49 protein-coding genes, 1 other RNA gene and 1 pseudogene (1 of these 51 running past the window's edge) are annotated in these 57,671 nt (G+C 37.9%); 19 read left to right on the top strand and 32 right to left on the bottom strand.

Annotated elements, in window-relative coordinates; all coding sequences use genetic code 11:
- Positions 1-155: 155 nt before the first annotated feature.
- The 12 genes and pseudogenes from MKL32_RS09340 to MKL32_RS09395 all read right to left on the bottom strand — a co-directional run.
- A pseudogene (locus tag MKL32_RS09340) lies at positions 156-413 on the bottom strand (PAAR domain-containing protein); the annotation flags it as partial.
- Between the two features lie 32 nt (positions 414-445).
- Complete coding sequence (locus tag MKL32_RS09345; RefSeq protein WP_270900470.1) at positions 446-1,177, bottom strand: OmpA family protein; 732 nt, start codon at positions 1,175-1,177, stop codon at positions 446-448.
- A 38-nt stretch (positions 1,178-1,215) separates the two neighbouring features.
- Positions 1,216-2,175: a type VI secretion system-associated protein TagF gene (gene tagF / locus MKL32_RS09350; protein WP_243484312.1), complete on the bottom strand. Its 960-nt coding sequence runs from the start codon at positions 2,173-2,175 to the stop codon at positions 1,216-1,218.
- A 37-nt stretch (positions 2,176-2,212) separates the two neighbouring features.
- Complete coding sequence (gene tssM / locus MKL32_RS09355; protein WP_270900436.1) at positions 2,213-6,031, bottom strand: type VI secretion system membrane subunit TssM; 3,819 nt, start codon at positions 6,029-6,031, stop codon at positions 2,213-2,215.
- Positions 6,032-6,059: 28 nt separating this feature from the next.
- Positions 6,060-7,478, bottom strand: a complete 1,419-nt coding sequence (locus MKL32_RS09360) for a hypothetical protein (RefSeq protein ID WP_270900437.1) — start codon at positions 7,476-7,478, stop codon at positions 6,060-6,062.
- On the bottom strand, positions 7,478-8,473 hold the full coding sequence (gene tssG / locus MKL32_RS09365; protein WP_270900438.1) for a type VI secretion system baseplate subunit TssG: 996 nt from the start codon (positions 8,471-8,473) through the stop codon (positions 7,478-7,480). Before tssG ends, MKL32_RS09360 begins: the two co-directional genes overlap by 1 nt.
- Positions 8,437-10,245 carry a type VI secretion system baseplate subunit TssF gene (tssF, locus tag MKL32_RS09370; RefSeq protein WP_270900439.1) on the bottom strand — a complete coding sequence of 603 codons (1,809 nt, stop codon included), beginning with the start codon at positions 10,243-10,245 and terminating at the stop codon, positions 8,437-8,439. Before tssF ends, tssG begins: the two co-directional genes overlap by 37 nt.
- 12 nt (positions 10,246-10,257) lie before the next feature.
- Positions 10,258-10,734 (bottom strand): type VI secretion system baseplate subunit TssE, encoded by a 477-nt coding sequence (tssE, locus tag MKL32_RS09375; RefSeq protein WP_004913783.1) that lies wholly within the window; start codon positions 10,732-10,734, stop codon positions 10,258-10,260.
- An 80-nt stretch (positions 10,735-10,814) separates the two neighbouring features.
- Entirely contained in the window at positions 10,815-11,318 is a 504-nt protein-coding gene (locus tag MKL32_RS09380) for an Hcp family type VI secretion system effector (protein WP_004913785.1), read from the bottom strand.
- Positions 11,319-11,373: 55 nt separating this feature from the next.
- Complete coding sequence (tssC, locus tag MKL32_RS09385) at positions 11,374-12,855, bottom strand: type VI secretion system contractile sheath large subunit (protein ID WP_270900440.1); 1,482 nt, start codon at positions 12,853-12,855, stop codon at positions 11,374-11,376.
- Positions 12,852-13,352, bottom strand: a complete 501-nt coding sequence (gene tssB, locus MKL32_RS09390; RefSeq protein WP_004952820.1) for a type VI secretion system contractile sheath small subunit — start codon at positions 13,350-13,352, stop codon at positions 12,852-12,854. Before tssB ends, tssC begins: the two co-directional genes overlap by 4 nt.
- Positions 13,353-13,369: 17 nt before the next feature.
- Entirely contained in the window at positions 13,370-14,074 is a 705-nt protein-coding gene (locus MKL32_RS09395) for a hypothetical protein (RefSeq protein WP_270900441.1), read from the bottom strand.
- A 363-nt stretch (positions 14,075-14,437) separates the two neighbouring features.
- Here MKL32_RS09395 and tssH point away from each other — a divergent pair, with 363 nt between their 5' ends.
- The 8 genes from tssH to MKL32_RS09435 all read left to right on the top strand — a co-directional run bounded on the left by tssH (position 14,438) and on the right by MKL32_RS09435 (position 23,959).
- Positions 14,438-17,101, top strand: a complete 2,664-nt coding sequence (gene tssH, locus MKL32_RS09400) for a type VI secretion system ATPase TssH (RefSeq protein ID WP_270900442.1) — start codon at positions 14,438-14,440, stop codon at positions 17,099-17,101.
- A gap of 24 nt (positions 17,102-17,125) precedes the next feature.
- Positions 17,126-18,214, top strand: a complete 1,089-nt coding sequence (gene tssA, locus MKL32_RS09405) for a type VI secretion system protein TssA (protein WP_270900443.1) — start codon at positions 17,126-17,128, stop codon at positions 18,212-18,214.
- A gap of 15 nt (positions 18,215-18,229) precedes the next feature.
- On the top strand, positions 18,230-19,594 hold the full coding sequence (tssK, locus tag MKL32_RS09410; protein ID WP_243484300.1) for a type VI secretion system baseplate subunit TssK: 1,365 nt from the start codon (positions 18,230-18,232) through the stop codon (positions 19,592-19,594).
- Positions 19,595-19,604: 10 nt separating this feature from the next.
- Positions 19,605-20,414 (top strand): type IVB secretion system protein IcmH/DotU, encoded by an 810-nt coding sequence (gene icmH, locus MKL32_RS09415; RefSeq protein WP_270900444.1) that lies wholly within the window; start codon positions 19,605-19,607, stop codon positions 20,412-20,414.
- Between the two features lie 11 nt (positions 20,415-20,425).
- On the top strand, positions 20,426-21,019 hold the full coding sequence (locus MKL32_RS09420) for a hypothetical protein (protein WP_270900445.1): 594 nt from the start codon (positions 20,426-20,428) through the stop codon (positions 21,017-21,019).
- Positions 21,020-21,022: 3 nt separating this feature from the next.
- Complete coding sequence (locus tag MKL32_RS09425) at positions 21,023-21,985, top strand: M15 family metallopeptidase (RefSeq protein WP_270900446.1); 963 nt, start codon at positions 21,023-21,025, stop codon at positions 21,983-21,985.
- Positions 21,986-22,259: 274 nt separating this feature from the next.
- Positions 22,260-23,789 (top strand): cryptochrome/photolyase family protein, encoded by a 1,530-nt coding sequence (locus MKL32_RS09430; RefSeq protein ID WP_270900447.1) that lies wholly within the window; start codon positions 22,260-22,262, stop codon positions 23,787-23,789.
- A 2-nt stretch (positions 23,790-23,791) separates the two neighbouring features.
- Positions 23,792-23,959, top strand: coding sequence for a DUF2256 domain-containing protein (locus tag MKL32_RS09435; protein WP_005403050.1), 168 nt, complete (start codon positions 23,792-23,794; stop codon positions 23,957-23,959).
- Positions 23,960-23,968: 9 nt separating this feature from the next.
- Here MKL32_RS09435 and MKL32_RS09440 read toward each other — a convergent pair whose 3' ends face one another.
- The 8 genes from MKL32_RS09440 to MKL32_RS09475 all read right to left on the bottom strand — a co-directional run bounded on the left by MKL32_RS09440 (position 23,969) and on the right by MKL32_RS09475 (position 33,872).
- Positions 23,969-24,520: a lipocalin family protein gene (locus MKL32_RS09440; protein WP_270900448.1), complete on the bottom strand. Its 552-nt coding sequence runs from the start codon at positions 24,518-24,520 to the stop codon at positions 23,969-23,971.
- Between the two features lie 144 nt (positions 24,521-24,664).
- The gene (locus tag MKL32_RS09445) at positions 24,665-26,158 is read right to left on the bottom strand and encodes an amino acid permease (RefSeq protein ID WP_270900449.1); all 1,494 of its coding nucleotides are present in this window, start codon (positions 26,156-26,158) and stop codon (positions 24,665-24,667) included.
- 173 nt (positions 26,159-26,331) lie between these two features.
- The gene (gene astE / locus MKL32_RS09450) at positions 26,332-27,306 is read right to left on the bottom strand and encodes a succinylglutamate desuccinylase (RefSeq protein ID WP_270900450.1); all 975 of its coding nucleotides are present in this window, start codon (positions 27,304-27,306) and stop codon (positions 26,332-26,334) included.
- A 95-nt stretch (positions 27,307-27,401) separates the two neighbouring features.
- On the bottom strand, positions 27,402-28,742 hold the full coding sequence (astB, locus tag MKL32_RS09455; protein WP_270900451.1) for an N-succinylarginine dihydrolase: 1,341 nt from the start codon (positions 28,740-28,742) through the stop codon (positions 27,402-27,404).
- Between the two features lie 33 nt (positions 28,743-28,775).
- Complete coding sequence (astD, locus tag MKL32_RS09460) at positions 28,776-30,245, bottom strand: succinylglutamate-semialdehyde dehydrogenase (RefSeq protein WP_270900452.1); 1,470 nt, start codon at positions 30,243-30,245, stop codon at positions 28,776-28,778.
- Positions 30,245-31,288 (bottom strand): arginine N-succinyltransferase, encoded by a 1,044-nt coding sequence (gene astA, locus MKL32_RS09465; protein WP_004913833.1) that lies wholly within the window; start codon positions 31,286-31,288, stop codon positions 30,245-30,247. The genes astD and astA overlap by 1 nt, the downstream gene beginning before the upstream one ends.
- Positions 31,289-31,309: 21 nt before the next feature.
- On the bottom strand, positions 31,310-32,515 hold the full coding sequence (locus MKL32_RS09470) for an aspartate aminotransferase family protein (protein ID WP_270900453.1): 1,206 nt from the start codon (positions 32,513-32,515) through the stop codon (positions 31,310-31,312).
- A gap of 82 nt (positions 32,516-32,597) precedes the next feature.
- A complete protein-coding gene (locus MKL32_RS09475) occupies positions 32,598-33,872 on the bottom strand; it encodes a Glu/Leu/Phe/Val family dehydrogenase (protein WP_270900454.1) in 1,275 nt (424 codons plus the stop codon).
- A 230-nt stretch (positions 33,873-34,102) separates the two neighbouring features.
- Between MKL32_RS09475 and MKL32_RS09480 the strand changes: the two genes are divergently transcribed.
- Complete coding sequence (locus tag MKL32_RS09480; RefSeq protein WP_004913839.1) at positions 34,103-34,525, top strand: Lrp/AsnC family transcriptional regulator; 423 nt, start codon at positions 34,103-34,105, stop codon at positions 34,523-34,525.
- 170 nt (positions 34,526-34,695) lie between these two features.
- Here the strand turns inward: MKL32_RS09480 and MKL32_RS09485 are convergent, their stop codons facing one another.
- The 4 genes from MKL32_RS09485 to MKL32_RS09500 all read right to left on the bottom strand — a co-directional run bounded on the left by MKL32_RS09485 (position 34,696) and on the right by MKL32_RS09500 (position 38,250).
- On the bottom strand, positions 34,696-35,082 hold the full coding sequence (locus MKL32_RS09485; RefSeq protein WP_270900455.1) for a roadblock/LC7 domain-containing protein: 387 nt from the start codon (positions 35,080-35,082) through the stop codon (positions 34,696-34,698).
- A 76-nt stretch (positions 35,083-35,158) separates the two neighbouring features.
- Positions 35,159-36,262 carry a globin domain-containing protein gene (locus MKL32_RS09490; RefSeq protein ID WP_270900456.1) on the bottom strand — a complete coding sequence of 368 codons (1,104 nt, stop codon included), beginning with the start codon at positions 36,260-36,262 and terminating at the stop codon, positions 35,159-35,161.
- Positions 36,263-36,351: 89 nt separating this feature from the next.
- Positions 36,352-36,759, bottom strand: a complete 408-nt coding sequence (locus MKL32_RS09495; protein ID WP_004913846.1) for a hypothetical protein — start codon at positions 36,757-36,759, stop codon at positions 36,352-36,354.
- Between the two features lie 24 nt (positions 36,760-36,783).
- The gene (locus MKL32_RS09500; RefSeq protein WP_270900457.1) at positions 36,784-38,250 is read right to left on the bottom strand and encodes a phosphatase domain-containing putative toxin; all 1,467 of its coding nucleotides are present in this window, start codon (positions 38,248-38,250) and stop codon (positions 36,784-36,786) included.
- 364 nt (positions 38,251-38,614) lie between these two features.
- Between MKL32_RS09500 and ssrA the strand changes: the two genes are divergently transcribed.
- The 3 genes from ssrA (at position 38,615) to cueR (ending at position 42,202) form a co-directional block, all read left to right on the top strand.
- Positions 38,615-38,974, top strand: a transfer-messenger RNA (tmRNA) gene (ssrA, locus tag MKL32_RS09505).
- Between the two features lie 287 nt (positions 38,975-39,261).
- Positions 39,262-41,733 (top strand): heavy metal translocating P-type ATPase, encoded by a 2,472-nt coding sequence (locus MKL32_RS09510; RefSeq protein ID WP_270900458.1) that lies wholly within the window; start codon positions 39,262-39,264, stop codon positions 41,731-41,733.
- Positions 41,734-41,743: 10 nt separating this feature from the next.
- Positions 41,744-42,202 carry a Cu(I)-responsive transcriptional regulator gene (gene cueR, locus MKL32_RS09515; protein ID WP_087539991.1) on the top strand — a complete coding sequence of 153 codons (459 nt, stop codon included), beginning with the start codon at positions 41,744-41,746 and terminating at the stop codon, positions 42,200-42,202.
- A gap of 52 nt (positions 42,203-42,254) precedes the next feature.
- On the opposite strand, the gene MKL32_RS09520 is transcribed toward cueR, so the two are convergent.
- From MKL32_RS09520 to MKL32_RS09535, 4 genes are all read right to left on the bottom strand, one after another.
- Positions 42,255-42,443 (bottom strand): heavy-metal-associated domain-containing protein, encoded by a 189-nt coding sequence (locus MKL32_RS09520; RefSeq protein ID WP_004913856.1) that lies wholly within the window; start codon positions 42,441-42,443, stop codon positions 42,255-42,257.
- Between the two features lie 172 nt (positions 42,444-42,615).
- Entirely contained in the window at positions 42,616-44,142 is a 1,527-nt protein-coding gene (locus MKL32_RS09525; RefSeq protein ID WP_004913858.1) for a DHA2 family efflux MFS transporter permease subunit, read from the bottom strand.
- Between the two features lie 6 nt (positions 44,143-44,148).
- On the bottom strand, positions 44,149-45,285 hold the full coding sequence (locus MKL32_RS09530; protein ID WP_087539993.1) for an HlyD family secretion protein: 1,137 nt from the start codon (positions 45,283-45,285) through the stop codon (positions 44,149-44,151).
- Between the two features lie 264 nt (positions 45,286-45,549).
- The gene (locus MKL32_RS09535; RefSeq protein ID WP_004959985.1) at positions 45,550-46,047 is read right to left on the bottom strand and encodes a thioesterase family protein; all 498 of its coding nucleotides are present in this window, start codon (positions 46,045-46,047) and stop codon (positions 45,550-45,552) included.
- Between the two features lie 257 nt (positions 46,048-46,304).
- Between MKL32_RS09535 and hemB the strand changes: the two genes are divergently transcribed.
- On the top strand, positions 46,305-47,318 hold the full coding sequence (gene hemB / locus MKL32_RS09540; RefSeq protein ID WP_204379047.1) for a porphobilinogen synthase: 1,014 nt from the start codon (positions 46,305-46,307) through the stop codon (positions 47,316-47,318).
- A gap of 72 nt (positions 47,319-47,390) precedes the next feature.
- Complete coding sequence (locus tag MKL32_RS09545; protein WP_270900459.1) at positions 47,391-48,512, top strand: NAD(P)/FAD-dependent oxidoreductase; 1,122 nt, start codon at positions 47,391-47,393, stop codon at positions 48,510-48,512.
- Here the strand turns inward: MKL32_RS09545 and MKL32_RS09550 are convergent.
- Together MKL32_RS09550 and MKL32_RS09555 are read right to left on the bottom strand one after the other, a co-directional pair.
- Positions 48,498-49,406 carry a TIGR01777 family oxidoreductase gene (locus tag MKL32_RS09550; protein ID WP_270900460.1) on the bottom strand — a complete coding sequence of 303 codons (909 nt, stop codon included), beginning with the start codon at positions 49,404-49,406 and terminating at the stop codon, positions 48,498-48,500. The genes MKL32_RS09545 and MKL32_RS09550 overlap by 15 nt on opposite strands.
- A gap of 76 nt (positions 49,407-49,482) precedes the next feature.
- Entirely contained in the window at positions 49,483-49,929 is a 447-nt protein-coding gene (locus tag MKL32_RS09555; protein ID WP_005403068.1) for an ABZJ_00895 family protein, read from the bottom strand.
- 307 nt (positions 49,930-50,236) lie between these two features.
- On the opposite strand from MKL32_RS09555, the gene MKL32_RS09560 reads away from it, so the two are divergent.
- Genes MKL32_RS09560 through MKL32_RS09570 form a run of 3 tightly spaced genes read left to right on the top strand, consistent with a single transcriptional unit; the run spans position 50,237 to position 51,720 of the window.
- The gene (locus MKL32_RS09560) at positions 50,237-50,614 is read left to right on the top strand and encodes a VOC family protein (protein WP_270900461.1); all 378 of its coding nucleotides are present in this window, start codon (positions 50,237-50,239) and stop codon (positions 50,612-50,614) included.
- A 50-nt stretch (positions 50,615-50,664) separates the two neighbouring features.
- Positions 50,665-51,321, top strand: coding sequence for a hypothetical protein (locus MKL32_RS09565; RefSeq protein ID WP_039047317.1), 657 nt, complete (start codon positions 50,665-50,667; stop codon positions 51,319-51,321).
- 3 nt (positions 51,322-51,324) lie between these two features.
- Entirely contained in the window at positions 51,325-51,720 is a 396-nt protein-coding gene (locus MKL32_RS09570; protein WP_270900462.1) for an SMI1/KNR4 family protein, read from the top strand.
- Positions 51,721-51,787: 67 nt separating this feature from the next.
- Here the strand turns inward: MKL32_RS09570 and MKL32_RS09575 are convergent, their stop codons facing one another.
- Complete coding sequence (locus MKL32_RS09575; RefSeq protein WP_151707906.1) at positions 51,788-52,570, bottom strand: crotonase/enoyl-CoA hydratase family protein; 783 nt, start codon at positions 52,568-52,570, stop codon at positions 51,788-51,790.
- A gap of 158 nt (positions 52,571-52,728) precedes the next feature.
- Between MKL32_RS09575 and MKL32_RS09580 the strand changes: the two genes are divergently transcribed.
- Positions 52,729-53,979 carry an exonuclease SbcCD subunit D gene (locus MKL32_RS09580; RefSeq protein WP_270900463.1) on the top strand — a complete coding sequence of 417 codons (1,251 nt, stop codon included), beginning with the start codon at positions 52,729-52,731 and terminating at the stop codon, positions 53,977-53,979.
- Between the two features lie 9 nt (positions 53,980-53,988).
- The gene (locus tag MKL32_RS09585; RefSeq protein WP_270900464.1) at positions 53,989-57,585 is read left to right on the top strand and encodes an AAA family ATPase; all 3,597 of its coding nucleotides are present in this window, start codon (positions 53,989-53,991) and stop codon (positions 57,583-57,585) included.
- Here the strand turns inward: MKL32_RS09585 and MKL32_RS09590 are convergent.
- Positions 57,582-57,671: the end of a YggS family pyridoxal phosphate-dependent enzyme gene (locus tag MKL32_RS09590; RefSeq protein ID WP_126131885.1), read on the bottom strand. Its footprint extends 597 nt past the window's final position; 90 of the gene's 687 nt are visible here — the last part of the coding sequence; the start codon falls outside the window, past its right edge; the stop codon is at positions 57,582-57,584. The genes MKL32_RS09585 and MKL32_RS09590 overlap by 4 nt on opposite strands.

Genomic DNA, 57,671 nt, shown 5'->3' on the forward strand with positions numbered 1-57,671 from the left:
GTCAGTAAATTTAGATGTTTTCATGCAGAATCTCCTGCTCGTATCTTAAGAGAAAATTCTACTTTTAGATCCTATTATTTTTAGGGGGGATTACCGAATTTATTTTCACTTTTGCAACTTTTCTCTTCACTTTGAGTTACTCCAGAGCCCAGATCTCTTACAACCAAATTCTGCTTCGGTAACAGCTTACATCCGCAAGATAAAGGATCATTGACTCGTGCTGCTGCCTTTCCCATCACTTGCATATTCGGGTCACCAGCAATAATTGTTGCAACAGTCTGATGCTTTGGACAAGTTGCCTTATCCCCAATACAAGCTATTGGGATACCTTCAATGAGAAAGCTAGCATCGCCTGTAATCACTTGACCACCGCCTGTTGTAGGACAACCAATGACAATATAAGGTGTTGCCATAAAGTAATTACTCCGCTAAATAAGTAAAATCATCAAAGTACTTCAAACTCAATTCGACGGTTCTTCTTACGACCATCAGCAGTTGCATTATCTGCAACAGGTTGACTTGAGCCTTTACCTTCCGTACTTAAACGTTCTGCAGCAATACTTTTAGCAACTAAATAACTTTGTACAGCTGCCGCACGTTCTTGACTCAATACAGTATTTTTATTGGCATCACCTGAACTATCCGTATGACCAATAATTTTGACTTTTTTGCTACCTACTTTATTAAGAGCAATTGCCATTTCATCTAGAATTTTTTTACCAGCAATAGTCAAAATTGCACTGCCAGACTCAAATTCAATAATTCGATTCTTCAAAGCATCATCAATTATTTTTTGCTCTGCATGATTCACTGAAAGCTGAGCATTAAAGCGATAAGGTTGTTGAACTAATGATTGAAAACTACTAGTTGTAGGTTGAATTTGACTTGAATCAGTCATTTTACCCGTCAAGTCCACCTGAGTACCTTTAACTCTCAACTGCCCTTGTGAAATCTTCTTCAAATCAGGAGTAATCACTCGAGCAACTGAATCACTCCAGTCAGATGGTGCAGAAACTGGACGAACCTGTATTTTATCTACGACTTGATCAGTGCCATATACCGATTGCATTTTCATTAAAATTGCTTGTTTACTAGCCTCATTTGGAACTACGCCCTCAATCACTACAAGAGCTGAATAAGTAAAATTACTAAATACAGTGATAACAACACCGAGCATTAAGCTTGACCACACATGATTCACATTATTTCTCATATTTATTCTTCTAAAAAAGTTTGTCGGAAAAGTTTTAAACCTTGGTTAAGGCTAAGTTGTCTTTGACACAAAGATTGCTCTAAAGTTGCTAGACCTGCATTCTGCTCTAAATACGCATCGATCCATTGTGCTTGGATAAGGGATACCCAATGCTCGCTCTGCATGTTTTGAATAAAGATATCACTGAGTGCCATGATGTCAGCGCCTTGAAAACCCACAAATAAAATCGGTTGTTCTCTATGCAAGGTACCAATCAAAATTTCAGCATTCATCGTTTTAAGAAATTGACCAATCATTCCAACCCATAAAGTCGCGATTTCATAGCAATACATTGGATTATTAATGGGAAGAATAAGCACTTTATTTAAACGGCTAGTACCATTTTTTAATATTGGCTGAAGTAAAAGCCCCAAACCTATCATGCTCTGCGCCAACTCATAGACATTGATTTTCATCAATTGAGCAAAGGAATGCATCGTATGATTTTCATAAAAGGTCTTACATTCTTCATCACTAAAAATCCGAACAGAACTAGGTAAGTTATTTAATTTATCAAGCATAATATTGGTATCACAGATGGTGCGTAATACTTTATTCCTCTGAAATAAATCCACTAAGACAGACTTATAATAGAATGGTGCCCACAATAAATTTTGATAGGGTTTTTCTACTTCGACCAACTGACTAAGTACCATTGGAAAAGCACGACCAGAGCTATCTTGACTTGCAATCATATTTGCAGCCAAAAACATAGACTCTGCAGGGTTAGCGATAAAAAAATCTAATGACGGCAACGACTCATATCGTTGTCTGAAATCATGGCAACGCATAGCTTGCTCAAGCGCTTCAGTAATCCACTGATCAAGTACCTGAATTAAAGCATGTTGTCCTTTAGACTTCAGAAAATCTCCTCGAGCAGGCGTTTTACCATAATATAAAGGTGTTGTTTTTACTTGAAGCATGTTGATACTCCAAGTAGTTTTCTGTGCAAATCTAAGGTCATGGCGTGACTCCATTACTTGATTGCGTATTGCTGCTAATCGAAGGCTGACTTACAGTTGCACTAACTGGTGTTACTTGTGCAGAAACGACTCTCACTGCTTTGTCCGTAACAACTTTATCTACTAGCTGTAAGCCAGCGTAGCCACGACTTGAACCTATGCTGCCTGAGCTATTACCACTGATCAGACGGAAATTTACTTTCAGCGATAACGAAGGTTCTGCTTTGCTGATCCAAGTCATTTCAAAACTACCATTTTGTTCTTTCCGCTGTGCAGCATCGATCAAACGGTTAATGCCATACTCTCCTGGTTCTTCGAATATCGTATGGGTTCTTCCTTCCAAATCCACAGCAGTAATACGCGCACCAGGAATTGCACCTTGATTCGGCCATACGAAGTTCACCCATTGTTGAATGCCATTTTCAAACACCATACGTTGACCATCGATATCAATGGTATATGACAAAAACTGAGGATTCTGTAATGGATAGAATTGAAAGTTTGACTGATTTGAAACAGGCGCAGCTGTAGGTTGATCTAGGCTTCCTGTCGCCATTCCATTGATAGGTGCCACATATTGCTGAAATGCCATCACAAATTGTGGGTTTAGACTAATTCCCAAATCTTTCCACGTCTTAGAAGTCAAGACATAACCACGGCGGATCACAAATGGATCTAAAGCCTCTTTCACAAAACGTGCGATACTCCCCGTTTCTCCAAAGATTTGAGCTATTTCATTACTGGTAGCTTGTAATGTCACACCAGAATTAAATGGATATTTTGGGGCTAAATTCGTTTTAAAAGGTTGATAAGCTTGAATACTCCACAATTTATTCAACTCATCCTGAGTCGGTGAAATCAAACTAGAAAATGATTGCGTCAATGGACTGATCAATAACTTTTGAATTAATTGCTGATCAGTATCCTTAAGACCGACCATCATCTTTTCATCTACATACTTCTGCGTAATATTAAATACCGATGTTTGTTCATTAATAGTCTGTTTTACGAGTGCCATTGCACTAGGACCTATCTCACCTGCTGTTTTTAAATCATTAAATTTACTTCGAACTTGAGCGAGGTTGTTCATGTACTCATCAAATAATGATTTATCTTGCAAATCATCACGTTTACGTACCAGTTGATAGAACATTTGATATTCTTGAGAAATGACACCTTGTGCTTTATCTACTGCTTGAGCAGCTACTTTATCATCTGAATTGTTTAAAACTTTGCGCTTAAACCATGCCACAAAACCTTTTTCCGGTACGGCCAGTTCAGCCTGTACAATAGGATTATCCCAATTCGTTTCGATGGCTATACGTTGTAACAGTGTCCGAATAGGCGAGTTTTGAGGCTCTCCCAAAATATCAATATTCTTGACTTGCTGAGAAAACTGCTCTGCTTTGGCATAATGAATACCATTCAGGAATTTCTTCCATTCCATTACGTATTCTTGCTTATATAGAGCAACTAATTGCTTGCGAATCTGTTCTGGACTACCTGAGAAAGTTAAGTCATCTGATTGACGACTATTTAGCACCCAATCTTTACTATCTGTCGGTTTATTCGCAGCATCATCAATTGCTTTTTCAACATATTCATCCCATGCTTTTTGGGTAAATACACCTGGCAATGCATAACTTCCTAATACTATCCCACGATTTTGCTCACCAACAATTTGTCCAACAGTAATCGCTGGGAAGCGCACTGCTGCACGCATTTTAATCTCGTTATAAACTCGATCACGCGCTGGCATACCACGAATTACAGACAATAAAACTTGACGCGTTTGATCAACCACCTGTGCATCCGTTTCTAGTACAGGGAAGCCTTCTTGATTAGCTAGGGTCATCGCGTAGGAGAGAATCTTCTCCGCATCTTGGATCATCTCACCACGCGGCATTTGTCCACGATTAGCATCTAACCAAGAACGCCAGAAACGCGACACTTGGTCACTTAAATGACTAGTATCCATATATTCATGGTTACTCATCATTAAATATGCTTTTAATGCATTATAGGCATCTTGAGGATTACTATCTGATGGCTCTAAATATTGCTGGTTTTTGGAAACCTGTTTAATTTCGACATTGACATGATTGGCTTTTAAAGTCGCTTCATTATTTTTTACACGTTGTAAATAGTGTGCAATGTTTTGCTGCGTAGGCATCAAGACAATCTGTTTAATACCTTTCAAGTACTCAGCTTTTAGACTTTCACGTAGTTGATTACCTTGATACAAACCAAAACTAAATTTTAAGGGACGATTGTCATCGAACTCGTCTAACTGTTGCAAACGTTCTTGCAAAATCAACAAAGCTTCGAGTTGAGTTGATAATTGCTGCCCAGAACTTTTTTCCAAGTGTACGACTTTATCTAGGTCTGCTTGTACATCAGCAATCAATTGCTGATTATTGCGATATGACCAAACCCAAACACCTAAAATGAATGAAACACCAATAAGTGCGGCAATAAAACCTATATAACGTTGACGCTTTTTTGCTGGATTAATATGCTGTTTGACAAGATCTTTATCACGCAAAATCACGTTTGAGAAAAGACCTTGTAAAAAGTAACCATGATTCGGTGAAATCGAAGGACTTACACTCCCCACATCCTGATTTTGAATTTGCTGTAAATGGAATTCTTGGGCAATATTTTCTGTCATAGGACTTTCAATAATGCCCTCTTGTAATGCACTGGTAAAATAAAAACCGCGAAAAACAGGTTGGAACTGATATGGATTATCCTCGAATAAAGTTCCAATAAAGCTTTTTAAAGCTGGTTTTAAAGTTTTAAATTCCAGTGGAAATGTCATTACACTTGGCGAGATATTTTGAGAATGACGACGACTCAAATGAGTGGTACTAACGCTTTTTAAACCGTCATAAAGAATGTTGTAATGCTTTTCAAATAACTCGACTGCATTATTCGATGAGTTCTGTTCATAAGGTAATGTTGCACCCCAAGCTTGATTGTATTCTTGGGACTCATAACAATCAAAAAACTCAGTAAATCCAGCAATTAAATCCATTTTTGAAAAGACCAAATAAATAGGCACTACAACTTCTAACTTCTCTGTTAAATCTTGAATACGGGCACGTAAATTTTTGGCTAATTTCAATGATTTTTCAGGACTTTGACTGATTAATTCAGCAATACTGACAATTACAATTAAGCCATTCACAGGTGCTTTAGAACGATTTTTCTTTAAAATATTTAAGAAACCTAACCATTCAGAATGATCTTCCGAATAAACTGAATAGCGACCTGCCGTATCTAAAAGAATTCCTTCAGTGGAAAAAAACCAATCACAATTACGTGTTCCACTTAATCCAGCCGAAACCATTTTTTGATGCGTTTCTTCAAATGGAAACTTCAAACCTGAGTTATAGATTGCAGAACTCTTACCTGCCGCAGGGTTACCAATCACCATATACCAAGGTAATTCGTATAAAGCTGCATTGCCTTTTTTATCCCCTAACTTGGATTTACGAATCAATTGAATTGATTCTTTCATTTGCTGATGAATTAACTGTAGTTCAGCTTTATCTTTATGTTGACCATATTCAGCTTGGCTATCCTTTTCAATCGCATTAGCAAGTTCTTCACCTTGTTCTGCATGATGCTTTCTTTGGATCAGCCAATAAATGCCATAAACCATTAGACCTAGTACATAACATGCTGCTAATACCCAAAAAAGCTGGCGTGGAATAGAGGAATATGAAGAAATCAGTGCCACAAATAAAGATAAAGCAATAATAGCTTTAGGATTCGTGATGTACTGCCATAGATAACCTAAAATGATATACATTGAGTTCTCGAATTCTTAATAAAGTTAATCAATCAGCAATTGCTACACTGTCCTGATCAGGGGTGATCTCAGGAACGGTCTGGATAAATGCTTTTAAATTTTGTGAATAAACAAACGCAAGATTTTGATCTGAAAGATGCGCCCCAAGCATTAGACCGAAAATTTTTGCGATACTTTGTGTATGACCTGCAATAGGTTTGCAATACAAATAATGGTGTTGCTCTATCGGACTTTGTGCAAAAAATTGCTCAAGATTTTTAATGACCTTAATTTCTGTAACATCTTCAACCACCAATACAAAAGGCTCTTCTGCTTGATATTGTGGTAAATCATGTATATCTAACTCTTTAAATATTTGATCCAAACTATTTTGATCTGTTACTAGCTTTAATTTTTTTAAAGGATGTTGTTGTTCCAATTGCATAGCTGGGGAAGCTAAACAGCTACTCCCTATAAACTCTGCAGGAATATAGGAATGATTAATCCAATACTTTTCATCAACAAACTCCTGATCAATTTCAGAATCTGCAGCAATCATGAATGTAATTTCATGTGCTTGATTTTGAATACGACTTAGAACTTCTATGAGGTTGGATTCAGCAGATTCACTACTGAGATAGTGATACTCAATATGAAACTTCTGAGGAATCATTCCTAATTCAAACAAGGTTTTTTGAATACTTTCATTACTGGTTTGGTCATTCCAAATATGAACTAAATCTCCAGATAATAAGATGTGTATATTGAATTGATCTAAACGATAAACTGGCTCAATCTCAACTGCTTCACTTTCATCTTCTACAGAAAAACTAGGATCAGTCCATGCCGGATGCATACGATATTCATGCAAATTTTGACTTTCATAAAACAAACTAGATCGCTTCAGATGGTTGGAAATTGAATCTAAAAGCTCCACATGTTGATCAATTTGATGATGAATCATTGCCATGATTCGCTGTTGTCTTACAGACAAAGATACTAACTCTTCTTCTTGTTCTTGGTTCTCAACCTGCTGATCTAACTCATTTATTCGATAGGATAAAATTGGCAACCCATGATGATTAAGTAAATGAGGATCTAATTGTGGACTGGTAAATGCACGAATTCCTTCTAATATCGCCTCATTCTCACCTATTGGGTTGTAAGCAGTATTTGCAAATAAATTTAACTCAATCCATTTACTTTCTTTTACTGTAGATAGAGATTCAGCAATTATCTCTTGCTCAGATGGCAAGATATTTTCATTCTTATTTTTATAATGCGTATATACCTTAAAAATCAGCCACGGTAAAAGTAAAATAACAGTGACAATACAAGGTAAGATTAATAAATAATTAATTAAATCAGCAGATTGTGGTTGATATTCCACATCACGCCAATAATAAATAATAATCAATCCAACAAAGATAAAACTGCTAATCAAAGCCGCTAAAATTTTCTTCAACATTATGCAGACCCTACAAGTGCATAACGCGTTTCACTGTTATGATATAAACATTCAATAGAGCTTAAAAAAGCACCATGACCTAAACCCATTTCATGACTTGAGTTCAAATACATGGGTACAACATCTGTTTTATCCAGGATTAATCGCACATCGATAAATAAAGTCGGACTACACCAGGTCTGAATGAGATGTTTCAGTTTCTTATTTAATGACTGATTGGGTAAAAATTCTAAATATTGCTCTCGGCTTAAAGGTCCGATCTGAATTTCTATTTTTCCATCAATTTGCTGAACAGTATCACCACAAAAAGTATTTAATCCCAACAAACTAGGATTAGTTCCTCCTAAACAAGTCTTCTGTTCATCTTCAAGTTTAAACTTTTCTTTTATGAATTCTTGAATATGCACTTGTGTATCAAAGACACAGCTCAGCACTGTTTTTAAAGCATGGGCAGTATTGTTTTGCCCCTGCATTAAACCTGAGAATTCTGCAAAATATTCATCTAAATCGTGTTGTTCATGTTGAGAGCTTATGTAACCGTTTAATGCATGAAGTATATTTAAGTAATGATTAGTAGGTTCAATTTCGTAACGAACCGCCAAATTGTAAACTAAACTCGCATCGACATATTTCGCGGTTAGCTTATGATTAAATAAACCTAGAAATGCTTTGATCTCTTGTCGTTGTTGCCTATTACTTTGTTTTAATTTATTCGTATATGTATAAGGTAAAGCACCTTGCGTCCCCGTTAAACCAACCACTAAATTTGTCAGCTCAATTCGAGAGTCTGTATATTGAAGCGTTTCAATCTCTGTAGTTGGAAAACTTAAACTGAATGATGTTTCAAATTTAAAATCATCAGCCCAATTCTGCTGAGATAAAGGACGATTAGAATGACGCAATAACCGTGTTGATTGAACAAACTCAAAAGCACTTGGTTTTGTAAATATATGATCAACTACAGAAGAGTCTTGCCACCAACGTTCTGAACGCATTGGTATATCTCCTGTTGATTAAGACTATCTTTCACTAGCACATCGACAAAGCTATTCATTTGAACCTTAAGATTAAAAATATGGCTCAATAATTGGCTAAAGATAAAAAGGCTGTGTCCACGAAAAACGCTTTTATTGACTGTTAGCTCAGCCCTCACACCTCGAACAAACATAGGAAAGGGTTTTGAATTGACTAATTTATTTGTGGTTGAAAATGTGAGCTGTGAAACAGCATCAATCAAAAGAATATTTTCTTTGGAATGTGGCAAATTGTACAAAGCCAAAAGCTCTTTTACATGACTTAAAGCATCCCCCTTCATCAAAGCTAATGTATTCAAAGAAAGATGTGAAATAATGCGCCATTGTTCATTGCTATTTTTATCAAAAGAATAAGGTGAAGTTGGTCGTTTTAAAATTAAAGCTCTTCTTGCCAAACTACTATCATTCAAATTTAGAATATTATTGGTTTGGCTGAGTGCTTCGTGGGGTAAATCACCATTTGAGCACAGTAACTTTGTACTAATGAAATCTGATTTAATCTCGTATGGTTTTAAATGCTTGGAAACAACCGAATAGCCGATCTGTGTATTTTTAGTTGATGAAGGTAAATAGCTAAGCGTGTAAAAGAACTGAGCCTTATCATTATGATAATGACTCATCGCAAAAAAAGGTAATACAGGAAAATGTGTCTGTTCCTGATTATTTTTTTCACGAATCATATTCATTTCAAGAATCGAATAGACTTGGTACAACTCTGGGTGATGTGCATCAGTCATCAAGCAATAATTTAGCTGTGTATGTGAAATTTTTTGTGGCTCAGCTTGTTTTTCAAATAAATTAATTGCAGGTACAGTAAATAATTTGAAATTAGCGATATTTAACTCTGAATAGTTACGAACAACAGCCTGATCATTCAAATTAAGCTTCAAATGAATCAAAAGCTCAAAAGTATTTTGCTGAACCAATACATCTTTCAAAACACTTAGATTTAAATTCAAATAATTAAATTTCTCAGGAAAACAAAAATATTCCATCAATAATCGATAAGCATGATGCGTATGCTGATCAACAGGTAATAGACTTTCTTCCTCACTAAAGCCCATCACTTTAAAAGGATTTTCTATATGACTGAGTTGATGACCTATTCTTATTGAAAAAGATGTATCTTTACGAAAGATGCTATCTAATACTTGGAGTGGGAAATTAGATATTGCATCTAAATAAATAGGTAATGTTTCATTTACCAGCCATTGCTGAGCATCATTAAAGATTTCAAATTTAAGACTCAACGTCGCATTCTGATTTAGATGCATATGAGTGCTAGGTGAAGTTTGAAACTCTAAATCAATTAAAGATAGCGGTAACAATCGAACCTGATTGGTTGTATTAAACTCACATTGAACACCTTTGAAACTACGTGACTTTAATGATGTTTTTTTGGGGATGATATGAGCTGATGTTAATTGCTTTAATTTATTAACATCTTCAAAGCTTACTACTGTGCATGCAGGAAAATGTCTTAGATATTGAGGAAACATCACCTCAAATAATGCATGTGTAAAAACTTCATAACTATCTGCAAGCTTCTTATCAATACGAGCAGCAATCAATGAAAAAGCTTGAATTAAACGCTCAATGTGCGGGTCATCAATTTGCTCTTGGTTCAAAGATAACCGTTGAGCAATCTTAGGATACTTTTGTGCAAACTCTCTAGCCTGTTGACCAAACTCTTGTAGTTCTTTTTCATAATAAGGTAAAAGTTGTTCGATCACGATTTGCTCACACTACGTTCTAGCTGAAATTACATATTGTTGTGTTGTCGGTTTAAGCAAAGCATCAAAAAAAACAGGCTCGTATAATGGGTGGATATTTAAATAAGCTTGAATACTCAAACACAATGACCCCATGTTATGGCCATCTAACAACATCTCTACTTTGATTTGTCTAAGTCTAGGTTCATGTGCAGTGATAGATTGCTCAATAGATTGACAGATCTTATCTCGGTCTAAAGGATTAGCTGTTGATAGTCCAACAAAGTCAATAATTCCAAACTGTAAAATAGATTTCTTAGCCAATGGATACTGATCTATATCTTGAGCAAATTGCGCCGTTCTGCTATTTAATAAATCCTCTAGATCATGTGCCACCGATTCTCTTAATTGCTGAATCGACATCCCTCGTAAATAATCTTCTTGCTCTGGTACTAAACGATCAAATAATGTTGATCGGAATCCATAAGGATATAAATGATCTAAATTCATTTTTATAAGAACATAATTTTTAGTGGAAATAGAGGTTAATTACAGATCTATTAACCTCTATTAGAAACTCACAAACTATTTTAAGCAGCGTAAGATGCTGTATTGTTAGAAAGTGACCATTTCTTAGTAACAGCACCTTTTGAAGTACCATTAATATCTTGTTGGTTATACGTCCATTCTACAGCAGCATATTTCAAACCAAATGCTTCAGTTGGAACACCTTCTTCATTAACAGTTGGAGTTACGCTTGAAACAAGTACATGTTTTAATTTGATTTGTAAGTATTTAATGCGTTTATCGCCATTTGCTCGGTAGAAATCAATCTGTACCTCATCAAATGTATAACCTGCAGAACATGCTTCCCATAATTTAGGACTAGTCGCATCCAAGTCTTTCACAAAAATCATATCTGAATGCTCAACACGTTCAGCAGTGTGACCACCAACACTACTTGAAGTAGCTGATTTTGGTTGACGGATATTATGAGACCAAGAATTAACCTCTAACCAGCCTTTATGTTCTGAGTCACGAGATTCGCCATCTACTTTATATTTGCCGCGAAACTCGATATAAATATCTTTCATTTAAAACTTACCTCTATTTAATTTATTTAAAGTTATTATCTAGCTGATCTCATTGTTAATTTGAGGATTGCGGCAGTTCAGTGACCAATCGCAAAGAAACAGACAATTCATCCAGCTGGAAATGTGGTCTCAAGAAAACCACGGATTTGTAGTGCCCTGGTTGAGCAGGATCTTCTACAACTTTTACAGATGCTTCACGAAGCGGATATTGTGCTTTTGCTTCTTGAGAGGCACCGTCATCAAGTAATACATATTGAGAGAGCCAGTCATTCAAAAAGGCTTCAACATTACCTGCAGATGCAAAACTTCCGACTTTATCTCGCATCATTGCTTTTAAATAATGTGCGATACGTGATACAGCCATGATGTATTGAATTTGACTCGAAAGTGCTGAGTTGGCATTTGCTGTGTCGTTATCATATTTCTTTGGTTTTTGTGTTGATTGCGCACCAAAGAACGCTGCATAGTCCGTATTTTTGCAATGGACTAATGGTATAAAGCCTAGATCACTTAATTCTTTTTCACGGCGATCTGTAATTGCAATTTCCGTAGGACACTTAAACACAACTTCGCCATCAGAGGTTTTAAAGGTATGTACTGGCAAACCTTCAACTAATCCCCCACCCTCAACACCACGAATCGCTGCACACCAGCCATGAGAATCAAATGCGTTCGTCAAACGTGTACCAAATGCATATGCCGCATTCATCCATAAATAATCATCATGGTTTTCCCCAGACACATCTTCAATAAAATTAAAGCCTTCTGTCACGGTGCCTTCTTTGGGATGGTATGGTAATCGACCTAATACATGCGGCATCGTTAATGCGACATAACGCGAATCTTCGCTATCACGGAACGAACGCCATTGTACATATTCAGCTGTTTCAAAAATCTTAGACACATCACGAGGACGATCAATATCAGTAAATGATTCAAGACCTAAAATATTAGGACTGGCAGCTGAAATAAATGGAGCGTGTGCAGCCGCAGCCACATGTGAAATTTGCTCCAATAAATACATATCAGATGGTGTACGATCAAATTCGAAATCGCCAATCAATGCTGCATAAGGTGCACCACCAAAAGATCCATATTCTTCTTCATAGATTTTTTTAAATAATGTACTTTGGTCAAAATCCGTAGCACCCTGAAAGTCTTTAACCAATTCTTTTTTGGTAGTATTCAGCATACGTATTTTGATCATCGGATTGGATGGAGTTTCTTGGCAAAAATAATATAAGCCTCGCCAAGTTGACTCAATTTTTTGAAATTGATCATGATGCATAATTTGACTAAGTTGTTGTGAAATCAACGCATCAATTTCAGCAATTCGCTTATCAATCGACAAAGTCATGTTCTCAGAAACAGTTATCGTTCCTGCCATGACTTCCTTGGCTAACTCTCCAATCAAACTTTTTGCACGGACATGTTCATCATCATTACGAGCGATACGACTTTGTTCAACAATCGAGTCGAGCAAATTTTCTGATTCTACAGCTACATTATTTACTGCTAAGGCATTTAAATTATTCACTTTTCAGCCTCCACACTTAACTGTCGAACTTGGTCCGTATTCTTTAGTACTTCATCAAGTAAATCTTCTAATCGCTCGCTATTTGATATTTTATTGCGTAAATCCGTTAGACGCTCACGTGCCTCAACCAACTTACGTAATGGATCAACTTGCTGTACCACTTGTTCAGGCCTAAAATCTTCCATTGAATTGAAGGTAAGGTCGATCGACATACGCCCACCTTCATCTGTTAAAGTATTTTCCACATCAAAAGCTGCTCGTGGAGCCAAAGACTCCATAACTTCATCAATATTGTCTAAATCAACATTAATAAACTTCTTATCTTTAAGCTTCGTTTTGTCTAATTCAGATGCTGCAGAAAAGTCACCCATCACTCCCACAACGAAAGGTAATTCTTTTGATTCTTTACCATCTCCGACTTCAACATCATATGTAAGCTGCACACGTGGTGGTCGAATACGTTGTAATTTTTTCTGAACACTTTCTCTTTTTGCCATAGCTTTAATACCTTTGATTATTGTTTCAACGCATCGAATGGACTAGCACTCGTTTTCTGCACAACTGAATTTGATTGTTTATTTACACCTGTTGGTGCCGTTGTTTGACGCTTTGAATTAACAGTTTGATTGACAACTTTTCGAACTGGCTGGCTTACTTGCACTCTCTGCTTATTAGAAATACGGCGTGTATTGCTTATTTGCTGCATTTCTTTTTTTAAAGACTCATCCGTTATGGCTTTGATATTGGATGTGTCAGGTGCAGGTTGTGCTATTCGGATATTTTCACTGAGCTGCTTTGCAGGTGGATAAGTTAAATCATTACTCAAATATCGCATTTCCTCACCTTTCATATGCTGCAAAGCACCATTGGCGATTTCAATGCTTGAGAGAAAAACAATATCTGTAAGTGTTGCACCGCGCACATTTTGTTGCTGCAACTGATTAGCCAAAGTCAAAGCATTCATCGGTTGCTTCAACTCATACATTCGCATCGCAGCCTGAGCCAGCAGATCATTTGTTTGCTGTACGCTCGGTTTATCACATATTTGTTGATATAAACCCAACAAAACCTGATCCGTTTGGTTCGCTACCAATGGATTCTGTTTAATACATTTACTTTTTAATTTAATCGGCTTTATTTGTTGATCCGATGCATAAACAGAGCTGTCTACCAGACAGATCATTATATAAAGGACTGATATTAAAATACCTTTTTTCAAAATACGCCTCATAATTATTTAAGTTATAATTGAAGAGCTGACAATTATTGTTAAAAAACCCTCTTACTCGTCAATTTTTTAGCTTTTGGAACATTTTTGCGAATTTAACAAAAAAAGCACATACAAAGTCAACAGTAGTTACGTTTATTAACATTAAAAATTTATTTAAATATTTTCATATAAAAAAATATGGAAAAATTTTTGTTTAAAAGTGACAATTTTTGCTGTATAATAATCTGTATACCAATAAAGGGTTAATATAAGTAATTGATTTTAATTATGATATTAAACAAAAAAATATCATCAAACCCAAACTAAAAAATCCATCAAAAGTTTGGTTTTATAAAAATTTATGGGCTACAAATGAACAATCTCAAGGTTTTAATTTCAAAATTATCATATCCAACTCGATCAGCATTAGAAAAATCCGCAAACTACTGTATTAACCAATTAAATTATGAAATTGAAATTGAGCATTTGTTCACAGAATTATTAAACCAAGAAAAACCAAATGATTTAATTATTTTATTTAATAAAAATAATATATCTAGCGAATTATTAACTAATGATTTAAAAGAAACTATTCAATCTCTACCCAAAGGAAATACAAGAACTCCTATTTTTTCTAAATCAATTATTCGATTGCTTGAACAAGCTTGGTTGTTAGCATCAGCAGATGAAAATCCTCTTATTCGAAGTAGCCATTTATTAATTGCACTATTAACAGCTTCAGATTTACAGCAAATTGCATCACGAGCATCTAGTCTTTTCGAACTATTCCCTATAGATACGATGAAACATAAGTTTCTAGAATCATGTGAAAAAAGTAGTGAAAACCAGATAGATGATAGGATCAGTGATTCAGAAAGAATTACTTCAAAAAAAATAGATTTTTCAAAGACTCAGATCAAAACACCTGCTTTAGATCAATATACAATTAACCTCACTCAGAAAGCTAAACAAGGTGATATTGATCCCGTCATCGGTCGTGAGCATGAGATAAGACTTATGCTAGATATTCTGATGCGTCGTCGCCAAAATAATCCAATTTTGACGGGAGAACCTGGTGTCGGTAAAACAGCTGTTGTTGAAGGACTCGCTTTAAAAATAGCTCAGGGTTTTGTACCTGATACTCTTAAAAAAGTTGAATTACATGTTCTTGATATGGGTTTATTACAGGCAGGTGCGAGTGTCAAAGGTGAGTTTGAAAATCGTTTAAAGCAAGTTATTCAAGAAGTTCAAACATCAACTCATCCTATTATTCTGTTTATTGATGAAGCTCACACATTGATTGGTGCGGGTGGTCAAGCTGGTCAAAATGATGCTGCAAATTTACTTAAACCTGTATTAGCCCGAGGTGAACTAAGAACAATTGCAGCAACTACTTGGGCTGAGTACAAACAATATTTTGAGAAAGATGCTGCACTAAGTCGCCGTTTTCAAGTCGTTAAAGTTGAAGAACCTACTGAAGAAGTCGCAATCGATATGTTGCGAGCTATGATTCCAGTCATGCAAGATCATTTCAAACTTGAAATTGATGACCAAGCAATTACTACTGCTGTTCATTCATCACATCGTTATATCACTGGTCGTCAACTTCCAGATAAAGCAATTAGTGTTTTAGATACAGCAGCAGCTCGTGTTGCACTGACACAAAATGCGCAACCCGTTATGTTAGATCAATTAAAAGCACAACTGCATAATCTTCAGTTAGAACAAAACATTTTATTGAGCGAACATCAACAATTTCCTATTCATCATGAGCGCCTAGATGAACTCGATCAACAACTTATAAGCTTAGTAGCTGAAATCAAAGAACTAGAGATTCGCTGGGAAAAAGAACTTAATTTAGTAAAACAAATTCAAACTCTCAGTCTGCAAGATCAGACACAAACTCAAATCACTTCATTAAGAGATGAATTAAAAAAATTACAAGGACAAACTCCTTTAGTGTATGAACGTGTTAATGCTCAGATCATTAATCAAATAATTTCTGATTGGACTGGAATCCCTATTGGCAATATGGTGAATGATGAAATTAAACAAATATTAAGTCTTGAAGATAAGCTCAGTGAACGTGTCATGGGACAAGACTATGCACTATCTCAATTGGTTCAAGGTATTAAAACATCGAGAGCAAAATTAGAAGATCCGAATAAACCCCAAGGTGTATTTCTACTCATTGGGCCTAGTGGGGTAGGAAAAACCGAAACTGCATTAGCTTTAGCAAATGAGTTATATGGTGGCGAACAGCATTTGATTACGATCAATATGTCTGAGTATCAAGAAGCACATACTGTTTCATCATTAAAGGGGGCTCCTCCAGGTTATGTGGGTTATGGTCAAGGTGGTGTCTTAACCGAAGCAGTTCGACGTAACCCATACAGCGTTGTACTGTTAGATGAAATCGAAAAAGCACACAGTGATGTTCAAGAACTTTTCTACCAAGTTTTTGATAAAGGTACATTAGAAGATAGTGAAGGTCGTGTCGTAGATTTTAAAAATACGATCATCTTACTTACCTCGAATACTGGTTCAAGTGCGATTATGCAAGCATGTTTAAATCAACCTGTTGCCGAATGGCCAAGTGCAGAAGATTTGATTGAACACTTAAAACCTAGTTTATATAAACAATTCAAACCTGCATTCATTGGTCGTATGCGCATTGTGCCTTACTTTCCTCTGCATGATGACTTACTTATTCGTATTATCAGCCACAAGTTAAATAAAATTGTAAATCGCATAGAAACGCAATATTCAACGACTGTGCAATATTCTGAAAGCCTCGTTGAGTTACTTTTAAATCGTTGCACAGAAGTTGATAGTGGTGCCAGAAATGTAGACAACATTCTTAATTCAACAGTTTTACCATCACTTGCAACTGAAATATTAATCGCTTTAGTTGAGCACAAACTACCCAAGTTAATTGTGATCGATACAAAAGATGATGAAATTATTTATCAGTTAGATCCTCGTGAAAAAAACACAAAAATACGTTCAAGCAAAAAATTGAAAGCTGAAATATAAGACTGAGCCAGCATTGTGACACATATGGATATTAACGAATTACTAGCACCGATTTACGATGATTCACCGTGTGGTGAAGACTGTTCCTTTTCAAATGAGTTTCATGCCATCAAAAAAGCACGCACTCAAGATGATCTTTTGCTTGATCAAGGTGATTGGGTTACTGAACCCAAACAGGCTGATTGGGATTTTGTTGCGAGAACGTGTACTGATTTAATCCAAACTAAAACCAAAGATATTCGTTTACTTATATGGTTATCAGAAGCTTGGGCAAATTTATATAGCTTTGAAGGTATCGCGAAAAGTTTAGAATTAAGTCACCGCATGTTGGATAATTATTGGCTTAATCTCCATCCTGAAATTGAGGAAGATGATCTAGATCAACGTATTGGTTTATTGCAAGGTTTGATTAATCAACTCCCTATTTTGGTCAAAAAGATACCTTTAATCAACCAGTCACCCTTTTATCATTTACTCGATTACGAGAATTTCTTATATCATGAAAATGTTCGTCGAAAGCAAAGCGATGAATATGATAATTCTCTTAGCTCCACTGAATTGGAGCAATTTGAAATCGCATTAAATAATACAAACAAAAATTTTCAACGCCAAAATTATCAATTCTTTACTGAAATTTTATTGCAGTGGTCAACACTGAAAAAAGTTTTAGATGACTTACTAGGGTTGGACTCTCCAAGTTTTGCCGCGATTGATTCTAGTTTAGAAAATATTCATACAAGCCTTAAAAAAATTTATAAGACTGATTTATTTGAACAATCCGAAGAAGCTAAAATACCAATAATGCAATTAGATTCCTCAGCTTCAGCACAAATAATATCGAATCCATCACTCACTCACAGCCAGTTATCTTTTCAGCCACAAGTACAATCACATGTTGAAAATCGCGAACAAGCTATGCGTGTTTTACAGGAAATCGCGTCTTATTTTCAAAAAAATGAACCACATAGCCCTGTAAGTTATATGCTTCAAAAAACGATTAAATGGAGTCAAATGCCATTACACGAATGGTTAACTCAAGTGATTAAAGATGAGCATCCTTTGCAAATGTTACAGGATACGCTAGGCGTTCAACCCAAGAATGAATATGAATAATTATTGGTAAAGACTATGTTTAAAGCAGAAAAAATTCTTTGGGGTGAAGGCTTATTCTTGCGTCCTCAACACTTTCAAATCCAAGACACTTATCATGAACAACGTTTGAATCATACTGTTCGTGCATTGGTACCTTATGCATATGGTGTGCAGAAACTTAAATTTGATCAGATTCAATTATCAACTCATATTTTGGCCCTAGAAGAAGTGGAGATCATTTGGCAGGATGGCGAAATTTATCATGCACCTGCTCAAGATTTGCTACCTGAACCTTTATTATTAGACGAATTAAATTTACGCGGAGAAATGATTGTTTATCTGGCACTGCCAATATTGCAAGCACATAAAAAAAATATAGCCGATGAAACCCGCTCACTTTCAAGTCGATATCATAACTACTTGAGCGAAACACATGATTTATTTACGGATGCGAGTCCTGCTGAACTGAATTTCTTACGTCGTCGAGCAGAATTCAAATTATTGGAACCCCATCTGCAACCGACCCAAAACCTAGATGGTTATTTATATCTAGCTATTGCTAAAGTAAAACGACAAAGTTCAGGTAACTTTGAACTTGATAACCGTTTTATTCCACCGATTTTGCACATCTCAGCATCAGAGCCTTTAATCAATAACTTAAAACGTACTCTGAATGTTATTAAAGCAAAAATTAAGACAATTCAAACAAATAATCGTGAAAATGAACAGAAGCTCATTGAATTTCGATCAGGTGATATTGTTTCATTTTGGCTAATCAATGCGTTAAACACCGCATATGCTGGATTAAATCATTTACTACAATATCCACAAATTCATCCAGAGCGATTATTTTCAGAATTATTACGATTAACTGGTTCATTGCTGACATTTTCAACAGCTTATGATGTAGATCATTTACCCCATTACCATCATCATCAGTTAGAAGATAGTTTCCAACAGTTGGATCTCATACTCCGCGATCTACTGGATACGATTATATCAAGTCGCTACTTCAGTATTGCATTAAAAGAAACGCGACCTTCTTATTGGGTTGGTAGTCTAGAATCAGACAAAATCACACGAGATACTCGTTTATACATTGCGGTCTCAAGTAGCATGATGCAAACACATGAATTAATTCAGATCGTGCCGCTTCGCTTTAAAGTAGGTAGTACGATTGATGTCGAACAACGTGTTATCGCTGCTCTTCCTGCTGTTCCATTACACCATTTAATGCAAGTTCCTACAGCAATTCCAGTTCGTTCAGGCGTGAGTTATTTTGAGATAGAACCACATCATGAACTCTATCAGCGCATGATTGAATCGGAAACAATTTGTGTCTATGTTCCAGCTGGATTCCAAGACATTACGATCGAATTAATTGCAGTGATGAATAGCTAAGAGAAAAATCATGACTCAACATCCTACAGGTATTCCCTCTTTATTTGATGATGGAAAAATTGGTTCAGGAACGAAAACTAATGATCAGTCACAATCTAAACTTCAAACAACTAATTTAATTGATCTCTTACATGATGGGTTTTATTTGATTTTTCTTTTACGAAATCATTATATCCCTTCAAACCCTAATGATTTCCGTGAAAAAATTTTAGAGTTATTAAATCGATTTGAGCAACAAGCCAAACGCTTACAGTTTTCAGCTGATGACATACATGATGCAAAATATGCATTTTGCGCATTAATTGATGAAACAATCGCAACTCAACAAGATGCTGCATATTTTAACTTACAAAATACTTGGTTAATCAGTCCCTTACAATTAAGTTTGTTTGGTTCACAACTAGCGGGATACCGTTTTTTTGAAATTTTGGAGCAACTCAGAAGCAGAGGTAAAGAACGTTTAGCCTCACTGGAAGTTTTCCATTATTGTTTACTACTCGGCTTTCAAGGAAAGTATAGATTAGAGTCTATTGAAAGTCTTAATCATTTGGTGGCTCGTGTTGGTGATGAAATTGATTATTTGAAAGGTAAAAAAGCGGCTTTTTCTCCTTTTGCAGCAATTCCAGATCAAATCAAACATATTATTCATAATGAACTTCCATTTTTGTGGATTCTAATCTTCTTATTACTATTTTCCATACTCAGTTTTACAGGCTTAAGATTTATGTTGAACAAACAAAATCAAAATGCCATAGCACCTTATCAAAATGTTATTTCAGCACCTGCTGAAGAAGCCCATATCACTATTCATCTACCTTAGTTGATCGTTAAATGATTCAGGAAAAAGCGACCTCTTTGCGTATTTTGCAAAGTAACAAGAAGAAAAATTTATCTCCTCTCCTCTATGTGATGATTGGCTTCATTGCTGGAGTTGTTACTTCCTGTTTATTTGTATTCCTGTCTTTCAAATCTTGGTCATTAAAAGAGAATACACAAATCGCCTCCCCAGAGAGTGCAACACCATCTGAAATGATCACCTCAAATGCTCAATACACTGAGCAAGTGACAAACAATGATCAAGAGGCTAATTCAGTAGAAGATGGCAGCTTTGCACAACCCCAAGGCAATGATTTAAATAAATTTTTCCAAAGAGAGCCTGTACCAGCACCCTCAGCGAACACAGCTAAGCCTTTATCTCCATTTGTGAAAGAACAACCAGCAAAACCTTCTCAAACCTTAGAAGCAAATAAGCGAACTGAGATTAAATCACAAACAACACCCTCAACATCTCATGCACAAAAAACTATAAAAACAGATGTCAAACCTTCTAATAGTGCAGAACCTGATATAGAGAATCAAACACCAGAAGCTATCGTACAAATTAAAGTGACTCAAAAACCATTTGCTGTGAATGAACTCAAATAGCATATGGTCACCTTAATTTTTCTAAGCTTTGCTTGTTTGGTGATCGGACTAACACTGTTAATGTCTTATGAGTTACGAAATAAATGCGGTCAACTTATCCATTCATTTATTCCATCTAGCAAAAAGAAAATTAGGACTGCATTACAATTTGCAGATCATATCCACGAAGCGGCATCTCCACATAAACTTCAGTCACATTGGCATCTACAGCAATGGTGGATATTAATTGCTGGTTTCTTTTTATTTGCGAGTATTCTTGTATTTGCATTCACACGTCCCATAAATCCAACACGTATTGAAGCAGAGTATTTAAAAGAAACTGATCCTCAAGTTTATGCATTATTAAATGGTGAAATCCTAAGCCCTCCACCTGAGGTAGATGAAACATTAATTCATGATGCGATTGTTGAAGCGACTCGCTTAGAACAAAGTTACCAAGCTCAACAAGATACGGTTTCAAGTATCAATGCTGCTCAGATTGAACCACCATTAACACATTCACATGGAAGCTTAGATTCATCCTTAGTTGACCGTAAGTGGGATAAAATTAATCCTCGCTACAAACAACGTTTACTCATGGTCTTTAAAATTATGAAGGAACAGCATGGTTATGAATTGGTATTACTTGAAGGATATCGTAGTCCTAGCCGCCAAAACATGTTAGCAGGCAATCCCAATACCACTCGTGCTAGAGGTTATCAAAGTTATCATCAATTCGGTTTAGCCGCAGATGTTGCTTTTAAACGTAATGGAAAGGTTGTGATTACTGAGCGTGATCCATGGGCTATGCGCGGTTATGAATTATATGGTCAAGTCGCTGAATCTGTGGGTTTAACTTGGGGTGGACGTTGGAAATCGATTAAAGATTATGGTCATACTGAGTATCGTATGCCCGGATTAAGAAAAACCAAAGAAATGGCTGAGCAATTGATTGCGGAAGGTCAAATTACCCATAGGATTTCTTAGTTGAGTACGTCTTAAAAAGGCAAAAAAAACCACATCGTGAGATGTGGCCAAAGGTGTAGCCATGCTTGAACTGTCATGCTGCATTTTTAGAATAAGCGAGAAAACTTAATTTAATATTAAGTCAAAAAATAATTTATTTAGCTTTATTCCGAATGTTTAAAATTCGATTGTTTGAATGAATCATTTTTAAACAACAAGTTATTCAAGGATCTTATATTCACAAGGATTTTACAGTACTGCACCTATATTAAAATTTTCTACTGGTGACGAGCTTATGCGGTACGGCTTAATCTTAGGAGATCAGCTTTCAGAGCAAATTACCACACTAAAAGTGCTTGATAAAGATCAAGATCTCATTTTGATGGCAGAGTTGGTTGAAGAAGCTACCTATGTGCAGCACCACCCTCAAAAAATCGCATTTATTTTCAGTGCAATGCGCCATTTTGCAAAATCATTAAAAGCACAAGGTTGGAAGATTCGTTATCAAACATTTGACCGTACACAAGCTGCTCAAGGATTTATTGATTTTATCCAAGCACAATTAGAAAAAAATCCAGCTGATGCATTGATCATCACAGAAAGTGGTGAATTTCGATTACAACAAGCGATTGAAACCACATGGTCTAAGCAACTTAAAATTCCAGTACAAATCCTTAATGACGATCGTTTTTTTTCCTCTCCCCAATCCTTTCGCAACTGGGCTTCAAATACCAAAACCTTACGCATGGAATTTTTCTATCGAAAGCTAAGACAACAAACCGGTTACTTAATGAATGGTAATGAGCCAATCGGTGGGAGATGGAATTATGATACCGAAAATAGACAAGCTTGGAATAAGAATGATCCAATCCCCTCAGCTCTACAATTTGATCGAGACCAAATTGACTTAGATGTCATTGAATTAGTTAAAAGAGAATTTAAAGAACATATCGGTCAGATCAATCATTTCAACTGGGCAACGACTCGACAACAAGCCCTAGAAGCACTCCAATATTTTATTGATTATCAATTAATTCATTTTGGTCAATATCAAGATGCAATGGTCAGTGGAAAGGATTATCTCTTTCATAGTCTGCTTTCTCCTTATCTAAATTGTGGTCTACTTTCTCCAAAAGAAGTCTGTGATGCTGCGCAACAAGCATACTTTGATCATCATGTTCCGCTAAACGCTGCTGAAGGTTTCATCCGTCAAATCTTAGGTTGGCGTGAATTTATTCGAGGAATATATTGGTTAAAAATGCCAACTTATCCTGATTTAAATGAGTTACAGGCAGATCGTAACCTTCCTGATTATTTCTGGACAGCTGAAACAAAAATGCTATGTTTGCGTGAAGCTTTAAGAAATTCTTTGGAAAATGCTTATGCCCATCACATACAACGATTAATGGTGATTGGGAACTTTACTTTATTAAATGGTATTTCACCTAAACAAGTGAATGATTGGTATCTCAGTGTTTATGCAGATGCTTTTGAATGGGTGCAGTTACCTAATACTCACGGTATGGTTTTGTTTGCAGATGGTGGTCTCGTGGCAAGTAAACCTTATGCAGCTTCAGGCAACTATATTCATCGTATGTCTAACTACTGTCAGAACTGCCACTACAATGTCAAAACCAAAACTGAACAAGATAGCTGTCCTTTCAATAGCTTATACTGGAATTTCTTAGCCAAACACCGTGTTTTCTTTAGCTCCAATCACAGAATGTCAATGATGTATAAACAATGGGATAAGCTTAGCCAAGATGATCAAAATACAATTTTGACTCATGCGAATGATCTACAAAAACGTATCGAAGAACTCTAATCATGCATAAGAAACTTCATTTACCTGAAAAAATTTGTGCTTATTGTTTACGCCCTTTCACATGGCGAAAAAAATGGGAAAGAAGCTGGGGTGATGTGAACTTCTGTTCCCAAAAATGTAAACAGCTTGCTAAGCGAAAAGCGAAGTCAGATGTGAACAATCACACCTGACTGAATCGATTATGATGAAGTATGAGTTGTTTTAATTAAATTACTTAAATCATAACCTTGCTGTTTGGCGGTTTGTAAATAGGATTGATAAGTCGCTTCATCGATTGTTGGAGTTTTTGAAAGTATCCATAAATACTTTGTTGATGGTCCGCCAACTAAAGCAACTTTATAATCTGGATCAACTCTCAATACCCAATAATCGCCTTTGGTAAATGGTAACCAACGTAATCCTTTTGGCAAAAAGCTCACTTTCAACTGACTTTTTCCCTGATTTTGTGGATAGGCTACGCCCTCTGAACTTTTCATTTCTCCAGAGGCAGTACGACAACTATTAAGTACCGATATTGTATTGTCAGCTTTGATTGCATATTTAGCGCTAGTATCACTTACACATTGACGTTGAAAATACATCGGTAAATGTGCAATTTCATACCATTTACCTACATATTGATTTATATCAATTTTATCAACTGCTTTTGGTGTGTTTGCAAAGGTGGGAAAGCTTAACGTGCTTAATGAAATAGACAATACAGATAGACTTAATAGCGTTTTTACTTTCATTTTATCCTCTTCATCGAAAACTATACTTTTCAACTATAAGTAGCTCAGCGTGAATAAAATGTGAGTCATCTCTAAGAGTAAGTTTTATTCTTTTTTATATAAAAAGAAAGTTGGAGATGTCACTCCAACTTTCCGATTAAGAAATTAATTTACCTGTTTATCTTTATAGAAAATGGCATAACTTGCATAACAAGCGATGATAAACAAGACACAACATACAAATCCAACTTGCATTGATGGATCAGTCACCATACTAATACATGTAATGACGCAGAATACCCCACCTAAAATAGGAGTTAATGGGAATAAGGGCGCAGCAAATTTGAGATCTTTAACAGTGTTACCAGATTTAATCCATTGTCTACGGAAATTAAATTGAGAGACACAGATCGAAATCCACACTACAACCATAGTGAATGCAGCAACACCTAATAAATTTTTGAAAATTGTTTCAGGTGCAAAGTGCTCAGACAATAAACCAGGTATTGCACCAAACATCGTCACGATAATTGCAATAATCGGTGTACCTGAACGTGTCAATTTTGCGAAAACTTTAGGTAACTGATTTTTAGTCGATAATGACCACATCATACGTGAAGCAGCAAATAATCCAGAATTCGCAGCAGATAACAATGCAGTGATAATCACAAAACGAATAATATCTTCAGCATATGGAATACCGATGTAATTGAATACAGTTACAAAAGGACTATTACTTACCGAATTTGCATTTAAACCCGCCATGTCATAAGGCAATAAGGCACAGATCACGATAATCGTACCAACAAAGAAAATCAGGAGTCGCCATATCGCAGCATTGATTGCTTTAGGAACCGTTTTAGCAGGTTCTTCTGCTTCACCCGCAGCAACACCAATCAACTCAGTACCTGAGAATGCAAAATTCACAATTAGCATAGTCGCAAAAATAGGAAATATTCCATTTGGAAACCAACCATGCTCTGTTAATTTACTAAATAAAGGTGCTGATTCATGCCCATGGTATGAAATAGCTCCGAAAATAGCGGCTAGCCCCAAACCAATAAAGCAAATGATGGTTAAAACTTTAACCAAGGATAACCAAAATTCAGATTCTGCAAATAAACGGGTTGAACTGACATTCAGTGAAAAAATTAATCCTGCAAATAACAGCGTCCATGTCCACATAGAAATGGATGGAAACCACTCCTGCATCAATAATGCTGCCGCAGTAAACTCCGTCCCCAATGTTGCGGTCCAAGTTAACCAATACAACCACGTAATCATGTAACCTGTACTAGGTCCAATATAAGTTCTGGCATATTCACCGAACGAACCTGATACGGGCATATGCACGGCTAACTCGCCTAAGCACAGCATGACCATGTAAGCAATTACGCCCCCAAGGAGATAAGATAAAATTGCTCCAATTGGGCCAGCTTGAGAAATAACATCTCCTGAACCAAGAAACAGTCCTGTTCCAATCGCACCACCTAAAGAAATCATGACCAAATGACGTTTTGTCATTGCACGTTTCAAAGGTTTAGTGACATCTACTTCTGACAACGAAGTATTTAAATGGCTTGATGTGTCTTGTTGCGGCACATATTGCTCACTCAGGAGTTCACCTGAAGGAAATGTTTTTTCATTATTGTTACTCATACACGATCACTCCAACGATATTCTTATGACAACCTGTCCTTGCTGTTTCACTTTCATAACAATCAATATCCAACGGATATCTTTTTTCTGCGTATTTTTCTACTGAACATCCATATTCAAACTCCATATACATCATTTCCTTGAACCGCTTAAAATCTTTCGAATGGCGTTATCTACATTATTTCTTTGAGAATTAGCCCTGCTCTCAATCCTACTTTGACGTTCGGATTTGGAAATAAAATCCAAACTTGCTGATCGCTTGCAATATAATTTCCCGCCTCTTGAGTAGCGATTACATCGCCTTTTTCAAAGGTTGAAAAATTAGGTGCATTCGCATCTAATCGCAGTTGAAAATCCTCACTTTGTTTAACAATTGAATCTACAACCTTGAATTGACGAAGCGATGCTTTTTGTCGTTGAGGTAAAGCTTCACCTGTAATTACGGCACGAAGTACTTGATCAATTGCAGAAAATTCAGCTAAATCATTTTGACCAAATGGCTTTGCTTTACCTAACTCCAAAGTACTGCTGGCAGCCTGAAAATACTCAGTTGTAAAATAAGTAAACGTTTTACCAACAGCGTTGTGATACACCAAAGCATCAAGATCAGCAGCGTTGAGGCTATCTATGAGAAAATCATCGTAGGGTTGCGTCTGATAAGGGAATAAGGCAAATACAGCTAATAGTGATGTGCGTATAGCCGTATGCAAATCATAATGATAGCGTTGAGCATCACTACGACTTTGCTGGAAAAACTCTGCGGTAATTTGCTCTAAAAGCTGAGCACGCTTTGTTTCATCATCAGAATTCAATTGTTGATAAGCTCCACAAAACATGCGGTTCATATCATTTTCTAGATAACGTACACCTTTGCGAATAGCTTGAGGATTACCGAAAACAAAAAGGACTCGCTCCGTCAAACGTAAACGAGAAGCGAACAGGTCTTGAACCATCTTTGCGAGCAATTCAATCGGTGCCGTTTCATTTCCATGAATACCCGCAGAAAATATGATGGCCTTGTTATAGCTTGTCTTAGGCGTGCATACTAATAACCCTTCACCTAGCCATTGCCAAGTAAATTCAGTTGTTTCACCTTGAGTTTGATTAGGTGCTTGCTGTGCAAGAGTTAATTCGAGTAGATCAACCATATGCCATCATTCCCTTGTTTAACCACTTCAAATCCGATGCCATAGTGAGCATTCGGATTTGAGGAAAATCCATATCAATCTTTTAACTACGATGATTAGCGTTGAAAGTGATAAACAGAACCTAAACCTAAAATTTTGGTTAATTCATCTAACGCTGTACGACTCTCAATCAACAAACTTGGATCAGCTAAATCATCCTGAGTTAATTCATCACGATAGTGTTGATCAACCCATTGGTTGAGGGTCTTAAACAAACCGTCATTCATAAATAAATTTGGATTAACTGCTGCTAACTCTTTTTCATTGACCGCGACACGTAACCGCAAACATGCTGGTCCACCGCCATTACGCATACTTTCACGCAGATCAAACACCTTGATGTCATCAATTGGCGTACCCATCTGAATCATGTCATTCAAGTAGCTCCAAACCGCTTTATTTTGACGAGACTCTTCAGGTACAACGATACTCATCCCACCATCTGCTCGTGTCAAAATTTGGCTATTGAATAAATATGTCGCAACAGCATCCTCAACACTCACACGGTTTTCAGGCACTTCGATCGAAATAAATTCTTGCTCAATCCCTGCCATTTTCTGGCGAATTTCATTCAAGGCTTGTGTTTGATTCAAAAACGCATGTTGATGATGAAAAAGTACCTGTTGGTTACTTACCGCAATCACATCGTTATGAAATACACCTTGATCAATCACGTCAGGATTCTGTTGAATAAATACCGTCCGTTTTGCATCTAAACGATGTAAACGTGCAATCGCCTCACTCGCTTCACGGGTTTGACGTGCAGGGAATTTCTTTGGCGCAACCGTACCACCGAGCTGTTGCTGTCCGTAAACAAAAACTTGCACGCCAGCTTGCTCGTATCCACCGCCTAGACGGTTATGATTGGCTGCACCCTCATCACCAAATAGTGCTGCGTCAGGTAAGGCTTCATGATGCGCGAAATACACATCATTATCGAACATCGCTTTAAGGATTCGCGTTGTCGTATGATGCTCAATTGAGCGATGGAACTTATTATTTAGATTTGCGGCTGTAAAATGTACACGTCCATCCGCACTATCAGCCGATGGTGACACGGTGCATGAGTTTGCAGTCCACATTGAAGATGCTGAACTGAGTGAAGATAACAAGGCAGGTGCAGTTCGCATTGCCTGTGCAATGACATCAATATCACTACCTGTAAAACCTATACGGCGTAAGGTCGGAACATGTGGACGCTCTTGTGGAGCAAACACCCCTTGTTTAAGCCCTAAATCCGCAAGGGCTTTCATCTTCATTAAGCCCTGTTTAGCTGCTAATTTAGGATTGGACGCATTATTACGGTTTTTTGTTGAAGCAACATTACCAAAAGAAAGACCTGCATAATGGTGAGTTGGTCCAACCAAGCCATCAAAATTGATTTCATAACCTGACATTTTTTTCTCCATATCGTCACGGCACGATTTAACTTAGAGCACAATGCCCGGTGATAATTTTGATGGCAGTGTAACGCTATCACTTTCCAGTGAAGCCATCGGCCACGCACTATAATCTGCTGCATAAAACGCGCTTGCACGATGGTTACCCGATGCACCCACACCACCAAATGGAGCAGCACTCGATGCACCAGTTAATGGTTTATTCCAGTTCACAATGCCAGCTCGTGCTTCGATCAATACTCGATCAAATAATTCACGATCAGGAGAAACCAAACCTACAGCTAAACCAAAACGTGTGTTATTGGCTATTTTGAGTGCTTCATCAAAATCGTGATAACGATAGATCGTTGTCAAAGGACCAAAGTATTCATCATCTGGGATTGCATTCACTTCACTCACATCTAAAATGCCTGCACTGAGTAATGAACTATCAGCTTGAGGACGAGTCATTGCTAACAATGGTTTTGCGCCTAGTGCGATCAATTTGCTTTGTGCAGCCAGCATCTGATCTGCCGCATGAGATGAAATCACCCCGCCCATAAATGGTTGTGGTTCAGCATCCCAAGCCCCGATCACTAAGTTCTTTGTGACTTCAACAAAACGTTGAATGAATGCATCACCATCAACGCCATGTTTTACAATGATACGGCGTGCACATGTACAACGTTGTCCCGCAGACACGAAAGCGGATTGAATAGCTAGATTCACCACTGCATCAATATCAGTTGCTTCATCAATGATTAAAGCGTTGTTACCCCCCATTTCAAGGGCTAGGATTTTTTCAGGTGCGCCTGCCATTTGTTTATGCAAGTGATAGCCAGTGTTGGCACTTCCCGTAAACAGTAAACCGTCAATTTGTTCAGCAGCAGCTAAAGCCTCACCTGTCGTACGACCACCTTGCACAAGGTTGAGCACACCATTTGGTAACCCTGCCTGTTGCCACAATTTTGCAGTTTCTTCGGCTGTCCAAGGCGTTAATTCGCTTGGCTTAAACACAACCGTATTACCTGCAATTAATGCAGGAACAATGTGTCCATTAGGTAGATGTCCTGGGAAATTGTACGGTCCGAAAACTGCAAGTACCCCATGAGGACGATGACGTAAAGAGGCGATACCATCTGGCATTTCAGTTTCACTAAAACCAGTCCGTTGGTGATATGCACGGATTGAAATCGCGATTTTTCCAATCATCGATTGAACTTCTGTGAGTGTTTCCCACAGTGGTTTACTGGTTTCTTGACTGATGACTTGTGCAAGTTGATTTTTATTTTGTTCAAGTAAACTTACAAAGCGTTCAATAATAGCTACACGTTGCTCTAAACCTAAGCGTGCCCATGCGGGGAAAGCTGTTCTAGCAGCATTACAAGCTGCCTCAACATCAGCAACACTAGCTTCATGACCAGACCAAATCTGTTGATTGCTCACAGGGTTGGTTTTAATAAAGCTTGTACCCTTTCCCTGTACCCAAGCACCATTAATTAATAATTCACCTTGCGACATTAGTGATTCTCCATTTTATCTAATGCTAAAACTCGTACTTCATCCTGTTCGTTAACTTGGAGAGCCTGAGCTTGTGCAGATGTGATCATTAAGGTATCGCCATCACAGACTTTGTTATTGATCAACAGCACGCAGTAATTTTTGTATTGGTCATTTGCGACCAAATAGTGTGTATCAGTCGTTTCGATTTGCTCAGTGATTTTGACTTTCACTGTTCGACTTTCTTTGACCGCCCGCAAATCCGCAGTATTCGCTTCTAAAGTAGGTCCAGCATCAAAGATGTCGACATAACCTTGATATTTAAGTCCTTCTGACATCAAAACTTTTGCTGCAGGCAATGTATGCGGATGCACTTCTGCAATTACCGCTCTAGCCTCAGCTGGTAATAGATTGACGTAGACAGGAAATCTTGGCATTAGTTCAGCGATAAAGACTTTTTGACCGATACCACTTAAATAATCGGCGGTCGCGAAATCCATATTGAAGAAGTGATAACCCAACGCATCCCAAAATGGTGAATGACCATTTTGATCTGAAAAACCTCGCATTTCTGCGATTAAGCGATCTTCAAAATACGAGCGAAATGCAGCAATAAATAGAAAACGAACCTTAGAAAGAAACTTACCGTTTTGATTTTTTCGATATTCAGGATCAAGGAATAAGGTACATAACTCACTACAACCTGTATGATCATTACTCAAAAACAAGGTGTCTAAAGCATTGTAAACATTGAGTGCTTTAGAAGCATGTACCTGTTTCGCCACACGAAAGTTGTAGAATGGCTCTTTCAAACCAACCGAAACCTCGATGGCACTTACACCAACGATTGTCTGAGATACGGTGTCTTCTAAAACAAACAAATAGCTTGCATCACACTGCTCAGTCGTACCTTCTAAAGTACCTATCGTGCGTGCAATTCGCGCTGCCAAGATTTCTTTATTTTGCGGCAAGGAGGTCAGGCCGATACCTGACTCACCTGCTCGTTGCGCTAAACGATAAATGTCATCTAAGTCCCGATGCGCTGCATGTCTAACAATCATCATGGTTAGATGCTCACAGCAGATTTAGAGACGTGCTAATGCACAAGAAAAACGATTTAAACCTTCATCAATATCTTCCATTGGAATAATCAGTGAAGGAGTAAAGCGTACGACATCTGCACCCGCAACTAGAGCTAATAAACCCTCTTCACCCGCAAGTGTGACGATATTTTTAGCTTTACCTGCATGTTCATCTTTCAGTACACAACCAATCAACAAACCTTGACCACGAATTTCTTTGAATAATCCATATTGCGCATTGATTTTATTTAATGCATCTACGAAATATTGATGGCGTTGTTTCACACCCTCTAAAACTTCAGGCGTATTAATAAACTCAAAAACTGCACCCGCTACTGCGCATGCCAGTGGATTACCACCATAAGTCGTACCATGATCACCTACTGCATACATGTTGGCATAATGGTCTGTCGTGATCATCGCACCAATTGGGAAACCACCACCTAATGCTTTAGCAGTCGTTAAAATGTCTGGGGTAACACCTGTATTCATATAGGCATACAAAGAGCCTGTACGACCAACACCTGTTTGTACTTCATCAAAAATTAGTACTGCACCATTGGCATCACATAAGGCACGTAAACCTTTTAAAAACTCAAGATCCGCTGGAACCACACCACCTTCACCTTGAATCGGTTCGACAATCACAGCACATGTATTTTCATTAATTACAGCTTTCGCTGCTTCTAAATCATTAAATGCCGTATGTTCAATGCCTTCAGGTAATGGTGCAAAGTCTTGAGAATACTTTGGTTGGCCGCCAGCGGTAACGGTAAATAAGGTACGACCATGAAAGGCATTTTTAAATGCAACGATATGATTTTTGTTTGGATTACCACTTAGCAAACCAATTTTTCGAGCTAATTTCAAAGCAGCTTCATTGGCTTCTGCACCCGAGTTACAGAAAAATACTTTGTCTGCAAATGTGCTATCCACTAATTGTTTAGCAAGGCGTAAAACTGGTTCATTGGTATAACCATTGCCAATATGCCAAAGCTTCTGTGCTTGTTCAGTTAAGGCATTGACTGCAACAGGATGCGCATGACCCAAAGCATTCACCGCAATTCCACCCGCAAAATCAATATATTCTTTATCGTTCTGATCCCAAAGACGAGAACCCTCGCCACGGACTAAAATAAAGTTTGCTGGGGCAAAGACGGGAACCATCCAGTCATTAAAATGACTACGTGTAATAGCGACATCATTCATTTTATATACTCACTTCCTGTTTAATCTTTGGGCTTGTGTCAATACCACAAGCCCGAGGCCGAAGCCTGTTCTATACCCTTTATTAACCAGGGAAAATACCGCGTTCTTTACGTGCTTTTAAGATACGTTCACATGCCAAGATATAAGCAGCAGTACGCAAACTGCATCCTTTAAGCTCAGCCGTATTCCAAACATCAGCAATTGCCTGAATCATTAACTTATCAAGGCGCTCATTGATTTCATCTTCACTCCAGAAGTAGCTCGCCATATCCTGAACCCATTCAAAATAACTGACGGTTACACCACCTGCGTTGCAGATAACATCTGGAACAACGGTAATATTGCGTTGAACAAATACATCGTCTGCTTCTGGATATGTCGGACCATTGGCACCTTCAAGCACAATTTTTGCTTTTAGATTTTGTGCACGCTCGACTGTAATTTGTCCTTCCAATGCTGCTGGGATGAGAATGTCCATTTCAACATTCCAGAACTCCTCATCAGCAATCACCGTTGCATCTGCAAAGCCCATTACACCACCATGTTCAGTGACATGTTTTTGTAATGCTTTAACATTCATACCTTCAGCATTAAAAATCGTGCCTGTATGGTCTTGTACACAGACAACTTTTGCACCTGCATGACTAAACAAATAAGCGGCTTCATTACCAACATTACCGAAACCTTGTAAAGCAACTTTACTGCCTTCAACCGCTAAACCAATGCGTTTCGCGACTTCCAAACCAGTCACGTATACACCACGACCAGTCGCACGTACACGACCCAATGAACCACCTAAATGCACAGGTTTACCAGTGACTACACCCGTAACTGTATGACCTTTGATACTTGAGTACGTGTCCATCATCCAACCCATAATGTTGGCATTGGTACCCACATCTGGTGCTGGAATATCAATTTGAGGACCGATAATTGGACTGATTTCGCTGGTAAAACGACGAGTTAAACGCTCTAACTCGCGTGGAGATAGCTCTTTTGGATTAACACGGATACCACCTTTTGCACCACCAAATGGGAGATTAAGTACTGCAGTTTTAATGGTCATCCATGCAGATAGTGCCATGACTTCATTTAACTCAACGTCCTGATGATAGCGAATACCGCCTTTACCTGGACCACGTGATAAATTGTGTTGTACACGATAACCTTCAAAATGACGGATAGAACCATCATCCATTACGATTGGAACATCAACGATTAATGTACGCTTTGGCGTTTTAAGGGTATTAATAAAATTACTTAAATCAGCATCAAGATAAGGTGCCACTCGATCAATTTGAGTGAGATAAGTTTGCCAAGCACCGCCATGTTGACCCGTATATGATAAAGACATCATCTATTCCTTAATTAATCAGTTTTCCCTGTTATCTATAGATTCCCTTTGATTCAAAAGAGAATCCTTTCACTCCATCGTTCCATGACTACATTAGTGACTTGCGCTGACAACGTTAAAAATGTTTGGAGCTTTTATTAGCACTATTATTAATAATCAAAATGATTCACAAAATTCTTTAAAATAATTAAAATGAGATAATTTTTATCAATTTGCTAATATAAAATATCAAAATGAATAATGTTGATCATATTATCTTAGGATTGCTCAAAGATAATGCACGGATGTCGATCACGGACTTAGCTGCGAAAGCACGCGTTTCACGTGCTACGGTTCAAAAGAGAATCGAGTACATGGAAAGCACAGGCATCATTACAGGCTATACGGTTCGTTATCGCCCAAATGTTGAAAAAAATATCATTCGTGCATGGATGAATGTCATGGTCGAAGGCACTAAGGCACAAGCAGTGATACGAGAACTCCGCTTAGAATCGGCAGTTGAACGTGTACATACCACCAATGGTAAATGGGATATTTTGGTCGAATTACAGTCCGATAGTTTAGAAAATTTCGACAAAGCATTGGAAAGAATTCGAAATATTTCAGGAATTTACAATAGTGAAACCAGTATTTTATTATCGACTTATAAAACTTAAACTTGATCTAGTTTTGTTTAATTTTGACTGATCAGATGAAGCAAGCTTTAGAGCAAATCTAATCTAAAATCGTGCTTGTTCCCTCCTTTAAAAGCGGGAACAAACAAGGAACTATCTTCTCATTCAAAATGATCATGAGTAGTTAAATCTTCTAGCATGTTTAAGTTTGTTTAACCCATTATGCTTAAAGCGTTATCCAGTTTTTTTGATGTTTCTAAACTAAATTTAAGCACCGCATTAAAATTATTTTTTTCAGTGGATGTCACAAAGAAAATACTGCCATTTTTAAGCAAGTGCAAAGCCAACAATTTATTTACAGTCCATAACAACATCATACGTGGCTCGGACTCTCCGATATAACTTAAAGCAGTTTCTGACTCCACAAACAAACTAGATGCACATGCTGCGGCTTCATCACCTGAGATTTGTCCATGCATCGCCAGAACCAAACCATCAGGGCTAGACAGAGCAGCTCCCGAAAAACCTATACATTGTTCACATTCACGTAAGGTTTTTTCAATAAACACCATCGCTGTTCTTGAAAATTGACCAATCATTTTTTTTCTCTCCTATTCGACCATTCATCAAGTAAATTTTTACTGGATAATTGCTAAAGCTTTATCTATCACCACATTATTTTGAACATGCTTTACAAGCCAATTTTCCAAGACGCATATGAAATCTAACCAAGGTGCCTTGCTCAATTTCCGCCTCACAATAATCACAAACTGTTGCTTCATCTAACTGACATTCTTCATATTTTTCAGTGTCTACCAATAAATCACCAACTTGTTTTAACCAAGCTTGGGATTTGACAATATCGTTTTTAAATTGCAGCTCATAACGTTCAAATTGTTCAATCAAATCAGCCGATAGTTTGTGTTCCAATAAAGTTTGATGCATCAGCAACATACGGTGCTCAAATAACTCATCTGAGATCACCATCCAATGATGTGAATTTCTTGGTTGCTCACCAAAGAAAGTCGCCTCACCTGTAATTAACTGTTTTAAAAATGCAAATTGTTTTCCAATAATTCGATCTATAGTTACTCTTTCAAAAAATGGAGCAAGTTGCTGATCGGCATATACTTTTTTATAGAATTCGGTCAAAATTTTTCTGACTGTATGATCCCCGCCCAACGCTTCCCATAAGGCTGGATTGATCGCTACATCGTTTTCGATTATGACTTGAGGTGCGCTAATTGGGCCTTTCAGGTAGAACTCATTTCCTAACTGATCCAAGCCTTGCTCTTGAACCCACTCCATATCCTTTTTAGCAATTTCAATGCTCAGTGATGTTTCTTGCTCAGGATCACTTACTAATTTTGCTAATATTGAATACCGTTTTGAGATATCAGTTACATAAACATGCTGACCTTTTTGATAAGTCAGTTCTCTATAAGGCTCTGCTTGAATCAGACTATGATCTGCTTGTGAAATTGATGACAAAACCATACATTGCGTTATGTTGTCTTCGTCTGACTTCGCAACTAATTTCATATCCGTTGTTGGAACACACTGACACGCGAGTAAATAGTTTTGCCCTTGATGTGTGGTAGGTAGCCTACGACTTGCCTGTTCTGGAATGTCACCAGAAATACATTTCAACATGCAACGATGGCATACACCGCTTTTACATGAAAAATCGATTTCTATACCTGAACGCTGAAAGCATGCTAAAACCGTTTCGTCAGCTTTACTTTCAATCGTATATCCTGCAAATTCAAGATGCGGCATCACGCTCACCTTTTTTGAAAATTCATCATGAAGTTCATCGTTGTTTTAAGCAAAGTTAGACTTTGCTTAAAACATACGCATCGACTGAATTATGCGTGGAACGCGCGTTCAATCGTTGGTAAAGCAATACGAGCCTTAGTCAACACCATGCCTAAGTTCGCACCTTTACGGCAAACAAAACATACGATCTCGTTTTGATCTTTCGTGCGAATAAATACGTGGATCAAGTTTTCACTATTCACGATAATTTCTTGGAAGTAGTGATAATTATCTTCATCCATCAAACCACGTGATTTTTTAAAGATTTTCTCAATTGCGACAACATTCGGCCCCTGAAAAAGATCAGCTGTAGCGGCAGCTAAAAAATCAAACACTTCCGAAGGATGTGAGTCAACCGTTTTAATACTTAAAATCATTCCTGAATTTAAATCTACAAAACCAGCTGCGAGACAGTCTGGTACGCTGGTCATTGCACGTTGTAAAGCATCATCTAACATCTTATTTTCCCCTTGTATGGCGAGTTACACCTTGCTAACCAACACATTAGAATCAATGTGTTTTTCTAAATAAATTGAAAAATCATACAAAAAATCAATCTGTTGCTCAGATTGAATCATCAAGTAATTCAGAGAACGTATATATTCGATTGCCTCAAGTGCAGTCTTTTGAAGCCTTGCTTTCCATAAAAAGTAAACAGCCAACATCGTTCCTGTTCGCCCCAAACCTGCTTTACAGTGCAACGCAATGGATTTGCGATGAGATATTTTTTGGTCAATACATAGACAAAACTGATAAGCATCCTGTAACGATGGAACAGACATATCGTCAATCGGGAAATGTGAAACTGTTATGCCAAATTCAGCGGCTAGATCAGGGTTAAAACTTTCCTCGGTTAGTGATAACAAATCAGTAATTCCAACATCCTGTAAATACTTCAAATCAAGTGCCGTCTCTCGAACTACACCAGGACACGGACAACCAGCAAGCCGTCCGCGAATTAGCCAAACAAACCCCAAGGGGCCTCTAGCTTGGTTTTTTGCATCCGCTTTGTGTTCTAAAAAATCAACGTGTTGCAGATTGATGTCTGTTTCTTCACGACTTTGGATTTTCTGCGAGCACTCTAAAACTGGTTCATTTGATATTTGATCAACGTCTACTAAAGGTTTAGCTAAACTCAAATGTTTTGAAGTTGCTAATTGGAGATTCATCAACGATTGCTCTTGTCGATCTAACTCCTCAGCAGAAAGCTCCGCACAGGACCCGGTTCTCAGAAATTGTTTCGTCATCTCGTGTTGAGGATGTTCAAAAAAAGCTTCTGCTGAGCTAATTTCTTGTATGCAACCATTTGCTAATAAACCAACGTAATTGGCTAATTTTTTAGATCGCTGAATATGGTGAGATACAATCAAAATCGGGATTTTTTTGGCAATTTTTCGGATTAAATCATGCACAAAAATCGCATCGGAATCAGATAACCCCACCGTTGGTTCATCAATCATCAACAGTGCTGGCTCTGACAACAAGGTATATAAAATTGCTAAATTCTTTGCTTCATGGCGTTCTAAAGTTGCCGTCGATTGGTGAAGCTTTGCCAGAATCCAAGTTTGATCATACTGATCGCATAACTGCTGGATTAGACTGAGTTGTTGTTGTAAATCTAGGCTCGAACGATTAGGTAAATGTGAAAGAATATTTTCTTTAACAGTCTGTGTAATATGAATTAATTTTTGCTGAACTAAGGCAGGTTTTTTATCAGAGTCGAATAATGAATAGCCATTATAAGTGATCTCACCACTGAACTTGAGTTGAGGATTTCCTTGATTCAGACCCGCAAGTGTACGCAGTAAAGTCGATTTACCTGTTCCGGAAGGTCCCATTAAAATAGTAATCCCATGGCTTAAAACCTTTAAATTTAAAGATCTTAAAATTTTCTTCCCTGAGATTTCTAAATTAAAATTTTTTATCGAAAGTGTTGAATCCTCATCCACTTATCAACCCCAATAACCATCAAAAAGCAAATGCAAAAAATAAAAACAATTAAGATACAATTTATAACACAAATAACATAATTTATCACGGTAATAATTAGTCTAATTTTTAAAACATTTTTCTAAATTTTATTCTTTGATTCGACCCCGCTCTTCATAGTAAATTTTTTCTCCCAAATAACAATATGATGTATTTTCAATCAAATTCTTTGTTTTATTTCAATTTAAGTAAATGACTTGATTGCTGTAGCGAGTTTATTGTCCGTTGGATTAAGTGAAGTGCAAGAATCTATTAATCGATCAAATTACATAGAAATTAACGTTCAAATCCATAATATTTGTGCTATGATGCTCGTTCATATATGGGGGTGTTATTGGCTTCGACGCTGGTGATGAAGCTCATAGATGCATGCCGAGAGCGCATTTTCTCTCGTAAATAAAATTTGCATTTAAATAGTCGCAAACGACGAAACTTACGCTCTAGCTGCCTAAGGGCAGCTTGTCCGCTTCCTAGAATACTTGTGGTTTAGGAACCCGACCGAAGCGCACGCACACAAGTCCGTATAGAGCCAAGCCTCGGGGCTTTATACCAAACTTAGAGGATCGCACCTTGTACCCTGTTCGTCGGGTCACATGGTGTTAAAACAATAGACGATATCTAAGCATGTAGTATTCTCGAGTGTAGTGCTGGCGGACGCGGGTTCAACTCCCGCCACCTCCACCAAATACCTTTAATAAAAAAGCCACTTACATAAGTGGCTTTTTTATTGACAAGATTTTTATATTTTTTTTAAATTCGCAAGAATATCAATAATGTACAAAACAAAAAAAGATTCATTATTTGAGTAAATATAGAATAAAACCCTCAAGCAACTGATTTAAATATCAATTTCACCATATTGATTTTATAAAATAGATTTCACTTCGATATTTACATAGTGAGTACTTGACCTTCCTATAATGGTAAGGTCTATGCTTTAAGCAATCAAAGAATATTTATAGGTAAATCCCATGGGAACCGAAATAAATCAAAGATTAAGCTTACAAATTGAAGGTATGACTTGTGCAAGCTGTGTAAGTCGTGTTGAAAATGCTATTAAAAAAGTTGATGGTGTGCGATCAGCCTCAGTAAATTTAGCCACTGAGCGTGCAGACATTACACTTAATAAGCCTTTAGATCGTCAATTATTAATTCATGCAATTGAACAAGCAGGCTATGATGTTCCCAAAGACAGAATTGAATTATCTATAAAAGGTATGACCTGTGCCTCATGTGTTGGTCGTGTCGAGAAAGCACTCAAATCCGTCTCTGGTGTCACTGAAGCGAATGTCAATCTTGCAACTGAACGAGCAACAGTAAGTGGTTCGGCAAGTGTAGAGGCATTGATCGCAGCAATAGATAAAGCTGGATATGATGCTGTAGAAATTCAAGCTTCAATTGCCGATCCATCTGAGCAGCTTCAGAAAAAAGATCAAGAACGCGCTGAACTTAAACGCGATTTAATTCTTGCCACGCTTTTTGCTTTGCCTGTGTTTATTCTTGAAATGGGCTCTCATCTAATTCCAAGCTTTCATCATCTGATTGCTCAAACCATTGGGATGCAAAATAGTTGGTACATACAATTCGTACTGACTACCCTTGTATTAACGATTCCAGGTAGAAGATTTTATTTAAAAGGCATCCCAGCTTTATTTCGTCTAGCACCAGATATGAATTCTTTGGTAGCCGTTGGAACATTAGCTGCATATCTATTTTCTATAGTGGCCACCTTCTTTCCAAACACACTCCCTTCGGGAACAGTCAATGTTTATTATGAAGCTGCTGCGGTTATTGTTGCTTTAATCTTACTTGGTCGTTTTCTTGAAGCAAAAGCAAAAGGACGTACTTCAGAAGCGATTCAACGTTTAGTCAGTTTACAAGCTAAAACAGCTCATGTTCACCGTGATGGACAAATGCTTGAGATTGCAATTGATCAAGTTATTGCTGGTGACACGGTGATTGTAAAACCTGGCGAAAGAATACCTGTTGATGGAAAAGTGACTGATGGAAATAGTTTTGTCGATGAATCCATGATTACAGGTGAACCGATACCTGTTGAGAAAGTGATTGGTAGCGATGTGGTAGGTGGTACGATTAATCAAAATGGAACACTCACTTTTACAGCATTAGCTGTTGGTGGTGAAACCATGCTAGCGCAAATAATTCGCTTAGTTGAGCAAGCACAAGGCTCTAAAATGCCGATTCAAGCGGTAGTCGATAAAATTACCTTATGGTTCGTACCAGCAGTAATGATTGCAGCAGTGCTGACATTCTTAGTTTGGTTAATTTTCGGCCCATCTCCTGCCCTAACTTTTGCCTTAGTAAATGCAGTCGCAGTACTGATTATCGCTTGTCCATGTGCTATGGGTTTGGCAACACCTACATCGATCATGGTGGGTACAGGTCGTGGTGCAGAATTAGGCGTGTTGTTCCGTAAAGGCGAAGCTTTACAGCTATTAAAAGATGCAAAAATTGTAGCTGTTGATAAAACAGGTACTTTAACTGAGGGACATCCAGAATTAACTGATTTTGAAGTCACATCTCAGTTTGAACGAGATCAAGTTTTGGCTGCTGTAGCTGCTGTTGAATCCCGATCAGAACATCCTATCGCAAAAGCGATTGTTGATCAGGCCAATCTAGAGAACTTGGTTCTTCCTAAAGTTGATCGCTTTGATTCGGTTACGGGTATGGGTGTATCTGCAGTGATCAATGATGATATTCAAATTAATATCGGTGCTGATCGTTATATGCAGCAGCTCGGTATTGAAGTACAACCCTTCGCAACAACTGCTTTACGTTTAGGTGATGAAGGTAAATCACCACTTTATGTTGCGATGAATGGTCAACTAGCAGGAATTATAGCGGTTGCAGATCCAATTAAATCCACGACCCCCGCAGCGATTCAAGCTTTACACCAATTAGGGCTGAAAGTCGCGATGATCACTGGAGATAATGCACGTACTGCTCAGGCAATTGCAAAACAATTAGGAATTGATGAGGTGATCGCTGAAGTCTTACCTGAAGGAAAAGTTAATGCAGTCAAAGAGCTAAAATCCCAATATGGTCATATTGTCTTTGTTGGTGATGGAATTAATGATGCCCCTGCATTAGCTGAAGCCGATGTAGGTGTAGCGATAGGTACAGGTACAGATGTTGCAATTGAATCGGCAGATGTCGTGCTCATGTCTGGTAATATGCAAGGTGTAACAAATGCAATCGCCTTATCCAAAGCCACAATCGGCAACATTCATCAAAACCTGTTTTGGGCTTTTGCTTACAACACCATGCTAATTCCTGTTGCCGCTGGAATATTATATCCAAACTATGGAATTTTAATGTCACCCATCTTTGCTGCAGGAGCTATGGCATTATCTAGCGTCTTTGTATTAGGAAATGCACTACGTCTGCGTCGTTTTCAACCACCTTCAGTACATCTAGGTTGAGGAGAATAAGATGAATATTGGTAAAGTCTCTCAAGCTTCAGGGGTCTCAACCAAAATGATTCGATACTATGAACAGATTGGTTTGATCCCGACTGCGGGGCGTAATAATGCAGGTTATCGCTCCTACTCATCGACTGATGTTGAACGTTTAAAGTTTATCAAGCGAAGTCGAGAATTGGGATTTTCAGTTGTGGAAATCTCAGATTTGCTTGATCTGTGGAATGATCGCAATCGACAAAGTGCTGATGTAAAACGCTTAGCACTCGGACATATTGAGAAATTAGAACAACGCATAAACGACTTACAGCAAATGGCGAATACGCTGAAAGATTTAATCAATTGCTGCGCAGGTGATGATCGACCTGAATGTCCGATTCTTGAGGGTCTCAAAGAACCGAGCAATGAAAATAAGGAACAGCATCACCATAATGACCTGCTGTCAATTTCACCATTAGCGAAGAAAAAATAAGGTATTAAAAAGGGCTACGAAAATGTAGCCCTTAAACTTTGTCTAAATGATTTTAGCGCGGTGGGAAACCTGCTTCAGTCAATGCTTCAGCAACCTGCTCTTGTGTTGCTGTTGTTTCAACTGTCACTTTACGACTTGGTGGATCAGCAATCACTTTAGCATTTGCATCCAAAGCTTGAATTGCTCGAGTAACACCGCGAGCACAACCACCACACGTCATATTCTCTACATGAAATTCCATGATATCTCTCCAATAAAATAGATGGTTAATAGAATATATTCCTTCCCATCATTGTAAGGTCAAGCGATTTTTTACTTGATCTTCTTTAGAGTTAGGTTACACCTTAGCTACTAGAAAAAACTCGGAGAACAACTTCAAGTTTAATTCAATGATTTCCATTTAAGTCATGCGATTAATGTGGTGCAGGGCCACCTACTATCGGCTTAGGTTTAGGACTTAACCAAATTAATAGACTCGCAAACACAAACACCAAAGCCAAAATCATAAAGACATGATTTGCTGAAATCGTAATTGCCTCTTTATCGACAAGATTGGCAATCGTTGCCAAAGTAGCATCAGAAGAAAATCCATTTTGCAGCAATGTATTTTGAACCTCTTGTGGATGCAGTGAATTAACCATTTCACTACGCGCCACTTTGGTGTGGTCATCCCAAATCGTAACTGCAATCGAAGCACCGATTGCCCCTGCCATGGTTCTTAGAAAATTCATCAAACCTGCAGCAGATGCCATTTCTTGGGGAAGAACCGAGCCCATTGCAATATTAGACAACGGGATAAAGAAAAATGGGACAGCAAAACCCTGCAATATCTGAGGCCAAGCCAATGCCATAAAATCTGCATCAGTTACCCAAAATGCACGCATTAAGGTTACAACACCCAGCAAAGCCAAACCAAAACTCGCTAAAGCACGTGGATCATATTTGGTTGATAATTTGGCTACAATTGGAGACATAGTCAAACTACCAAAGCCCATAGTTGCCGTTAGATAACCAGCCCATGTTGCGGTATATCCTAGATTGATTTGCAACCACTGTGGGATCAATACAATACTGCCAAAAAATGCCCCAAACCCAAATGCTAAGGCAGTGACAGAAACTGCAAAACCTCGATGTCTAAAAACATATAAATTTACAACAGGGTGTTTTTCGGTTAACTCCCAAATCATAAAAACAATAAAACCAATCACGGCAATTAAAGCTAAAACGATAATACTACTACTGTTGAACCAGTCTTTTTCATGCCCAAGATCAAGCATGAGTTGTAAAGCACCAATCCAAAGTACCAGCAATCCTAACCCAATGGCATCTATGCGTAATTTTTCTGTTTTGGTTTCAGCTACTGACAACAAACGCATTGCAGCGAGAACACAAAATATTCCGACAGGTATATTGATAAAAAATATCCAATGCCATGATAAATTATCGCTAATCAAACCGCCTAAAATAGGACCTAGAATAGGTCCAATCACCGTTGTCATTGCCCATAGCCCCATCGCTTGAGCATGTTTTTCAGGTGGGAAAATACGCATCAATAATGTTTGACTCAGTGGCATTAACGGTCCACCACAAAGCCCTTGTCCGATACGAAAAAAGACCAACATTTCTAATGAAGTCGCTAGACCGCATAAAAAAGAAAAGACCGTAAAGCCAATCAAACCAAAGACAAAGACACGAACCGTACCAAATCGCCCTGCCAACCATCCAGTTAAAGGAACACAGATGGCTTCAGCCACTGCATAAGACGTAATCACCCAAGTTCCTTGAGAACTTGAAACGGCGAGGTTACCAGTGATATGAGGAACAGAAACGTTAGCAATTGTCGTGTCTAACACCACCATAAAGTTAGAAAGTGCAATTACAAAAGCTGCAAGCAATAATCGCCCACCACTGAGTTCTGCAAAAGGATTCTGAGTCTTCATGATGAATTACTTCGATGCGAGATCAATATCTACTTGCATTGAAAGACCTACTCGCAGAGGATGCTCAGCCAACTCTTTAGGATCTAAGGTGATGCGCACAGGTAAGCGCTGAACCACTTTAATCCAATTTCCAGTCGCATTTTGTGCAGGAATCAATGCAAAAGCAGCACCTGTTCCACCTGAGAAACCTTGAACTTTGCCGTGATAAACGACTTCATCCCCATATAAATCAGATGTTAATGTCACAGTTTGACCTGCTTTCACTTTTGCCAATTGGCTTTCTTTGAAGTTGGCATCTACATATAACGCTGAAACTGGTACGACAGACATCATGACTGTTCCAGGTGCAACACGCTGTCCAATTTGAATATTCTTACGTGTTACAACACCATCTACAGGGGCACGTATAATCGTTCTTTCCAAATCTAATAATGCTTGATCAACATGTGCTTTTGCCACTAAAACATCTGGGGTTGAAGCCTCATTGACACCTTGAATCAAAGCATCGTTTGCTGCCAAAGTACTTACCGCAGCATTACGACTCGACATAGCTTGAGCAAGTCCTGCTTGAGCAAGCTCTAAACTAGCTTTTGCAGTCGAAACAGCACTTTGTGATTTACTTAATTCTTCTTTAGAAATTGCACCTGAAGCAGCTAGTTCGTTACGACGTTTTAACTCTAAACTCACTCGATCATATTCAGCTTGGGCTTTATTGACTTGAGCTTGAGCACTTGTGATTTCATCTTTAGTTACGATCACTTGTGAATTCAGAGAGCTGCTATTTGCTTGGCTTTGTTTGTATTGACGTTGTGCTTTAGCTAGCTCCGCTTGAGCCTGTGCAAGTTGAATTTGTGCATCTCGTTGGTCGATTTTAACTAAGATATCGCCACGTTTAACCTGCTGTGTATCCTTCACTAAAACTTCAGCAACTTGTCCACCGATCATAGAGGTCACTTGTGCTGTTTCAGCACCAACATAGGCATTATCAGTGCTTACAGAATGATGAAAAAATAATGCCCAAATCCCATACAAAATTGCAGCTATGATAAGAATCAGGGCAAATAGTCCTAAAAACTTTTTACGCTTTGCTTTCATTGCATCATCAGATAAAGCTTGCTGTTCGTTGGTTTGGGAGTCAGTCATAAATTATTCCTGAAAATTAAATAGATCATTTACTTCTGTTTTAATCAGCCGATCAGTCTATGTATCGAAACTTAACCGAAAGTTAAAAACAAAAGATAAATATGAACAAAAATTCCAGAGCATTCTACCGACAAATAATCATATTACGAGAATAAAAAAAATAACTGATGCGTTCAGTTCTAGCATTTTGATAATAATCAAAACTATTTATTTTCAGAAATAAAAAAAGCGCCGAATGGCGCTTTTTTGAAATTTTTCAAAAAATTAGAAAGCATATGATGCGATTGCAGTCGCTATTGGCTTATCGTCATTATTGACCATCGTCATGCGCATCGTGCATCCCTTACGCCCTAAGCGCAAAGTTTCTGCACGAGCGATAAAATATTTACCACGACCAGGTGCAAGATAATCTACACGCATATCAACAGTAGCCAAACGAGAAACTTTTTTAATAGTATCGGGTAAATCCTCTGGCGTTGCATGGCGATATAGCTGTTCCATTGCAACCACTCCACCAATACTATCCAACATCGTTGCAGCAACACCACCATGCAAAATCTGGAACGCAACATTACCAATCAACTCTGGTTGCATCTCAATGTAGCCTTCAATTTGATCATCAACTACACGCATGACCATGCCACAGTGCTTAAAAAATGGTGAAGAATTAAATGCTTTACAAAGCTGTTTTAATACCACGCCATGATCGGCTTTAGCACCTAACTGAATATTACCTGTCCAGTTTTTCTTTACATCATTCATACGCTGCCTGAATCCATAGATCGAAGCTGATGAGCATTGATAAATGCCTGCAAATACTTATGACTTATCATAAATACTGCACCACATGATCAAAATTTCAACAGCCCTTTTGAAACATCCCATAATTTTTACAAAACCAAAATTATAGGGCTACAATAGTGAGGACATCGAATTGACCTAAGCCGCTAAGTTCTCCCCTAGCATGACTTAAATGATTCAATTATTCCTATAGTGTAATACTGAACATCGAGATTGTTATGACTTATACGTTCAATCGTCCTGCTTTCCCTGCGACTCGCATGCGCCGTATCCGTAAAAATGACCAATTACGAGCGATGGTAAGCGAAACACAATTGACAGCTAATCACTTGATTTATCCAGTTTTTGTACTACCAGGACAACAGCAAGTTCAAGACATTCCGAGCATGCCAAATATACAGCGTTTATCTGCTGATTTATTGCTCAAAAAAGCAGAACAACTTCTTGAGTTAGGTGTTTCAAAGCTTGCATTATTTCCCGTTACCCCTCAAGAAGACAAAAATTTAACTGCTGAAGCAGCATGGCATGAAGATGGATTAGTACAAACCACTTGCCAATTACTTAAAAAAGAATTACCTGAAATGGTACTCATCACAGATGGTGCGCTTGATCCTTATACCACTCATGGTCAAGATGGCATTATCGATGAAACAGGCTATGTGTTGAATGATGAAACGGTTGAATGCTTAATTAAACAAGCATTGAGTCATGCTGCGGCAGGTGCAGATGTTGTTGCTCCAAGTGACATGATGGATGGTCGTATTGGAGCAATCCGTCAAGCACTTGAACAAAACGGTTTTATTTATACCAATATCATGGCGTACTCTGCTAAATATGCATCAAGTTTCTATGGTCCATTCCGTGATGCTGTTGGCTCTGCTAGCAACCTAAAAGGCGGCAATAAATATAATTATCAAATGGATATCGGCAACCGTGCAGAAGCATTACATGAGATTGCTTTAGACATCCAAGAAGGCGCCGATATGGTCATCGTTAAACCCGGAATGCCATATCTAGACGTTGTTCGCGAAGTAAAAGATACTTTTGGCGTACCAACCTTTGTCTATCAAGTTAGCGGTGAATACGCGATGCTTGCAGGAGCTATACAAAATGGCTGGTTATCGGACAGCGTTATCTTAGAATCATTAATGTGCTGTCGTCGTGCAGGTGCAGATGGTATCTGGACTTATTTTGCTGAAGAAGCCGCTCGTAAACTCAAAGAGATGAAATAACTCTCCGAAGCTACAACACTCCTCACCTCTTTAATAAGGAGGGAGGGATCTTTAAATTGGTTTGACGTTAATATGCATATTGCCATCATTGGTGCAGGGATCAGCGGCTTAATGACAGCTCTGGAACTTGCTGAACAAGGCTGTTTTGTTGATATTTTTGATCAACAGCAAGCAGGTCAAGCTGCATCTTGGGCTGGTGGTGGTATTTTATCGCCTATGTATCCGTGGCGATATGCACCCGAAGTTAACCAATTAGCTCAGTTTGGAAAATCGCTCTATCAAATGTGGAATGAAAAACTTTACCCAATCACAGGGATTGATTTTCAGATTCACGATACAGGCATGCTAATTTTCGATCAGGACGATTTTGATATTGGGTTGAGCTATGCAGCAAAGTTCAATGAACCGATGCAACAATCAGAATATTTAAGCCAGAATCAGCTCAATCAGATTAATCCTCGTGTTTCAGCAAAATTCGAAGAAGCCATTTATTTTCCTCATCTATCCAATGTGCGGAATCCTCGCCTACTTCAATCTCTGATTAGTTATTTGAAACAACATCCTTTGGTTCGTTTTTTTGAACATAGTCCAATCGAAAAGTTAATCATTCAAAAACATAAAATTAAGGGCTTGCAAAGCGAAGATGGTCACCAACACTTTGCTGATCATGTAGTTTTAACTTCAGGTGCGTGGACAAAGCATTGGGAAGAACAGTTACAACTGAATATTCCTGTTCATCCTATCCAAGGTCAAATGTTGTTATTCAAAACACCTGAAAATTGGCTTCCAACGATGTGCATGAATCAAGTGATGTATCTGATTCCACGTCAGGATGGTCATATCGTCTGTGGTTCAAGTATGGCGGACTGCGGTTTTAATACCACTGTAGATGATCAAACTCAGCAAGATATTTTGACAGCGTGCCTAGAAATGGTTCCTGAGCTAGCTCAATTTCCAATCGTAAAACGTTGGGCAGGCTTGCGCCCTAGCTCACCACATGGCATCCCATACATTGGGGCGATTCCAGAGGTTGAAAATTTGTGGGCAAACTTTGGACATTTCCGCAATGGATTATGTATGGGAGCAGGTTCAGCACAACTGCTGCGTCAGCTCATTCTAGAGCAACCGACATGTGTTGAACCAAACGCGTACTCTCCAACCCAACTACGAAAGCAACTCTTAGTCGTCGAGTAGAATTTCACCTAATGCCATATCTAAAGTTGGATATTTAAACTCAAAACCAAGAGCTTGTAAGGCTTTAGGCTGTACATATTGACCATTTAAAATCAATTGTGATTGTTCGCCTAGAGCAAGCTCAAATACGAACTTTGGCAATGAGATAAACGGTTTTCGCTTTAAGATTTTGCTAGCAATCTTAACGAATTGCTGTTGATTTGTTTGCTCAGGTGCAACGAGATTGTAAACCTTCTGCGCACTATTGGAGTCAAGTAAGAACACTATTGCACTTAACACATCTTGGATATGAATCCACACTACTGGTTGTTGCCCTGAACCAATCTTACCCGCGGCATTTAATCGAATCGGCAACAACATTTGCGGCAAAATTCCACCACCTTGACCAAATACAATCCCCAAACGAATAATCTTCGTATTCTGTTGGGAAAACTTTAAAGCCGTTTGCTCCCAAGCTTGGCAAAGCTCAGACATAAAAATCGCCTGCGCTGGGGTGTTTTCATCACAACTGGTATTCCATTGCTCTTGTGGATCAATACCATAGTAACCAATTGCTGAGCCAGAAATAATGCATTTCGGAAAAATCTGTTGCTGTTGCAACCACTCATAAAGTCGTTGGGTGGTATTGACACGACTATTAATTAATTGCTGTTTACGCTCACTACTCCAGCGTTTCTGACCAATATTTTCGCCCGCAAGATTGATGACATAATCAATTTGTTGGGTTTGAATCTGCTCAAATGAAGTCACCCATTGCAGATCAGGATGTTGTGAAGATTTATTCGTTTGTCGTGTTAGCGCAATGACCTTGTACTGTCTTTTCAACAAAAAAGGTAAAAGATGAGAACCAATAAATCCACTCGCCCCTGTTACCAATACAGTCAATTTTTGCATCGCACTACCTATCAAAAATCATGTCTATAGATAGTCTTAACAGAACAAGGGTGAATTACAAGTGAACTTTATTAACCTAGTTAAACATCTTGTTCGCCATTCGTTGTGCTTGTGCGCCATAGAACCACAATGTGATCAAATATAGAGGTATTGCAAGCATCAACCACATTACTACAACGATCACAAGAAAATTTGGCTGCTGTAAATACGCAATAAAGTTCTGCCAAACTTCAGGATCATTGCGACTAAAAATGAATAACCCGAGTAATAATCCAAATAAGTTGTACCCCCAAAAAATTAAACTAAACATCAAAGTGAGTTTCTTTTTTTCAGTTGCAGTTGGGGCACGGCGTTGCTGTTTTAAAAATTTGAATAAAACAAAAATAATAGCAATCAAATACGGAATTGCTGTGAGTATACCTGCAATATTATTTGGTAAAATAGCAGCCAGCACGCCTGCTACCAAAGTTGAAACCAAACAAATAATAAAAAACCATAAATAATATAAACGAAGTGAAATCATGTAGTTAAACCCAATTTGAGTGGTTTCATTAATTAATTATAAATTTTTTTCACTTTTTTTTCATTTTTATGTCAACCGATCAACATTCTTTAGCGTTATATAGGGTACAAGGTCGCAGCAACCGAATCTAAATTGCACGGCATCCGCAACGATTTTCGGTGACCTTTCATTATGACTCTCCATCTTTAGCATTTGTTTTGTTAGCAGCCAAAACTTTTGATAAAGATTTTGACCGACGATTTATCATCACTCGAATCGTCGGTTTTTATTTTTCTAATGATACAAAAATAAAAATATAGGATTAGCCATGAACTCGATTATCTATTTTGAAATTCAATCCTCCAATCCCAAACGCGATACTCAATTTTATCAAAATGTCTTTGGTTGGCATTTTGAGCATATTGATGGCTTACCCATCGAATATTATCGTATCGAAACGGAAGGGATTCATGGTGGATTACTTCAACGTCCAGTCGCAATCCCCTCAACTGAATGCGGTACCAATGCTTTTACCTGTACGATTGAAGTAGACAATTTTGATGAAACCGCAGCCAAAATTTTAAGCTTGGGCGGTCTTATAGCGATGGATAAATTTGCGATTCATCATCGTTGTTGGCAAGGCTATTTTCTCGACCTAGACAATAATGTCTTTGGTATATGCGAAATAGATGAGAATGCAAAATGACAGTGTTATACTAAATTTTCATAAAATTAAGATAGTTAATTCAAATAAAAATGAAATGTCCAAACTGTCAAAACGAAGTTGTGAATGAGAATATCAATATCCAAACGGATATGGGGAAATGTCAAAACTGCAATCATCTATTCAGAGTATCTGAAAATTTTGATTCATCGCCCCAATTCGCTTTTGATATTAATCAACCACCCAAAGGTGCTTGGTATAAAAATGACATGCAAGAAATTAAACTTGGTGCAACCTTAAGAAGTCCAATCGCCTTTTTCTTGGTTCCATTTATGCTGATATGGTCAGGTGGTTCATTGGGTGGGATTTATGGTACCCAAATAGCAAACCAAGAATTTAGTCTTTTACAAAGTTTATTTGGTATCCCATTTATCATCGGTACATTAATCTTTGGCTTTTTTACTTTACTCGTCCTGTTTGGAAAAGTTGAACTCACCATAGATCGTCAAGGCGGAAAGGTTTTTACAGGCATTGGGAAATTAGGTAAATCCAAATCTTTTATGTGGAATGAAGTGAGTCGAATCAGAGAAAATCATATTCAAAATGCTTCCAACAAACAACAAGGACAAATCTTTATAGATGCCGCGCAACCCATTCGCTTTGGTTTGGGCTTATCTCCAGAACGTCAACATTATATATTTCATACATTAAAACGAATACAAATGCAGTATAAACCTGAAAGAAGATGATTCATGGCTTTTCCAATTGAGGAACAATATATTTTAGCCGCTGAGATAGAACTCAACCTTGTATTTCCACCATCTTTTAAAAATAAAATGATGATCGAAAATGGTGGCAATATTTTTGTTGAAGATGATGATTGGCAAATTTTCCCATTTTTCGATCAATCCAATCAAAAAAGAAAAATACGTACATGCAACCATATCTTGCATGAAACAAAAATTGCGAAACAATGGACTGGCTTTCCATTACATGCCATTGCAATCGCCCGTAATGGATGCGGAGATTATTTAATTTTTCTTCCGCAGAAACACGACCCACATACGCTTTCAGATCTAGTCCATATTTGGTTTCACGGCACCAATGAAATTCAACCCGTTGATTTAGATTTTAAAACGTTGGTATAGAGCCTATGTTAAAATGCTAAATCAACTTATCGCATCAGTGTTTGATGATTAAAATAAAAAATTGGAATTATTTACCCTGAAACTGTGGCAAGCGTCTTTCAAGCATGGCTCGAACACCCTCTTGAGCATCCTCAGATTCAAATAGTGGTTTAAGGTAGTTATCCATTTTATCGAACGCAACTGTATGCCCTAAAGTCACTCCATCGGTTGCAGAAGCTAATAGAGCCTGCACAGCAAGTGGCGCAGCAATACAAATCTCTTTAGCAACTTCGATCGCACGCTCAAGTTGCTTACCTTTTTCTACAACCTCAGAAACAAGATTCAACTCATTGGCTTTTTGAGTATCAAAGGTTTTACCTGTAAGCAAATAAGGCATCGCTTTTTGCCAACCAGCTGCCTGTACAAAACGAACCGTTGCACCGCCAAAAGGCATAATCCCCCGTAGTACTTCGAGCTGCCCAAACACAGTATCTTCACTGGCTATTACCACATCTGCATTGAGCATGAGTTCCACTCCAGCGGTATAACAAATACCCTGCACTGCAACCACAACAGGTTTAGTTCTGTGTCGTCCTCCAACGCCCCAAGGATTAATTTGAGCATCGGCAAAATTAAAAATCCCATGCGGAATTTTCGGTTGTAATTCCACTAGGTCTAGACCAGCGGTAAAATGATCACCATGCGCAAAAATGACAGCACAACGTAATTCAGGATTATTTTCATATTCTGTTAATGCTAAAGATAAATCCTCAATCATATGGCTATCAAAGGCATTGCGTTTTGCCACACGATCTAAACCGATCAACATAATATGATCAATCATTTCACGGCTTACTTTTCCTAAGCTCATTTTCTATTTCCTATTATTTAGTTTTTCGATACCAAACTAGTTGATCGTTTTAAAATGATCAAGCGATATCTTGTAGCTACTTTCTGCTTGGCTAAGCTCTACTTTTTTCTTGAATACGTGCTACCTTATTCGCATTCATTTCATTATTAGATTCACTTATGACCGTGCGTTTTTTTCATACTTCTGACTGGCATCTGGGACAGTTTTTCTACAACCATTCCCGCCACTATGAACATGAACAATTTCTTGCATGGTTACTTGAGCAAATCAAAATTAAACAGCCGCATGCTTTACTCATTGCAGGTGATATTTTTGATGTGATCAATCCGAGCTCACAGGCACAAAAACAGCTTTATCAATTCCTTGCCGATGCGCATGATCTTGCACCACAGATGCAAACATTGATGATTGCGGGAAATCATGATTCAGGCTATCGGATTGAACAAGTTGAACCCTTACTTGAAAAATATAATGCCAAAACAGTCGGAGTAATTCGCTGGAATGAAGATAAAAGCTTAGATTTAGATCGTTTAATTTTGCCGATTTATGATGAGCAAAAACAGATTGTCGCATGGTGTATTGCCCTGCCTTTCTTACGTTCAGCCGAAATCACAGGTTTCAATGAAAACACCACAAACAGTCAAAATGCGATTGCCTATCTGCATCAACATTTAATCGCTGAAGCAAAACGCCGTAAAACCGATGATCAAGCTTTAATTTTGATGTCGCATGCACATATGCAAGGTGGTGAAACTTCAGATTCTGAACGACCAATTATTATTGGTAATGAGGAAGCACTTTCAACCACGCTGTTTGACGACGAGATTGACTATGTGGCTTTGGGACACCTGCATAAACCACAGAAAGTTGGGCAAGATCACATCCGTTATAGTGGCTCTCCAATTCCTTTGTCGTTTAGTGAAATTAACTATAAACACCAAGTGCTTGAAGTCACGATAGATCCTATTAAAACTGGAAATCAAGTTGAGTTTGAAGCAATTGCCATTCCACGAGCGATTCAATTACACAAAATTAAAGGTGAACTCAATGACGTCATGCAGCGACTCAAAAATCTGCCACAGGGCCTCATTGAATGTATAGATCATCGTGAATATGTTGATATTGAATATCACACAGCCACGCCTCCTCAACCGAATCTCAGACAACAATTTGAAGATGCCCTGCCTAAAGATCGTTACCGTTTAGTGCGGATTTCACGACAATATTTATCCAATCAAACCAATGCAGAAATTGAATCAAAAATTAATTTAGAACCACCTACACCCGAAAAACTGTTTCAACAAATTTGGGAGAAAAAAGGCTATAGCGCTGATGATGAAGTCACCAAAGACTTTTTAAGCTTAGTTGCTGAAGCACAGAAAAAACTTGAAGATGATCAAACAGTTTAAGGATTTGCCATGAAAATTTTATCCATTCGACTAAAAAATCTGGCATCTCTTGCAGGTGAGCATTTTATTGATTTTGAAAGTGAACCTTTAGCACATGCTGGATTGATTGCGATTATAGGAAAAACAGGTGCAGGTAAATCCACGATTTTAGATGCGATGTGTCTTGCTCTGTTTAATAAAATTCCAAGACTCAAAGACAGTGATGGCAAATTGTTAGATGTAGATGGTTCAGAACTGTTAACCAACTCTCCTCTCACTGTATTACGTCGTGGTACTGGACACGGTTTTGCCGAGCTGTGTTTTGTCGCACAGGATCAAAAACATTATTTAGCGCGTTGGGAAATTAAACGTGCTCGTGAAAATGCCAGTGGCAAACTGCAAAGTGTACAACGCTCATTGAAATGCCTCACCGATGGCGTGGTTGTCGCAGATAAAACCAAAGCCGTCGAAACGCATATTCAACAAATTACACAGCTCAGTTTTGAACAATTCACTCGTGCGGTGCTTTTGGCACAATCCGAAGTCACCGCTTTTTTAAAAGCACGGGATAATGAACGTGGTGAATTATTGGAATATCTGACCAACTCCAGTATTTTTGCCAAGATTGGACAGTTGGCATTTGAAAAAACCAAAGAAGTTCGCTTACAACGTGAAAAATTAGAAAGTGTTTTAGGTCATATTGAAATTCGTTCTGATGAAGAAATCGCTGAGTTACAACAGCAATTCCAACAGCTACAGCAACATGTGCAACAACTTGAAAATGAAAAAAATCAATTCAAGCAACAACAACAGTGGTTTGAACAACGCGATAAAATCAATAAAGACATAGCGTTAAAAAAACAAGACTATGATCTGCAACTTAAAGCCCAAGAAAACATTGCCAAAGATCGGTACTTACTGAGTCAATTAGAGACATTCGCTGAGATACGCCCAATCGTATTTCAACAACAACAATTGCAAAAAACATTGCAACAACTCGCGCCACAAATTCAACAAAAACATCATGAATTTAGCACTTTAACCACTCAATTTGAGCAACAAAAAACGCTTTATACACAAGTAGAAACAACACTCAATCAATTTCAAGATTTCGAGCAAAAGCATCAAAATGAACTGACACAAGTACGCAAGTTTGTGCAAGAACGTGACTATATTGCTGAAGAATATAAGAAAACCAAAATTCGACTGACTCAATTGGAAAGTCAGCAGCAACCACTCATCGAGCAACAACAACAGCTAGAACAAAGCATTCAAAACTTGAGTGCACAACATACGGCTTGCTTAGAACAGTTAAAACACAGTGCTCAATATGCTCCTTTGGATAATGGCTTAAATGCCCATATTCAACAACTCAAGCAATTTATTCAGCAATATCAAAAAGTAGAAAACACACTAGGCTCTATTCAACAAGCACAGACCCAACTTAAACAAGATCAAAACACATTCAACAGTTTAATCACGCAATTTGGCACGACCCAACAAATTGAACAGCGTATTGAGCAACAGTCGAAACTAAAAGAAACCCAACAAATTCGCCTCAATCAATTGGATTCAATTCAACAAAAACTTCAGCATTATTTTGAATTAAAAAATGAAGTCCTTACGCAGCAAAACAAATTTGAAGATGTACAAAAGCAAGCTCAACAGCTAGAACAACACAGCAAAAAAGCTGAGAAAGATTATCAGGCTGCCAAAACTGAACGTGAGAAACTACAACAGGTTTTGCAACAACAACGTCTGTTGCATGCTGAAAATATTGAACATCTAAGAGCTGAACTCAAGCACGGTGAAGCCTGTCTAGTCTGTGGCAGTACCGAGCATCCTTATCGTGATGACGAGAGCCAAATCTCTAAAGCTCTATATGCCTTGCAACAACAACAAGAATTACAAGCGATTCAACAGGAACAACAGCTTTTCCAACTTTGGCAAAAAGCTCAACAACAATTCACTCAAAGCCATACCGAACAAAATCAATTGCAACAGCAATTGCAGCAATTGAATGAAAAAGTAAAAGCACATGATCAGGTGTTACAACAGCAGGTATCACAGACGAATATTCAACTTGATTTCAGTCTCACTGAGCATGACATCACGACTAAGATGCAATCATTGGTTTTAGAAACGTCACAAACTCAACAGCAGCTTGAAAAGGAATTATTACAACTTAATCAAGCCAATAAAGATCAGCATGTGCTCAATCAAAACATTCAGAATACACGTCATCAACTAGAAACCGTAGAGCACTTACAACAACAGATTCAGCATATCGTGGATTGTCTCAATGCAGACGATAAAATGGCTTGGTCTAGACATGACATGTCAATCTCACAACACATATTGCAAGCATTGCAGCAACGTAGCCAACAACTAGAGCATGCAGAATCGCTCATCAAACAGAAAGAACAAATTGATCAGCAGTTGAATGTTTTAAAGACCAATTTGACAGGACTCACTACGCAACAAGCAGAATGTGCGCAACAATTAAAAGACATCGAGATTAAAGGCAAACAAAATACTGATGCTGCTAATCAACTGATTATCACCATGACAGGTTCAGCTGAAATCAAAGCCAATGAATGGTTACAACAGCATGATCAACAACGTCAGCAATTGCAGAGTAAATATCAGCAAGTGAAGCAAAGTTTTGAACAAGCTCGTCAACATTTTGAGCAGCAGAAAAATGTGCTCGAACAACTCAAAGCACAGCAGCAACAAAATCATGATTCTCTTGAACGATGTAAAACTGAAATCACTAATTGGTTAGCCCAGCATCAAAATTTTGCAGAAGATCAACTCAGTGAATTACTTGCGTTTTCATCAACTCAGGAACAGCAGATTCGAAATACAATACAACAAGCGGACCGTACTTTGAGTGAAGCAAATTCTGCATTGAAAACTATGCAAGAACAGTTGAATGTACATCTTCAATCTGGACCCAATATTCAGCTTGAACAACTGACTGAATTGATAAATGCCAATCAAGAAATTTTGCAACAGACAACAGATCAACGAGATCAACTTAAACTGCAATTGGAAGTTCATCAGCAAAATTTAGCCAAACAAAAGAAATTTGCTGATCAGATTCAACAGATCCAGCAACAAGAGCACCGCTGGAATAAGATATCTAGTTTAATTGGTGATTCAAAAGGTAAAGAATTTCGTGATTTAGCCCAACAGTACAATCTCGATATTTTACTTGAATATGCTAATCAACAATTGGCGATGCTGTCTCAGCGCTATACCCTAAAACGTTTAGATAATTCACTCAGTCTTGCGATTCTTGATCATGATATGGATGGCGAAACCCGTTCAGTTGCTTCACTGTCTGGTGGGGAATCATTCCTCACTGCCCTCGCCATTTCATTGGCGATAGCCAATATGGCATCAGGTTCAATGAAAATCGAATCGCTGTTTATTGATGAGGGCTTTGGCACCTTGGATGCATCTTCTCTGCATATGGTAATGAATGCACTAGATCAACTGCAAAGCCAAGGACGTAAAGTCATTTTAATCTCGCACATTCAGGAAATGCATGAACGTATTCCTGTGCAAATTCAGGTACAACCCATTGGTTCAGGTTCAAGTCGGATTGAAGTGGTGGGTTAAAGTGAATAATCCCTTGCCCCAAACAATGCTGTCCCAACTCTAACCATGGTTGAACCCGCAGCAATTGCTGCATCCAAATCAGCAGA

Origin of the sequence: Acinetobacter sp. AOR34_HL, from assembly GCF_027854795.1 — a bacterium.
In the GTDB taxonomy this organism is placed as follows: Bacteria; Pseudomonadota; Gammaproteobacteria; order Pseudomonadales; family Moraxellaceae; genus Acinetobacter; species Acinetobacter junii.

Coding starts and splice junctions, on each gene's coding strand:
- MKL32_RS09530 (WP_087539993.1), bottom strand. CDS start 45,285: ATGACTGACTCCCAAACCAACGAACAGCAAGCTTTATCTGATGATGCA.
- astD (WP_270900452.1), bottom strand. CDS start 30,245: ATGTCGCAAGGTGAATTATTAATTAATGGTGCTTGGGTACAGGGAAAG.
- tssB (WP_004952820.1), bottom strand. CDS start 13,352: ATGGCAAAAAGAGAAAGTGTTCAGAAAAAATTACAACGTATTCGACCA.
- MKL32_RS09565 (WP_039047317.1), top strand. CDS start 50,665: ATGAAATGTCCAAACTGTCAAAACGAAGTTGTGAATGAGAATATCAAT.
- MKL32_RS09360 (WP_270900437.1), bottom strand. CDS start 7,478: ATGTTGAAGAAAATTTTAGCGGCTTTGATTAGCAGTTTTATCTTTGTT.
- MKL32_RS09470 (WP_270900453.1), bottom strand. CDS start 32,515: ATGAATGATGTCGCTATTACACGTAGTCATTTTAATGACTGGATGGTT.
- tssE (WP_004913783.1), bottom strand. CDS start 10,734: ATGAATTTAGATCATTTATATCCTTATGGATTCCGATCAACATTATTT.
- tagF (WP_243484312.1), bottom strand. CDS start 2,175: ATGCTTCAAGTAAAAACAACACCTTTATATTATGGTAAAACGCCTGCT.
- MKL32_RS09545 (WP_270900459.1), top strand. CDS start 47,391: ATGCATATTGCCATCATTGGTGCAGGGATCAGCGGCTTAATGACAGCT.
- MKL32_RS09495 (WP_004913846.1), bottom strand. CDS start 36,759: ATGTTAGATGATGCTTTACAACGTGCAATGACCAGCGTACCAGACTGT.
- MKL32_RS09490 (WP_270900456.1), bottom strand. CDS start 36,262: ATGCCGCATCTTGAATTTGCAGGATATACGATTGAAAGTAAAGCTGAC.
- MKL32_RS09430 (WP_270900447.1), top strand. CDS start 22,260: ATGCGGTACGGCTTAATCTTAGGAGATCAGCTTTCAGAGCAAATTACC.
- MKL32_RS09420 (WP_270900445.1), top strand. CDS start 20,426: ATGATTCAGGAAAAAGCGACCTCTTTGCGTATTTTGCAAAGTAACAAG.
- MKL32_RS09440 (WP_270900448.1), bottom strand. CDS start 24,520: ATGAAAGTAAAAACGCTATTAAGTCTATCTGTATTGTCTATTTCATTA.
- MKL32_RS09435 (WP_005403050.1), top strand. CDS start 23,792: ATGCATAAGAAACTTCATTTACCTGAAAAAATTTGTGCTTATTGTTTA.
- hemB (WP_204379047.1), top strand. CDS start 46,305: ATGACTTATACGTTCAATCGTCCTGCTTTCCCTGCGACTCGCATGCGC.
- MKL32_RS09555 (WP_005403068.1), bottom strand. CDS start 49,929: ATGATTTCACTTCGTTTATATTATTTATGGTTTTTTATTATTTGTTTG.
- MKL32_RS09575 (WP_151707906.1), bottom strand. CDS start 52,570: ATGAGCTTAGGAAAAGTAAGCCGTGAAATGATTGATCATATTATGTTG.
- icmH (WP_270900444.1), top strand. CDS start 19,605: ATGACTCAACATCCTACAGGTATTCCCTCTTTATTTGATGATGGAAAA.
- tssM (WP_270900436.1), bottom strand. CDS start 6,031: ATGTATATCATTTTAGGTTATCTATGGCAGTACATCACGAATCCTAAA.
- tssH (WP_270900442.1), top strand. CDS start 14,438: ATGAACAATCTCAAGGTTTTAATTTCAAAATTATCATATCCAACTCGA.
- tssK (WP_243484300.1), top strand. CDS start 18,230: ATGTTTAAAGCAGAAAAAATTCTTTGGGGTGAAGGCTTATTCTTGCGT.
- MKL32_RS09425 (WP_270900446.1), top strand. CDS start 21,023: ATGGTCACCTTAATTTTTCTAAGCTTTGCTTGTTTGGTGATCGGACTA.
- MKL32_RS09520 (WP_004913856.1), bottom strand. CDS start 42,443: ATGGAATTTCATGTAGAGAATATGACGTGTGGTGGTTGTGCTCGCGGT.
- tssA (WP_270900443.1), top strand. CDS start 17,126: ATGGATATTAACGAATTACTAGCACCGATTTACGATGATTCACCGTGT.
- MKL32_RS09535 (WP_004959985.1), bottom strand. CDS start 46,047: ATGAATGATGTAAAGAAAAACTGGACAGGTAATATTCAGTTAGGTGCT.
- astE (WP_270900450.1), bottom strand. CDS start 27,306: ATGGTTGATCTACTCGAATTAACTCTTGCACAGCAAGCACCTAATCAA.
- astB (WP_270900451.1), bottom strand. CDS start 28,742: ATGTCAGGTTATGAAATCAATTTTGATGGCTTGGTTGGACCAACTCAC.
- MKL32_RS09550 (WP_270900460.1), bottom strand. CDS start 49,406: ATGCAAAAATTGACTGTATTGGTAACAGGGGCGAGTGGATTTATTGGT.
- MKL32_RS09510 (WP_270900458.1), top strand. CDS start 39,262: ATGGGAACCGAAATAAATCAAAGATTAAGCTTACAAATTGAAGGTATG.
- MKL32_RS09475 (WP_270900454.1), bottom strand. CDS start 33,872: ATGATGTCTTTATCATATACGGGTCAACATGGCGGTGCTTGGCAAACT.
- MKL32_RS09485 (WP_270900455.1), bottom strand. CDS start 35,082: ATGATTGGTCAATTTTCAAGAACAGCGATGGTGTTTATTGAAAAAACC.
- MKL32_RS09580 (WP_270900463.1), top strand. CDS start 52,729: ATGACCGTGCGTTTTTTTCATACTTCTGACTGGCATCTGGGACAGTTT.
- MKL32_RS09345 (WP_270900470.1), bottom strand. CDS start 1,177: ATGCTCGGTGTTGTTATCACTGTATTTAGTAATTTTACTTATTCAGCT.
- MKL32_RS09480 (WP_004913839.1), top strand. CDS start 34,103: ATGAATAATGTTGATCATATTATCTTAGGATTGCTCAAAGATAATGCA.
- cueR (WP_087539991.1), top strand. CDS start 41,744: ATGAATATTGGTAAAGTCTCTCAAGCTTCAGGGGTCTCAACCAAAATG.
- MKL32_RS09445 (WP_270900449.1), bottom strand. CDS start 26,158: ATGAGTAACAATAATGAAAAAACATTTCCTTCAGGTGAACTCCTGAGT.
- MKL32_RS09560 (WP_270900461.1), top strand. CDS start 50,237: ATGAACTCGATTATCTATTTTGAAATTCAATCCTCCAATCCCAAACGC.
- MKL32_RS09570 (WP_270900462.1), top strand. CDS start 51,325: ATGGCTTTTCCAATTGAGGAACAATATATTTTAGCCGCTGAGATAGAA.
- MKL32_RS09380 (WP_004913785.1), bottom strand. CDS start 11,318: ATGAAAGATATTTATATCGAGTTTCGCGGCAAATATAAAGTAGATGGC.
- tssG (WP_270900438.1), bottom strand. CDS start 8,473: ATGCGTTCAGAACGTTGGTGGCAAGACTCTTCTGTAGTTGATCATATA.
- MKL32_RS09585 (WP_270900464.1), top strand. CDS start 53,989: ATGAAAATTTTATCCATTCGACTAAAAAATCTGGCATCTCTTGCAGGT.
- astA (WP_004913833.1), bottom strand. CDS start 31,288: ATGATGATTGTTAGACATGCAGCGCATCGGGACTTAGATGACATTTAT.
- MKL32_RS09525 (WP_004913858.1), bottom strand. CDS start 44,142: ATGAAGACTCAGAATCCTTTTGCAGAACTCAGTGGTGGGCGATTATTG.